A 56,185-nucleotide genomic window follows, 5' to 3' on the forward strand; every position below is an offset into this window, starting at 1 on the left:
GCGTACCTGGAGGTGCGCAAAAGGCGCACGACCGGGGTGGTGGACAGCAAACGACACCTCTAGGTTTGTACCCGTGATAACGATGACCGATCCGCAGTTGCGACCGTCTCCCCGAGCACGCCTGCTCTGGGCCCTCAGTGCCGGACTGATGTGGCTGCCGGTCTTCATCGCCCAGATCGTCTGGGCCCTGATCGACACGGATCGAACGTCGTGGCCCCATGTCACCGTCCTCGTCGTCTCGGCCGTACTGGCCGCGCTGCACATCGCCATCGTGCCGGCCTGGCGGTATCGCGTACATCGTTGGGAGATCAGCGACACCGCTGTCTACACCCGCACCGGCTGGCTCTCGCAGGAACGACGCATCGCTCCGATCTCGCGAGTGCAGACGGTCGACACCGAGCGTGGACCGCTCGATCGGCTGCTCGGGTTGGCAACCGTCACTGTCACCACGGCATCCTCCGCCGGAGCGGTGAAGATCACAGCGCTCGATCAGGGCGTCGCCGACGACACCGTCGCCCGGCTCACCGACATCGCAGGGCGCACGGTCGGTGACGCAACGTGACCGCGGACGGTTCCAACGAAGAGGCGCAACTGCTGGCCGTCGAGGAAGAGCAGCCGTGGTTGCGTCTGGACAAGCGCATGCTGTTGGTGCATCCGGTGAACGAGGGTGTCAAGATCCTGCCTGTTCTGCTGGTGTCTTTTTTCGTCGGCAGTCAGAGCGGTAATCACTTCTGGAGCCTCGGCATCCTCGCGGTGGTCGTGGTGTTCGCGATTCTGCGCTGGTTCACCACCAGCTACCGGATCGGTCCGGTGCATGTACAACTGCGCACCGGTGTGTTCCAGAAGAAGCTTCTCTCGATACCGCGCAACAGGATTCGCTCGGTCGATGTGGAAGCGAACGTACTACATCGGGTGCTCGGGCTGTCCATTCTGCGTATCGGTACCGGTCAGCAGGCAGGCAAGGGCGAGACCTTCGAGCTCAACGCACTCGACACCTCACTGGTTCCGGCACTGCGCGGCGATCTGCTACAGCGCGTGTCGGGCCAGATCCCGGCGACCGATGGCACGCCTGCGACGGCGGCGGATCCCGGTGTGGAGATCGCGCACTGGCAGTTCTCGTGGGTACGGTTCGCACCGTTCTCGATCACCGGCATCGTCACCATCGCCGCTGCTATCGGCGTGCTGTTCCAGTACGGGTTGGGGCAGACGCTCGCCGAGTCTTCGGTGGTCTCGAACAGTATCGACTCAGCCGAGCAATTCGGAATCACTGCGCTGGTCGTCGTCGCGCTGGTGGTGCTGCTCGTCGTGTCGAGCATCTTCGCCTGTGTCCGTTACCTGGTGGCCTATGCCAATTTGACGGTCACCGATCAGGGCCGAACCCTGCATGTCAGTCACGGATTGTTGCGCACCCGCCAGTCGACGCTCGACCGCAAACGGCTGCGCGGCACCTCGTTGTCCGAGCCACTACTGCTGCGGGCGGTGAGCGGGGCCAGGCTCGATGCGATCATGACCGGCGTCAGTGCAGAGAAGAAGGAATCCTCCCTGCTTCTCCCCCAGGCACCGCGCACCGAAGCTCTGCGCATGATGAACACCGTGCTCGGCGACGCCGGCCTGCACGGCGGCGCGGATCTGCCCCTGCTCCAACACGGGCCTGCAGCGCGGCGACGCCGGTACACCAGGGCGGCCCTACCGGTCCTGGTCGTGGCAGCCGGAATCGGAAGTGCGCAGTATCTCGGCGCGCCCATTCCGATCCTCGCCTGGATCGCCACCGGGGTGCTGTTCGTCGCGGCCGTCGGGCTGGCTCACGATCGCTACCGCGGACTGGGCCACGCGGTGCTCCCCGGTTGGCTCATCACCCAGCACGGCTCGCTGGACAGGAATCGGCACAGCCTGGAGGCAGCGGGCATCATCGGTTGGACGGTGCGGCAGACGTTCTTTCAGCGGCGGGCCGGGGTTGCCACCATCGTCGCCGCGACTCCGGCCGGGGTCGGACACTACGAGGTGGTGGACATCCCCATCGAGAACGCGTGGGCCATGATCGACGCCGTGACCCCGGGGGCCGGAGACATCTGGCTCAGTCGTTCGTGAGATGACGATATGGCCGGCATGAAGAAGACGCGCCCACGGACCATCGCCGAGCTCGACACAGCGGTGTCCGCTTGTCGGGCCTGCCCTCGCCTGGTCCGGTGGCGAGAGCAGGTGGCCGAGGACAAGCGTGCGGCATTTGCCGGCCAAAACTATTGGGGTAAAGCGGTTCCCGGATTCGGACCGTCCGATGCAGCGATGCTGATCGTCGGACTCGCGCCGGCCGCTCACGGCGCCAACCGCACCGGACGGATGTTCACCGGCGACCGCAGTGGGGACGTACTGTATCGCGCGATGCATGCGGTCGGGCTGGCGAATCAGCCCACTGCAACCCATCTCGGAGACGGGTTGACGCTCAACGGAGTTCGCATCACCGCCCCCGTCCATTGCGCGCCACCACAGAACAAGCCGACGCCCGCCGAGCGCGACCGATGCAAGCCGTGGCTGGACGACGAACTGCGATTGCTGCGTCCGACATTGCGGTCGATTCTCGTTCTCGGCGCCTTCGGCTGGCAGTCACTTCTGCCGATCCTCGCCGCCAACGGCTGGGACATACCGAGACCTGCGCCGAAGTTCGGTCACGGAGTTCGGCTCGAGTCGGGATCGATCACGGTATTCGCCAGCTATCACGTGAGCCAGCGAAACACCTTCACCGGACTGTTGACTCCGAGGATGATCGAGGATGTGCTGCGGGATGCGGGTCGGCATGCACGCTTGCTGTGATTGCCTTCATCCGATACATGAACAGCAGCACTCCGGCGGGGCCCGCTCCAGCGATGATCAGCAACATGGTGCGCCAATCGGCGAGTAACAGGACGTCGCCGCCCGGGCCGCCGAGCATGCACAGCACCACTGCGGCAAACCATCCGAGCAGGGGCGACGCCACCCAGATCGGACGTTCGGCAACTTTGCGTGCAGCAACGATCAAGGCCACGTTGGCGATCCCGCCGAGCAGGGCGCTGATGGGAAATTGCATCGACCCGAGATAGGTAGGAAGAAAGACGACAGACAGAATCCCGGACAGAAAGCCGTCGAACACCAGTACCGAGACGGTGGCCCAGGACACCAGGGCGACAGTATTGGATGCGGCCTTCGAGATCATGCGTCCAATACTGCCTTGACCCCGGCTAGGTCAGTGCACCGGCACTCAGGAAACCGGCGGATAGCCCAGCGACGTGAGCAGGTTGGACGCACCCATCGCGATCTGACCCAGAACGTACTGGTACAGATCTGCCTGCGCGCCGAACTGCGGCTTGAGAGAATCGACGAACGCGACGATCGCGTCCTGCACTACCCAGTTGTACATGTGTGTTCCGCCCCTGCTGTGGTGAGACCAGTTCTGTGGCCAATTCAGTGATGCGGAACACAGCCTAGTACGCCGGAGAACAGGTCGGTCTCCCTGCCCGTCTCATCGGCACCGAGTTCGCCGCGGACGAGCACGTACTGCTCGTCCAGCAGGATCGGTTGGGCGATGTCGTTGGACAGTGCGTACTCGCGGCCCGACGGTGCGACGGTGACCTGGGTGGCGTGGGCACGCAGGGCGTCGCGCTTGGCGTCGAGCACACCGCGAACGTCGATACTGGTGGTGATCATGGTCTCGGGCACACTCGGTAGCTCCCCCTCGACCGGCATCCGCCAGTGCGCCGGAATCTCGTCGATCGCGGCGAGGCCCGACTGCAGTTGCTCCTCGCCGGTGACGGTCCAGTAGAACTTCGACACCTCCCAGGGCAGTCCGGCATCGGGATGGGCATCGGTTCCGCAGACCTCGACCGCTTCGGTCACCAGCGAGTGCACTTGCTGATGGTCGGGGTGGCCGTAGCCGCCCTCGGGGTCGTATCCGACGACGACCTGAGGCCGAAGCTCACGAATGACCTTCACCAGCGCCCCGAGCGCCTCGCCGCGGTCGGCATTGACGAACGCGCGCGGATCGCGGGCGGCCGAGGTTCCGGCCATCTCCGAGTCGCGCCAACGACCGGCACTGCCGAGGAATCGGGGCGGGTTGCAGCCCAGGGCCGCGAGCGCGCGATGCAGTTCCAGGATGCGATAGCCGCCGAGTTGATCCGCACGGTCGACGACCAGATCGGCCCAGGCCTCGCCGATCACTTCCCCCTCCTCGCCGAGCGAGCAGGTCAGCACCGTCACGTCGGCCCCGGCGCGAACGTAATGCGCGATGGTCCCCCCGGTAGTGATGGTTTCGTCGTCCGGATGGGCGTGCACCAGCAGTAGTCGCTGCGGTTCCGTCAACGTCTGCTCTGTCATCGCCTGATCTGCCTTCGGTCGTTGCTCGAGTTGCTCGGTCACCTGGGCGTCCGAATCCACTGTGCGGCGTCGGCGAAAATGCCCACCTCGACCGGGCCCGTCAACGAGACGCCGGTGATCCCGGGAACTGCCGCCACCACCGACGAGTCCTGCATGATCGGCAGGGTCGACGCCAAAGACCACAGTTGGGGCTCGATGTCGTTGCGAATGACCGATGAATCGAGACCGCCCACCAGGGCCTTGTCGATCGTCGGCTGCAGGCCGGGAACGCACAGGCCAGACAGGCTCCGCGGGGCGGGCGCGGGGTCCTGACCGTCCTGAGCCGGATCTGCGACACAGCCGAATCGGGAGGCCAGCGCCGTTGCCGGGTCTGCGCCCGCGCTGGTCCAGCCGATCACCGCGTCGACGGTGCCGTCGGTCAAGGCCGTGGAATACAACTCCTCGGGGGGCAGCGCAGTCACCGTCGCATCGATGCCTGCCCCGACCAGTTCGTCCGCGGCGGTTCCCGCGACAGCGAGCGCGACGTCGTCGTTCTCGACGGCACCGATCACGAACCTCAACGCGGTTCCGGACGCGTCGGCGAGGCGATCGACTCCGGGCACCGGCGCACTCGTGGTCGCAGCGCTGCCCGTCGGCGTGGTACTCGTCGGGGACGGGGATGTGGTGGCCGGGGTGTCCACCTTCGGTGTCGATGTCACCAGCGCATCCGGCGTCGAGACGAAGCCGGCGCTACGCAGCAGGTCGAGGGCGGCTGCTGTGCCGATGGGAGCAGGTGATGTCGCGGTGTAGTCGGGATCGGAGGGCGAGAGCAGCTGCGCTGCGGCGCGGCGATCCGTTGCGCCGCCCGATCCGACCGTAGCCAGCAGATTCGGGTCGAGTAGACCGAAAATTCCTTGCCGCACAGTGGCATCGGCCATGTTCGGCGCTCTACCGTTCACCGTCATCGACAGCACCCGAGATTGCGGAATGGTGCCTGTCCGCACGCCCGGAATCGCCGAGAGCTGGGCCCGCAGAGCCGAGTCGCCCGTGACCTGCGCGATCTGAGCATCGCTCGACCGCAGGGAATCGGCGAGCTGGGCCGGGGTTCCGCCTCGCCGGATCAGAATCTGATCGGGGGATGCCGGCTCGCCCCAGAAGCGATCGTTGCGCTCGAGCAGAATCTCGTCCCTGCCCTGGTCGACGGTCTTGATGTTGAATCGCGCACCCGAGACCGGAACGTTGTCTGTCAGACCACCTTGGAACCCGCCGGGAGAATCCTTGAGCAGGTGTGAGGGCACGAGATCGGCGAACAGGCGGGGCCAGGCCGGATACGGCGATCGGAGTGTCACATCGACCGTCTTGCCGCCACCCGAGGCCGCGACGCCGGTGATCAGGCCGTACCCCGCGGAATCGACGACCCCGGGCTGGGTGATCATCTGCTGCCACAGGTAGCGGAAGTCCTCGGCCGAAATCGGCGCACTGTCGGACCACTGAGCTGCGTTCTGCAATTGATACCGAATGGTGAACGGCGACTGCGATACCACCTCGGCCGAGATCAGCAACGACATGTCCGGCTCCCAGGTGGTGATCCCGGTGGCGGGATTCCGAACGGGGCGAAAGGGACTGGGCAGCACCAGGGAACTCACTGCTGCCGTGGCGGGTGACTGGTCTGCCATCAGGTGCGGGTTGAACCCGATGCCCACGTCGTCGATGGCGACGACCACCGGATCACCGGTCTTGGCCGGCACCATCGTGGTACTGACCGGGGTCTCCACGCTCTCGATCGGCGGTGGCGGATCCGCGGTGCACGCTGCAAGTACCAGAGCCATGGCAGAAACCAGAACCACCGGCATCAGCACCTTGCGCAACGAGGATCTCCTTCGTGGTGTGGCTACCGAGACGGAAGAAGCGACGCCCCACGAAGGTGACACGCCGCTTCCGCCGCACAAACGATTCTTACAGAGCAGCCTTGTCGCGAGTCTTGCTACGTGAACGCTCACGGGCCCGCTCGTTGGAGTCGAGGTGCACCTTGCGCACGCGGACGACCTCCGGAGTCACCTCGACGCACTCGTCACCTGCACAGAACTCCATGGCCATTTCCAGGTCGAGCTTCTTCGGCTTGGCCAGGGTCTCCATGACGTCTGCCGAGGACTGACGCATATTGGTCAGCTTCTTCTCGCGGGTGACGTTGATATCGAGATCTTCCTGACGCGGATTGATGCCCACGACCATGCCCTCGTACGTATCGGCACCCGGCTCGACGAAGAACGTTCCGCGGTCGGCCAGCTGGATCATGGCGAAGGGGGTGACCGAGCCGTTGCGGTCCGATACGAGCGAGCCGGTGTGGCGGGCTCGGATCTCGCCTGCCCACGGGGCGTACCCGTGGAAGACCGCGTTGGCGATGCCGGTGCCGCGGGTGTCGGTGAGGAAATCGGTACGGAAGCCGATCAGACCGCGCGAGGGAACGATGAACTCCATCCGAACCCAGCCTGCGCCGTGGTTCGTCATCTGCACCATCTTGCCCTTGCGTGCGGCGAGCAGCTGGGTGACGCTGCCGAGGTATTCCTCCGGGGTATCGACGGTGAGCTCCTCGAAGGGCTCGTGCAGCTTGCCGTCGACCTGACGGGTGACCACCTGGGGCTTGCCGACGGTGAGCTCGAATCCTTCACGACGCATCTGCTCGACGAGGATGGCGAGAGCGAGCTCGCCGCGACCCTGCACCTCCCACGCATCGGGGCGACCGATGTCGAGGACCTTGAGCGAGACGTTACCGATGAGCTCCTGGTCCAGACGGCTCTTGACCATCCGCGCGGTGAGCTTGTGTCCGCTGACGCGTCCGACGAGCGGGCTCGTGTTGGTACCGATGGTGACCGAGATGGCCGGCTGGTCGACGGTGATGCGCGGCAGAGCGACCGGGTTTTCCAGGTCTGCGAGGGTATCGCCGATCATGATGTCGGCGAAGCCTGCGACGGCGACGATGTCTCCTGCGACACCCTTCTCGCCGGGGACGCGCTCGACGCCGATGGTGTTGAGCAGCTCGGTGATCTTGGCCTTCTGAACGACGGGCTCGCCGTCGACCTCACGCATCCAGCTCACGGTCTGGCCCTTGGAGAGCTGACCGTTGTGGATACGAACCAGAGCGAGGCGACCGAGGAAGGCCGACGCGTCGAGGTTGGTCACGTGGGCCTGCAGCGGTGCGTCCACATTGCCCTTGGGAGCCGGGACGTAGCTGAGGAGCACCTCGAACAGCTCGTCGAGGTTCTCGGCGTCGGGAGCTTGACCGTTCTCGGGCTGCACCTTCGACGCCTTGCCCTCACGGCCGGAGGCGTAGAGCACGGGGAGGTCGAGGGCCAGCTCGGCGGCCTCGGATGCCTCGTCGTCGAGATCCGACGCGAGATCGAGAAGCAGGTCGTGGCTCTCGGAGACGACCTCTTCGATACGTGCGTCGGGACGGTCGGTCTTGTTCACGACCAGGATCACCGGCAGGGATGCCGCGAGCGCCTTGCGCAGTACGAAACGAGTCTGCGGCAGCGGCCCCTCGGAGGCATCGACGAGCAGGACGACACCGTCGACCATGGACAGGCCGCGTTCGACCTCTCCGCCGAAGTCGGCGTGGCCGGGGGTGTCGATGACGTTGATGACGGTCATGGTGCCGTCGGAGTTGCGTCGGTGCACGGCCGTGTTCTTGGCCAGAATCGTGATGCCTTTTTCTTTTTCGAGGTCACCCGAGTCCATGACGCGGTCGATCGCTTCGGCACGTTCCTCGAACGCGCCTGACTGTCGAAGCATGGCGTCGACCAGGGTGGTCTTGCCATGGTCGACGTGTGCAACGATGGCTACGTTGCGAAAAGTTGTGGTGCTGTCGATGTTGTCTGCACTGCTTGGGGCGCTCACGCGAAAAATTCTCCTGGAGTCGAATGCGGGCTCTTGTTCGCTAGCGGGCTTATGTCGCTAGAGAAGCGCGCTGCACCGCGAGGTTCTCGCGACTGATCGAGTTTACCCGTAGTCCGACGGTGTCCCGCGCCACCCTCAGGTCTGTGACCTGCGCCACCCATTAGTCTTGGTGCTCATGGGCAAGGTAAAGGCCAAAGATGTCTCGGGAATGAAGCCCAAGAAAAAATGCTGTCGTAAAAAGGTTCGCTGCATCAAGTGTCCGGTGGTCATCATGCGAATGAAGAAGCTCGAATCGGCAGGTGCCACCAAGAAGGAACTCAAGAAAGGCCTGAAGGCCGCCCGGGCGAAGTGAGCAGAATTTCCCGCAGTTCAGGTATCCACAACCGGTCCGCGTCGACCAGATCCATTCTGGCCAACGCCTCCGCATCCACCCACCGAAGAGCCGAATGTTCCAGCGCTGCAGGAGTTCCCGAGATCAATTCAGCGCGGTAGGCGCGCAGCACCAGCCCGCCGGGTAGGTCGGCATCGCCGCGAAGTGCCGCTCCGATCGAACACTCGACGCCCAGCTCTTCACGCAGCTCACGTGCCAGCGCTGCCTGCTCGGACTCCCCCGGTTCCACTTTTCCCCCAGGTAGCTCCCAGCGTCCCGCCAGCTCCACAGGACGAGCTCGCTGCGCGAGCAGCACCATGCCGTCCTCGGTCAACGCGGCTGCGACAACCACCGCCGTGGGGGTACCGGACATGTCACCATCCTTCTATGACCGCATTGCTGACCGACCGCGACATTCAGGACGCCCAGCTCACCGACTGGACGGTAGCGCAGAAATCGTTGACACGAACCGTCGAACTCGCGTCGTTCCGAGCGGCGATCGAAACGGTGAATCAGGTGGCCGATGCCGCAGAGGAAGCGGACCACCACCCCGACATCGACATCAGATGGCGGTCGGTGACGTTCGTGCTCTCGACCCACTCTGCCGGTGGCCTCACTCGGAAGGACGTCGATATGGCACGTCGGATCGATGCTCTGATCGAGGAGCGCTGACGCGACCGGCATAGGCCACCCAGCCGAGGAACAGCGCCGATCCGATCACGTCGACGGCCCCTGCCCACGCCTCGAATGCGGGACGCGGGATGGTCCAGATCGATTCCTGGAAGAAGCTCAGCAGCCACGGCACGCCCACTGTGACGGTCACCAGCCAGTAGCCGGCGACGATTCTCGCCCCGGCGACCGCGCGGAGCGGCCCGTGCATCAGCCAGATCACCATCGGGATCACCCAGATCCAGTGGTGCGACCACGAGATCGGCGAAATCAGTAGGCCGAGGAGTTGGACGATGATCAGGGTGCCGAGGTAGTCGCTGCGATCGATGCCGCGCCAGGCCGCGATCGCGAGAACCGTCGCGATCAGGGCGGCGGCCATCCACAACGGCCCCTGGCCCACATCGGAGCCGACGATCCTGCTCAGCGCCCCGCGCAGTGACTGATTCCAGACCGAGCCGACGGGGCCGATGCGATCGGCATCTCCGAGCAACGTCGTGAAGTAGGTGGCTGCCTGTTGCCCCAGTGCCGCGTAGCTGACCGCGACCGTGACTGCGAAGGCCACGGCCGAGAACGCTGCGGCCTTCCATCGCCGAGTCGCCAGAAAGTACAGGCCGGTGATGGCCGGAGTCAGCTTGATTCCTGCAGCGAAGCCGACGAGTCCGCCTGCCACCCACCACCGGGAGCTGCGCACAGCAAGGATCGCCAGCAGTACCAGAAATACGTTGACCTGGCCGTAGTCGAGCGTCGTACGGACGGGTTCGGACCACAGCCCGAGCGCGGTCCAGGCCATCGCGATACGAACCCAACGAGGTTCGGCGCTGCGCTCGTCGCCCAGAACCATCGACAGCGCCAGCCGCACCACGGCGAACAGTGCGGCCATCGTCGCCGCCTGCCAGACGATGCCGACCACGGTGAACGGCAGATAGTGCAGCGGGAAGAACACCAGCGCCGCGAACGGGGGGTAGGTGAACGGAAGCGGGAAGTCCGGGGTCTGCACCGAGTAGGTGTAGTCGTACAAATTGTCGCCGAGCAGCGCGGCCGAACCCTCGACGTAGACGTGAAGATCGACGAGATTCATACCGTTGGGTGTCACGAACGCCCAGACGAATCGGCTGATCACCGAGATTGCCAGGAGAACGGGGGCCAGCCGAACAAGTCGGTTCACTGTGCGTGCGGTTCCGTTCGGTATCGATGCCGTATATCGATCGCTGAGCTTATAGGTCGCCTCTTTCCTTCCCTAACCGCATAGGCACCCGAGTAACATTTGCATCACCTTTAACACTGGCAACTCCAGTAACACGCTATCGTGTGGACTCTGCGGAGATTTCGTACCGGAGAACACATAGACTGCCCTGGCATAGATGCGACGGGGAGGGTTCGACGGCAACGGCTGTACATCGGGGATTGCGCTACATAGAGTGACCCCTCGAGCACCGGCTGTCGCCGGGGGCCCGCGTCATGATCAGAATGGGGATTATTACCGTGCTTCGTACTCGCGGAACGCGTCGCGTCGTGACGGCATTCGCCGTAGCTGCAGCCGCCGCACTCGTCGTACCGACCAGCGCATCCGCGCAGCCACTGGTGCCCATGGCACCCGCTGATCTTCCCGCACCGGCCGATCCCGGCGAACTGATCGCTCAGTTCTTTCCCGCACCCGGCGAGCCGTTGCCCGACCTTCGCGATGTAGAAGCACTGGCTTCGTTCGCCCCCGCGATCGTCGGAGCCGCAGCCGGTCCTGCCGACGTCGGAGCCGCTCCGGCCGCAGATCTGCTGGGCCAGGCCCGCGCCCTGCTCGCGGCCGCGCAGCTACCGGAGCAGGTCAAGTCGCTGCTCGAGTCGGTCATCACGTTCCTCGACGGATCCGGTGGTGGTGGACCCGATCTGCCCACCGACGGCCCGGTCATCGCTCAGTTCCTCTACCCCACGCTCGGCAAGGGATGCATCTCGGACACCGCCGATTCGGTCGGGACCGCTCTTGCAGTTCCGGGCCCGGCCACACTGCCTCCGCCCGGACCGGCCGCGGGTCAGGCGGGCTTCGTCTTCACTGCGCTGGGAACCGCTCCCATCGCCGCCGAGCAGCCCGCACCGCTTACCGTCACCTGGCTCAACATCGACAACCGCCGCTCGGGAACCCAGGACCTGACCGGCGCAGCGATGATCAACACCGATGGCCCGGCCACGCTGTCTGCCATCGCCGATACCGGCCCCGGACGTGTGCTGTCGGTCATTTCCGGTTCGCTCACCACACAGTCGAAAGAGGATCCGTCTGCGGCACCTCGCAGCTGCACCTTCCTCCCCACCATCGGCACCGTCTACGTTCCGTAGCTCCTGCTCGATCGTGCTTCGAATGCACGTCGCCCCCGCAGCTTCGATCGAAGCGGCGGGGGCGAACTGCATTCGAATGGGTTTCGAGACCGGAAATGCGGCACATCGACGGGCGATGAACGTCGCGCTGCCGCCTATCGAACCGCTGAATTACATCGATGCAATTCAGAGGACCTCGGCGGTGGATTTGGACCACTGCCCGTAATCTTCCTTCAGCACATTATTGATATCGACCGTGACTCCGCCGACGAAATCCTTGTCTATACGGATCTGGTGAATATGAGCGGCCGGGTGAACGAAGCCCTTCGGTGTCCCCCAATTGTGCTGCCAAAACCATTGGCCGAGACCTGCCACCGAGGCCAATTCGATAGTCGGTGAATTGGCATAGATTCCGGTGTTCTCGGCCCCGATCACCGACTGCCACCCCACCAGGTACGGCGCGATCGCAGTCGCGAACTCCACTGCCGTGGGATTGTCGTCGATCGAGACGTAGATCGGACGGTCCGTGGGACCACCGGCAGCCAGGTGCAGTTCGAGTCCGCGCTCGGCATGCTTGACGCCCGCCGCGTAGCCGCCGCGCCAATCAGAGGTCGCCCCCTTGCCGAACTGGTAGTTCGAGACCACCTCGAGCCCAGCGGAGGTCAGCGCATCGGCTTCGTTCTTGAGCATCGGCTTGCCGATCATCCACTTGGCATCGGGCCGACGATCGGAGACGTAGCGAACGGCCCCGAGATGGCCTGCCGCCTTGATCGCCGACGCCGACGGCACCCCGCCCGAGTAGTCGACGAGAGTCCCCAGCACCGCCTCGGCGTGTGCGGTGGTCGTTCCCAAGGCCACCAATCCCACAGCGGCGGCGGACCCTGCAGCGGCGTACTTGAACAGTTCACGTCGCGAAACCTGCACAGAAATCTCCATTGTTGCTCGATCGCCGCGGCGCGCCTACCCACAGAACTGCACCACCACTGCTAATTTGTGATCTTTTGTCGTATCCCACCACAATCCCATCGGCACCGCCAGCCCCACTGCTCACACCACACACAGTTCCCCCGTGGTCCACATCGGCAACTCGGGCACCGCGAAGGTGAGCATGAATAAGGTGGGGAACACTGATGCACGGAAGAACACGCAAAGGAGTGGATGGACATGGGCGTAACTCTCGCCAAGGGCGGCAATGTCTCACTGACGAAGGAAGCACCGAACCTGACCGCCGTCTCCGTCGGACTGGGCTGGGACGTCCGCGCCACCACCGGCGGCGACTTCGACCTCGACGCCAGCGCGATCGGCCTCGGCACCTCGCGAAAGGCGCTGAGCGACCTCTACTTCGTCTTCTACAACAACCTGCGCTCCCCCGACGGTGCCATCGAGCACACCGGCGACAACCGGACCGGCGAAGGCGAAGGCGACGACGAGAGCATCGACGTCGACCTGACTGCCCTCACTCCCGACGTCGACTCCATCGTCTTCCCGGTGTCGATTCACAATGCCGATGCCCTGGGCCAGAACTTCGGCCAGGTCGTCAATGCCTTCATCCGCGTGGTCGACAAGTCCGACGGCCGCGAGCTGGCGCGCTTCGACCTGAGCGAGGATGCCTCCACCGAGACGGCCATGGTGTTCGGCGAGCTGTACCGCCGCGGAGCCGAGTGGAAGTTCCGCGCAATCGGGCAGGGCTATGCATCGGGCCTGGAGGGGATCGTGCGCGATTTCGGAATCGACGTGGGGTGAACCGTCTCGATTGAACAACGGAATAGAACAGAACTTGTGAGGCCCAGATGATGTGTGGTGATATCAGCGCACACACACCATAGGCCACATCAGTCACAGGAGTCACACATGTCTCGACGCCTCAGCCGTTTGGCGGGCGCAGTCGCGCTCTCCTGCGCGGCATTGCTCGCAGTTCCCGCCACTGCGGCGGCAGATCCGGCACCGGCCGATCCGCTCGCTCAGGCGATCGCCGCACTGCAGGGCCAGGGCGGAGCGTCCCTTGCGGCCGCGACGGCAATCGCCGACTCGCGTACCCCGGTCGCAGAGGAGGCGAACGCCGATCCGTTCGCGGCGCTCGACGCTGCCAACAAGGCGCTGACCGACTTCGGTATCACTCCGTTCTTCTACCCGACGGCAGCCATCAACTGCGCCGCGACACCGGGATCACCCCTCGGCATCGTTCCGGGTGTCGCGGGCGGAGCAGCAGGCCCGTGGCCACAGCTGAGCGTGCCTGCGATCCCCACGCTTCCCGGCCTGCCGTCGATCACCATTCCCGAACTCAACGCTGTCGACAAGGGCGAGACGATGTTCGCCTTCGTCCCGGCTGGCATCGTCAACGACTCGGCCGACAAGACCGGCATGCAGGTTGCATGGTTCAACGTCAACACGCTGCAGGGCGGATTCGCCGACTTCGGCGGCCTGGCAACCACTCTCGCCGATTCGATCCTGACCAACTCGGGCGTCCCCGACGCTGCGAAAGAGATCGTCCGGCCGTTCGTCATCGGCGCGATCGATTCGCTGCCCGCCGCAGGGGCCCGCGCGGTGCCCGTCGAAACCGGATCGGGAACCGTCCTGGCCGCGGTGTTCGGCACCGTGAACCACACGGGACTCGACGGAACCGCCAAGAGTTGCTTCTTCTTCCCCACCGTCGGAATGATCAACGTCGCCTGACGCGACCGCACAGCACGCTCCGAAAGGCCCGGCAGCAGAGCGCTGCCGGGCCTTTCGGCTGTTCACGCGTCGACTGCCCGGCCCAGCCGCCCCAATACTGCCTGCCTCTCGGTGCGCCGCGAGCGCGGTGCCCAGGGGCGCTGCCGATTCCGCCCGCGCATCTGCATCGCCGCCCCGGTCAGAAGATCGCCGGTGGGGGCGAAGTGAACTCGAACGAGCTCGTTGAGCGAGCGACCCAGTAGAACGTCGCGGACGTCACTACAGAAGCCGTGAGGAAACAGCGGCGCATCGAGTTCGTTGTACCGACCGCCGACGAACACCGGCCCCTCGGTGCCGAAGTCGCGGCACTGGGCGATGAACCCGTGGAACGCACGCCCCTTCTCGCGTCCGTAATAGGCGATACCGATCCGCCCGGACCCCGTGGCGGTGATAGCCCCGAAGCGGGCGTCGCGAACTCCGGGGGCCGAGACCACCACCGGTCTCGACCAGCTCACCGCCCCGTCGCCGGACCATGCAGCGTGGAGCAATCCGTCGCGGTCCGGCCACACCACGTAGACGTTTCCGTCGTCGTCGACGGCCGTCGACTCGGGCAACAGATAGCGTGAACCGCTCAGCAGAAAATGCAGTGGATTGTGGTACTTCGCCAGCGCAGAACCCGGCACCATCCGTACATCCCAGTGCAGGCCCTCGTCGCGGCTGACCGCCACGGCGAATCGCCGACCGTAGCGGCCGCCGATGTACACCGTGCCGTCGGGACCGACGACGCCCTTGCCGAATGCGACGTACTCCCGACTCGGTAGCCCGGGAATGTTCTTCGGATCGATGTCGAACCCGCCGGCCATCTCCCACTTCACACCGCCGTCGAAGGAACGCCAGATCACCTGTCGGGTGACGTTGACGAAGGGCCGCACGCGTACAGCGAACGGGGTCGGAGCCGACAGGTAGGTGACCCGGCCCGGGCTCGACCGTCGCGGACCGGCGAATATCTTCGCGGCCATCCTGGCCTTCGATGCCACTGTTCTGGTACGCCAGGTTTCACCGCGGTCGTCGCTGACTCCGAGAGTGAAGCCTGTTCGCAGCGGATGTGGCGGTACCGCGTCGAATCTTCCTGCATTGACGAACAGCCGGTCGTCGACGTCGTCGAAATACAGGTACGACCGATGGCGACTGTTCTGCGCGCCCTGCGGAACCGATGCGCGCCAGGATTCACCGAAATCCGATGAGCGCAACACTGCGACGCCGTCGACGGTGAATGCAGGGGCGAGAAACACGGTGTTGTCCGTCGCCACCCCGAGGGTGCAGGCCGCGGAGCCGTACTCGGTATAGGAGATGTCGGTGACGTAGTCGGCCGATGCCGCCGCGGTGGTGGACGCACGGAGACCGGCCCGGTAGCCCGAGGCGACCCTGGGAGTCACGACACCCACCCGGTGCTGCCACCGCATCCTGAGCACGGGGGAGGACGATTCATCACCCCAGGTTAGTGCCGGGACTGCGGGAAGCCGGCGAGGCAGTCGAAGAAGTCCTCGACCATCGTTGGTGACAAGTCACAGAACATGACCGGTTCGTTTGCTACCGGTGGATTCGCGTCGCAGCGAATAGGCTCCTCGGGTGCCTCGTGTTCGACTGCCCCGTGTTCGACCCGACGACAAACGCCCCGAGCGCCATTGCGCCACGCCGTGTCTGCACCCGGTCGATGCGCGTGCGCACTGGATGGCGGCGAAGATTCCGAGCGACCAATTTCTGCTGTACTGCTTCGATCGCGGGCCCGGCGACCTCGACACCGAAGTGCGACGTCTGCTCGAACGCAGCGCTCGAATCGACGTGTTGCGCACGCACATCACCGATGGCCCACTGCGTCTGACCTACCCACGGTGGACCGCAGCCCAGCCAGGCGCAGGGGCGATCTCCGTCCACCGGTCGCCGCTCACCTGGAGCGAGTGCCTCGATGCGATCGCAGCATCGTTCGAGCATCAGGTCGACCCGAGGGTGTCGGTATGGCATCTGCACCTGTACCCGAACGTGACCGATGCACCCGGCGGTGACGGGGCGGCCGGCGTTGTCGTGCTGCAACTTTCGCACGCGGCCGCCGACGGGTCGCTGGCATCACAGACTGCTCGCGATCTCCTCGGTCTCCATCGACTCCCGCCCGCGCGCGGGTGCCACTCACGCTCGACCGCAGCCGAGCTGAAATCGGTCGCGCGGGCCGTGTCCACCCTTCCGTTTCAGGTGGCGATGCTCGTTCGCGGCGGACTTCGTGCGCGACGCGATGCCGAGATACTCGAACGCGCCACCGAATCCGGGTCGGTTCCCCGCCCCGCACAGTCTCGGGCCCTGACCACTGTCGACGTTGCGCCCGCCGGCCGGACGTCCATTCGGACGATCGTGCTACCCAAGGCCGAATTGCAGACCTCGGACACCACCGTCACCACCTTCGCGCTCACCGCGATATCGATTGCCCTGCAACGCTTCCTCGGCGATGCATCGGATCTGGCCGCGGAGGTGACACTCGCGCGAGCAGCGCGTCCGGACGCCCGAAACAACTTCGGCAACGTCGGCGTCGGGCTCTTTCCCACCGAACCCGATATCCGCACTCGCATGCTGCTCATCTCGCAGGATCTGACCGCGCGGAGAACCCGCGCGAACCATCCACTGTCGACGGCGGCCCGAGCATCACAGGACGCAGCAGAGACCCATGTGCCGGCGTTTCTGGCCGAATGGGGCGTCGCGCAGTTCGATCCGACGGCGATTCCGCCGACAGTCACCGGCAATACCGTCGTATCCAGTGTCTCGCGCGGCGCGGCAGACCTCACCTTCTGCGGCGGATCGGTCCGGTTCACCGCAGGCTTCCCCGCACTCTCCCCCGCCATGAGCCTGACCCATGGAATCCACGGAATCGGCAACACCGTCACCGTCGGGATCACCTCCAACAGCGCGGCCGTCCATGACCCCGACCGGTACGAGGCACTCCTGCGCGAAACCTTCCGTGAGGTACGAACCGCGCTGACGTGATCCGGGGGCGAATGCCAGGTATTTCTCAGTGTTTGCGGGGGATCGAGCTCAGGTTCGCAGGCCAGACTGGCAGTCATGAGCCAGCAACAGGTCACCGTACTCGCGGTCGGCGGTACCGGGGAATCGCGCCCTTCCGACCACCGGCCTCGGGTGACCGGGCTGCTCGCCTCCGTGACCAGCGCACTCGACGATCGTTTCGTCGGTCAGTGGGTGGGCTATCCGGCCTCGTACGGTCCCGTCGCGCTCGGTGGACTGTCGTATCGCCACAGCGCAGACATCGGCGTCCGGCGACTTTCTCGCGCGATCGATGCCACCACCGGTCCGATCGCCCTGATCGGCTACTCGCAGGGAGCAACCGTCGTACGCGAGGTGCTCGGCCTGATTCACGACGGAACGATCGACGGAACTCGCATCGTCGCTGCGGGCCTGGTGTCCGATCCCCAACAACCCGCGGGTGCGGTGAGCGACTGCTCGGGACGCGGCGTCGCCGGCGTGGGTCCGGCTCTGCCCGAGTCGATTCCGGTCAAGTGGATCGGGCTGAAGTCCGACATGATCTGCAATGCCAGCGACGACAGCCTGATTCGCGATATCGCAGACCTCACCCGATGGATGTCGTTTCGGACTCCGAGAATCTGGCTGCGCGAGCTATGGAAACTTTTACGCAGCAACAGTTTCCAAAACGCCACTCGGACCCGACTGCGGCCCTCGCAGTGGGTGCACGATGTCCGACGCCTCCGCACCGCAGCCACCGAGATCGCCGGCTACCTACCGAAGTCGATGCGGTGGCACAGATTCGAGTGGGCGAACCCCGGCGGCGGCCGACACATCGCGTACGCGCGTGAACCCTACGAGGGCGATCTGACGGGTTGCCAGGTTCTCGCTCGCTGGCTCACCGAGCAGGAAGATCTGCGCGAGCGGACGCTCAGCCCTGCTCTGCAACAGCGGCGAGTTGCCTGAGTCCCTTCTCGAAGTCCGAACCGACGAGCTTGTCCATTACCGGGTAGACCGACCCGATCAGGCGGAAGAGCAGGTTCTGTTTTCCGGACATCCGCCAGGTCACGTGGGTTCCGTCGGCAGCTGGTTCCAGTACGAACGCCGTGACGTTTCGATTCTTGAACGGCTTGGTGAATTCGAGATCCAGGACGACGAGCTCGCCTGGCACCGATTCGATGATGGTCATCGTCCCGGCCCCGGCCTTCCGGTTACCCGACCACGCATACGAGGCTCCGACTCCGGCGTCGGGACCGGCGTACGTACGCATCAGATCCGGATCGAGTCCCTCGTAGGGCGACCATTTCACCCACTCGTGAAAATCGTCGATCAGAGCGTGCACGGTTGCCGCGTCCGCCTGCACCACAGTCGAGCGTTCGACGAGCACCGGGGCGTTGTTGTCGGTCATAGTGAATTCGTCAGCCTCTCTTGCACAGGCAGAAGATGTGTCCCGCGGGATCGCGGAACACCCAGAACGAGGAGTGCTCGTGGTCGATCAATTCGGCACCGGCGGCGACGACGAAGTCCCGAGACTGCTCCATGTCGTCCACCACCAGATCGAGATGGATCTTGATGCCCTCGTTCGGCCAGTCGACCGGGGTGAAATCTGGTGCCTGCTGGAATGCCAAACGCAATTCGCCCGGTCCATGCACCACCACCCAGTCTCCGTCGTCACGCACCGATTCCCACCCGAGGATGGTGCTGTAGAACCGGGCGAGAGCAGCAGGGTCCGGGCAGTCGAGGACGGTGTAGTCGACGGTGATCCTCGGAGTCGTCATGGCGACAGCGTAACGATCAGCCACCGAGCGCGGGGGCAATAGTCTCGAACCATGCCTCGTGCAGGTGCTGCTCCCAGTGGTTCCACCAGTGCACACCGGTGCCGGTGATCTTGACGTTGGGCCGTCCGCCTGCCGCCTGAAGGAGAGGAACGAATGCGCGGCTGCTGATGCCCGCCGCAGTCTCCAGCGGCACCATCTGCGCGAACTTCACGGGGTCGAAACTGCTGCTGGCCGGGTTGAACACCGGATCCGTTGCCGGCGAGCCACTTCCCGAGGAGACGAAGACTGCCGTGTTGCGCAGCGCACCGACGTTCAGGGACGGGTCGTTGCGGATCCAGTCCGCGGACGGCCACGCGCCCCACATGTTGCGGGCGTTGCCGCCCATCTCGCCGACCGCCACCGAGATGCCCTGCGCGAATCCGGGGCTGCTGGCCGTCGGGTAGCCGCTGAACGACGCGACCGCCTTGTAGAAGTCGGGCCGGTGGGCGGCGAGATTCAACGCAGAGGTGCCGCTCATCGACAGACCTGCCACCGCGTTGTTGACGTTGTCACTGCCGAAACGATCGGCCATCACCGGTGGCAGCTCCTGGGTGAGGAAGGTTTCCCACTTCACCCGTCCGAGCTTGGGGTCGTCGCGCTGCCAGTCGGAGTAGAAGGTTCCGCCGCCGCCGAACGGGATGACCACGTTGACGTGCTTGTCTGCGAAGAACTGCTCCACGTCCGTCTCGATCAGCCAGCCGCTGTTGTTCTCGGGTGCGCGCAGGCCGTCGAGCAGATACAGCGTGGGTGCCGGTCCGCCGCCGGCCGCCTCGAGCACCTTGATCGGGATGTTCTTGTCCATCGACGGTGAGTAGACGTAGACGAGCTCGGAATCGGCCTTCGCCACACCGGTCCCCATCAGGACCGTTGCCATCGCGGCGACCAAGACCGCCACAACGGCGAGCACCAGACCTCGTATCCGAGCATGCAGCATGGAGATTGTCCCCTTGTTCGTATCGACCCGACCGTCCCGGGGAGGGTAACAGCCAGATCACGGACTCGCCTGTTCTAGCGAGCGGGGCTGTCGACCACCCACCAGGCCGCATACGGCGGCATCCACACCGACCCGGTCCCGTCGACCTGCAGATCGTGCTGCGAGAGCACCTCGGTCGGGGCCGGGATGCCGAGTTCGATCAGCTCGGCGTGCGGAAAGGGTCGATGCTGCGCAGTCACGTTGTAGAGGGCGACCAGGGTGCCGCTGGGGTGACGCCTGCGCACCACGAGGATTCCGTCGTCGGACTCGGACTGCACGTCCACCGGTGCCTCGGCGTGCAGCATCGGCAGTCCGGCGCGCACCTTCGCGATGCGAGCGATACCGTCGAACACCCGTTGCGCGTCGCTCCCCTGCTGGAATCGGCCCGCTCGATCGGCATCGGTCACGCGAGGCCGATGCACCCACCGATTGTCCTCCGAGTGCGCCGGTTCTTCGGCCCAGTCGAGATCACCCGGAGAGCCGATCTCGTCGCCGCTCCAGACGACGGGAATACCGCCCCACCCGGCAATGATGGCATGCGCCAAGAAGATTCGACCGAATGCGCCGTCGGGATCGAGACGTGATGGGCCGAGCCCGGTCAGTGCTGCGGCGGTTCCGCTGATCCGGCGGTCCCCGGTGTCCGGGTTGTACTGGAACACCAGACCTTCGGACCAGGAGCCGTCGAACTCGCCCGAATACCACTGCGCCAAGAACTGGCGATGCCCTGCGCCCGAGAGTCCGAGTGACGCCGCGTCACGGTCGTCGATGGCCCAGCCGATATCGTCGTGGCAGCGCACATAGGTCACCCAGGTGCCACTCGGCGGTGTCGGGGGCAACGACGCCAAGGCGTGCCGCGCCAACGACGTACTGCCCGTTGCCAACATCGACCACACCTGCACCATCAGAGAATTGTGATACGCGATGTCCGATACCCGGCCCGTGTGCCGCCCTTGCCCCAGGTACGGCAAGAGGTCGCGGGGTCCGACGATCGCCTCGGCCTTGAACAGGGTCGCCGGAGCCGCCAACCGAGCGGTGGCTCGCAGCGCCTGAGTGACCGCATGCACCTCGGGTTGGTTCTGACAGTTGGTGCCGAGCCGTTTCCAGAGAAACGCGATTGCGTCGAGCCGCAGCACTTCCACCCCGAGGTTGGCCAGGTGCAGCACGATGCCTGCGAACTCCTGCAGCACAGCAGGGTTGGCCCAGTTCAGATCCCACTGCCACTCGTTGAACGTCGTCCACACCCATTCTTCGAGATCTGGATCGAGTGTGAAACTGCCGGGTGCGAAATCTGGAAACACCTCGGGGAGGGTGCGCTCGTACGAGTCCGGAGTGGCGCGATCGGGGTAGATCAAGAAGTAGTCCCGGTACCTCGGATCGCCGGCGCGCGCCTTCTCGGCCCATTCATGCTCGCGGGCAACGTGATTGAGAACCAGGTCGACCACCAGGCTGATCCCACGTCCGCGCAGGGTCTTCGCGAGGGTGCGCAGATCCTCGTTGGTGCCCAGATCTTCTCGCACCGACCGGTAGTCCATCACCGCGTAGCCGCCGTCGTTGTCACCGGGCCTGGGTTGCAGCAGCGGCATCAGATGCAGGTAGGTGACACCGAGATCGGTCAGGTGGTCGAGCCGCTCCCCCAATCCGCGCAGCGTCTGCCCGTATCGGTCGACATAACAGGCGTAGCCGAACATGTCGGGCTGCTGGAACCAGTCGGGTTCGAGCAGACGGCGCTGATCGAGCCGGTGCAGCTCCTCGGATCGGTCCGCAAACGCGCGTGCGGCGATCTCGACCAGAGCGGTCGCCACCGCGTCCGGCTCGGGGTAGACGGCGGTGACCGCGTCGTGCAGATCGGGAAACCACTGCTCGAGACGCAACTCGAACGTCTCGCGTCGGTATGCGGGAAGTTCGGCGAGGATCTCGCGGGTGACGTTCGAGACGGCGGGGTGAACCATGCACTCATTCTGGCATCGACCCCGGCGTGCGGACGCGCATACATCCGGTTACCGCGGGGTATCAGAGCGCCATGTCATTGCTGACCCGCACGCTGGACACGATCCTCGACCGAGCAGTCGTTCCCGGATACTCCCGCATCGGTGCCACGGTGCGGCGGCGGTTCTGGGCTGCCGATCCGTCGCCGTTCCCCGCCCCCATCGATGTGGTGGTGACCGGCGCGTCCTCAGGCTTGGGCGCTGCGACGGCGAAGGAACTGGCCCGGCTCGGGGCGCGAGTGCACCTGGTCGGCAGGTCTACCGAGCGGCTCGAATCGGCCGCCGCGGCCATCCGAACCGAGGTGCCCGACGCCTCCCTGGTGGTGCGCGAGTGCGATATCAGCAATCTCGATTCGGTGGCGACCCTGATCGCGGCGTTGGCATCGGAGCTCACCGCGGTGCATGCTCTGGTGCACTGCGCGGGGGTGATGCCGGATGGACGGTACCTCTCGGCACAGGGACACGAGTCGGCATTCGCCACGCACGTCCTCGGGCCGGTCGCATTGACGGTGGGATTACGGGAGCTGTTCGACGCAGGGTCGAGGGTCGTGTTCGTCTCGAGCGGCGGTATGTATGCAGTGCCACTGCAGAACTCGGACTTCGAGTACGAGAACGGCAAGTATTCGGGCATGACGGCCTACGCTCGCACGAAGCGCATGCAGGTGGTGGTGGCCGAGCAACTGGCCGATCATTTTGCGCTCGAGGACGATCCGGTGGTGCACAGCATGCATCCGGGCTGGGCAGCTACGCCCGGGGTCGCCGGTTCGATGCCGATGTTCGGTTCGGTGATGAAGCCGATTCTGCGCACTGCCGAGGACGGTGCCGACACCATCGTCTGGCTCGTGGCGGCCGACCGTGCACTGACCAGCACCGGCACATTCTGGCACGACCGCGCTCCGCGCCCGACTCATTACCCGTCCTGGCGTGGAGATTCCCCTCGCGTGCGAGATGCCCTGTGGGCCAGCGTGGTCGAGGCAACGGGAATCGAGCTCTGACTCGATTCACCGCTCGGCTGTCGGTCGTTTCAGCCCACCGACTGCGTTCCGAACGCGCACCAGCAGGGTCAAGCCGATCCCCCAGCCGAGCATGCACAGGATGACACCCACACCCGACTGACCGGTCACGTCGGTGCTGGCTTCGACGCAGAACGCCGTCGAGAACCCAGCGGTCATGCCCAGCGCAGCGACGCGTCCGCCAGTCCTCTGCCATCGCGACAGATGCGCGGCAAGCAGGCAGAGCAACACCACCGTCGCCCCGCATGCGGCCACTTGCCAGGACGGGAACGCATTCGGGGCCGGGAGCCCCGGGCCACGAAACTCACCGCGTTGATCTGCAGACCAGCTCAACCAACCTGCACACGAGGCGAAACCCGATGCGAGCGCCAGCGATCCGGTGGCCCACAAGCCCAGCGGGCCGGCTCCCGCTCGCTCACCACTCTTCGTGAACTGGGCCCACAGCACGAGAGCCCAGGCTGTCGACGGCACGCCGACGAAAACGAAGACTATCCACAGAAACTGAGACCACGAAAAGTCGACTGCCATGGCCCGACGCTATCGGACATCGCCTGGCTACAGTCGAGACATGTCGCTCGTCGATCAGTTGTCGAATTCTCTCCCTGCGGATCGCGTCGTCGTCGATCCCGATGTCATCGCGTCGTACCAGCACGACGAGGCGGAATGGGCACCGTATGCGGTGCCTGTTGCCGTCGTGCGGCCCCGTAGTGCCGAGGAAGTACAGGCTGTCGTCAGGGCGTGCCTGGCTCATGGCGCGCCTGTCGTCACGCGCGGCGCTGGGACCGGACTGTCCGGCGGCGCGAATGCCACCGAGGGATGCGTCGTGCTTGCGATGGACGGCATGGATGCGATCAAGGAGGTCGACCGGCTCGAGCGGTACGCCGTCGTCGAGCCGGGGGTGGTCAACGACCACCTGCGGGCAGCGGTTGCCGAGCACGGTCTGTGGTATCCACCGGATCCGGCAAGCGCACCGTGGTCGACCATCGGCGGCAACGTTGCCACCAACGCGGGCGGGCTGTGCTGCGTGAAGTACGGCGTCACCCGCGATTACGTGATGGGGATGCAGGTGGTCACCGGAACCGGAGATCTGGTGCGGCTCGGGCGTAGAACAGCCAAAGGCGTTGCCGGATATGACCTTGCCGGGCTCATGGTCGGGTCTGAGGGCACGCTCGGCATCATCACCGAGGTGACTGTCGAGCTGCGTCCGCTTCAGGGGCCGCAACGGACCGTTGCCGGTTACTTCGATTCGATCGTCGACGCCGGGCGTGCCGTTGCCGCGGTTGCAGCCGCCGGATTGACACCCTCCGCGTTGGAACTCATCGACAAGCAGTGCCTCATGGCCGTCGACGCCTGGAAGAACATGGGACTGTCGGTGGAGGCGAATGTCGTGTTGCTCGGGCGTATTGACGATCCAGGGCTCATCGGAGACCAGGCAGCCGAGAAGATGCTCTCGTGCTTCGACGAGGCCGGGGCCACCTGGTCTGCGGTCTCGACCGATCAGGAGGAGGCCGACGCGCTGTTCGCGGCCCGACGGTTGGCGTATCCGGCGATGGAGCGCCTGGGGCCGGTGCTGACCGAGGACGTGTGCGTTCCGAAGAAGCATGTGCCCGAGATGCTGTCGCGCATCGAGCAGATCGGCCAGCGATACGAGACGACGATCGCCAACATCGCCCACGCCGGTGACGGAAACCTGCATCCATTGCTCATCACTCCGCTGGGCGACGTACCGGCCCGAGAGCGTGCCCAGGCTGCCTTCGCCGAGATCATCGAGGCTGCTTTGGAACTCGGCGGCACCGTGACCGGCGAGCACGGAGTGGGGCTACTGAAGATGGACGGCTTGGTGCAAGAACTCGATCCGATGGTGTTGGACATGCACCGAGCTGTGAAAAAGGCGCTGGATCCACACGGAATCCTCAACCCAGGCAAGGTGTTCGTGTCGTAACGGTTTCAGCCCTGTGGTTGTGATTTCAGCTTGCCGTTGTGCAGCACGGTCACCAGCAGACTCGGCAGGCCGTTGACCAGCACAAGAACCGCCACCACGACGCCCAGGGCCAGCCACGGCTCGGTCAACCAGAATTGATGGCCGAGCTGGAGCGCACCGACGATACTCAGCATCCATCCGGCGGCCTGAGCGCTGCGGGCACGTTGGACAGATTTGCCTGGATACGAGCCGTTCACTGTTGGCAACCTATTGCCGTAGTTCTCACGAACCGAGATCCGAGCGGCCACGACGTGAAGCAGAACGGCGATCGTGATGGCACACAACGCAAGCGACATGTGGTCGTCTCCCCTTCCGCTCGCCGTCTACACACAGTCTCCCGGGCCTGGAACGATAGACCGATGACAACCAAGCTGACCATGGACTTCGGATCTACGCTACCCATCGGGTGGACCGAACTCGACCGAACTGCGGAAACGGAGCACTGGTCGGTGTTCAACAGTAGGTTCGGGTTTGGACCCGGGACCGAACCCGAGTCGTGGCCGGCCATCACCGAGCCTGCACCCTCCATGACATTCGATCTGGCCGCCCATACTGTCGGCACGACGGCCTCATGGTCTGCCCGCACCGACGCGATCAACGCGGAAGCCTTGCGCTGCTTCGTCACCGAGTTTTCGGACAACCCGGTCTTCGTGGTCCTGGACTGGCAACACACCGGCTACAGCTTCGACGCGGAAGCGCACGCCGACGCGGCCGAGAACGGCGAGTGGCGTGTCCCCGTTTACCCGGACGGCGATTACTACATCTTCGCCCGCGACGGATTCACCGAAGGGACCTTCGGCCATCCATGGGAACGCACCTTGTGCGTCTTCGGACCACGCATGGTCGCCACACTCGGCCGAACCTTGGCGACATGGCTTCCCACGATCCGCGTCGACGGCCACCGAGTCGCGGATCGACGAATGTAGCCGAGCCCGACCCACCCATAGCCCACTTACCGCAGTGGCTACTCACCGCGGACCGCGATTGGTGGGACCTAGCTGTTCGCGGGTCACTCGGATACGAGGCGTGACCGGCGCGCGGCAACACAATCCGAGCCGCTCGACTACCCGAGGGAGGCTGTGAAGAATGCTCCACTGGGGCGAAGCGTCCAGAGCTCAAAGGAGACATCGCTTGTCCACATGCCATGGACATGCAGTCAGGGCTTCCCGCCGCCAACGCTCGCATCCTGGGCTGTGATCGATTGCGGCGTCAGCCGAATCTGATCGGTGCCGTCAACGTTCATCGAGGCCAGTTCGGACCGCTCATGATCGACGATGTCGGTAATCAGTTCGCCGGTACGCGTCGTCGCCCTGTCCTAGATAATTCGGGAACCGTCCGCGTTGAACTGAGGGTGCACCGCATATGTGTCGGTCAACGCCGTGATCGGTCCACCGGCCGCAGGCATCGAATACAGCTCAGACCCGTTGTTTCCGCCCCGATTGCTGGAAAAGGCCAATGTGGAACCATCCGGGGAAAATGTCGGATCGGCGTTCCAGAACTGGTCTCTCAGAACGACCGTCGTCTCACCGCCCGTGGCAGGTACAGCGACAATGTATCCGTCGATGTTGAAAACGACGCGGGTCGCATCGGGTGTGAATGTTGCGCCGAACGCACTCTCCTCGCGAGCCAACAGTCGTACATCGCTACCGTCCGCATTCATCGCGCTGATTCCGTCGACGCTCGTAAATGCGATGGTCGATCCATCCGGCGAGAAAGTTGGCTCATATCCGCCCTCGAACAGCGTCCGCGATTCTCCGGACTCCAAATCCACAGATTCGATGAACCGGCCGTCGCGGGTATAGGCGATCGACGATCCATCGGGCGACATCGCCGCGTCGTAGGCGTACCTCGTATCGGACATTTCACCGGTCACCGTTGGCGTGACCTGGCGTAAGCCGGTGCCGTCTTCGTTCATCACGAAAATTTGGCCATACCCGTCATCGAACGACACTCGCGCTGGAGGCCGCTCGGCCTCTGGAGTGGATGTGCTCGTACATCCGGTCAGGGACACGGCAGCAGCGAGAGAAAGACAAACCAGCCGAGAGCGTCGCATGCGTCCTCGTTCTAGGCGAGGTTTCCCAGCGGATTCTGGGTTGCACCCGGATGCCCACGCTGCAATCCTGTAGACGTGCGGGTAGCCCTCATAGCCGATATTCACGGCAACATCGCGGCACTCGACGCCGTCCTGGACGACATCGAACAGCAAGTCGTCGACTCGGTGGTGAACCTCGGCGATCTACTGTCCGGCGGACTGCATCCGCGCCGGACTGCGGACCGGCTGATGGCGCTGGATTTTCCCACCATCGCGGGAAATCACGATCGCTATCTGCTCGAGCAGGATCCCGAGTCGATGGGTAGTTGGGATCGGCACGCCCATGATCGACTCGCCGACGAGCATCGACAGTGGCTGGGCTCGCTGCCGTTCTCACTCGAGCTGGGCCACGGGATCCTTGCAGTGCACGGCACTCCCACCGATGATCAGCAGTATTTCCTGCACTCGGTGGACGCCAACGGCTCGCGCGAGGCAAACGAGGCCGAAATCCTCGAACGGGCAGCAGGTTTCATGGACCGATCTGTCATCGCCTGCGGACACACCCATCTGCAGCGACAGTGGACTCTTCCCAGCGGCACACTCGTGGTCAATCCGGGGAGCGTCGGCACCCCTGCGTATGACGACGATCAGCCCCATCCGCACGTCATGGAATCCGGCTCTCCGCATGCGCGTTACGCGATACTCGACAACCGCGATCAAGGCAGGTGGACAGTCTCGTTCGAGTTGGTCGAGTACGACCACGTCGGTGCTGCCGCCGATGCCCGCGCGCACGGCATGAGCGCCACCGCCGACGCACTTCTCACCGGATTTGTCGGCCCTGCGCCACAAATGCCGTCACACTGATCGCGTGAAGATCACCGATGCCCAGCGGCGACACCGGCTCGTCGCGCAGCACTTCGCCCGTGCCTCGACTGCCGACGAGGTTGTGTCCTCCCTACTCGCATTGCATGCCACCGACCCAGCGACGGTGTATCTCTCGGTGCTCGCCCGCGCTCGATCACTGGGACTGTCCGATGTGCGCGACGCGATGTACGAGCGCCGAAGTCTCATCCGGCTCATGGCGATGCGTCGGACGATGTTCGTCGTCGCGCACGAGGATGTCCCGATGATTCATGCCGCTGCGAGCCTCGGGGTTGCGCGCACCATGCGGGCGCGCTTGGTCAAACAAGTCTCGACGCTGCCCACCGAACCGGTGATCGACGACGTCGAATCCTGGCTTTCAGCAACAGAAGAAGAGACCGAGACGGTGCTTCGGGCGATGGGAACTGCGACTGGTGCCGAACTCTCGGCTGCAGTCCCCGGCCTCAAGACCGCGCTGCTGCCGACCACCGACAAGTCCTACGACGTCAAGCGATACGTCACCTCCGAGGTGTTGGTGATGCTGGCGGCCGAGGGAAAATTGGTGCGTGTCGAACCACGGGGAACGTGGACGTCACGGCGGCATGCGTGGGCACCGATCGATCACTGGTGGCCGGACGGAATTCCCGATCTCGACGAGAACGAGGCACGCGCCGACCTTGCTCGACGCTGGCTCGAGGTATTCGGACCGGCGACGCTCGACGACCTGCAATGGTGGACGGGCTGGAACAAGACGCAGACTCGTGCTGCGGTCTCGGGCCTCGACACCGTAGGAGTCGAACTGACCGAGGGCGACGGAATCATGTTGACCGGCACTACTTTCGACAAGCCCGCCGGAACGAGCGTCATGCTGCTGCCTGCGCTCGATCCCACACCGATGGGCTGGAAGCGCCGCGCCTGGTATCTCGGCGAGCACAAGGCACCACTGTTCGACGCCTTCGGCAACATCGGCCCGACCATCTGGTCCGGTGGACGCATCGTCGGAGGTTGGGCGGTGTCCGGCTCCGGCGAAGTGGCGACCACGTTGCTCGAAGACGTCGGATCGACGGTGGCGAAAGCCGTTGCGTCCGAGGCCGGAAGAATCACGACCCTGCTCGACGGCACCGCGGTGATTCCGTCCTTTCCGACGCCATTGGAAAAGATATTGCGGGGTAAGAAGTGAGTCAGAAGACGTAGTGTCCCTCGGCCCAGGCGCGAGCGGCAGGAGGAGTCACCTCGTCGACGCGTTCTCCGTCGCGGAAGTAGCCTGTGTGCCGGATCGAGCCCGTGGACACGGCTTCCTGCCAGGCCTGCGTGGGTCCTTGCCGAACCAGAGCCACGGGGTGATGTCGTCCATGATCACGACCGTATCCGGGGTAGCGAATCCACGTAGGTCGTCGAGGTCTGCGCGGGCACCTTCCACCGAATGGTCACCGTCGACGAAGATCACATCGTATCGCACGTCCGGGTGTTCCTTCGCGTACGCGGCGATAGTGATGTGCGAGTCGCCCTGAATCAGAGTGTGACGCTCCGGAAAGTGTTCGTCGATATGGGCTTTCGCGGTGGCACTGTAGGCATAGGCGGCCAAGTCGAAGGACACGACGGTCGTATCGGGCGATACTTCGAGGAACGCCCAACTCGAGAAGCCGGCATTGAACCCGACCTCGCAGATGAGTTTCGTACTCGGACGGGCCGCAAGAGAGGACAGATATTTCTGCTCCGCCTCATCGGCACCACGCTCGAAAGGTTCTCCAGCCGTGACTGTCTGGTGTACCAAGGCTTCGAGTTCCTGCAGGCCCATCTACGTTCTCCTGTCCTCTGATTCGGAGCGTAGCCAACATCGATGGTCCATGCAGACGACGGCTGGTTCGTACCCACAGCCAATACCTGTAGCGTTCGCACCGAATGACTTTCCGCACAGCTAACGGGGAACGAGTCGATGACCGTAGATCTCACCAAAGGCGACGACCGCGCCGCCGGACCAGTCAACCCGTACGCCGTGATCTCACTGGTCGCAGCTCTGTTGGGCCTGTTTCCCGTCGCGATAGTGTTCGGGATCCTGGCCTTCTGGCGACCTGCCGGTAGAGGAATTGCCATCGCTGGATTGGCAATCGGGGCGATCGAGCTGATCGTTGTCGCGACTTTCCTGTACGGGTTCGGATCTGTGACGCCGAGCAATTCGGCATCCAGCGAAACTTTGACGCCTTACTCATTACCGGCAACCGCGATGTTGACGGCTCCGTCCACCGCGACGCCTCTACCCCCGGCGGAGACCTCCGTCGACGCGACCGAGGTACCCGTCGCCTCGCTGCCCGAAGTGGACGGGCAATGCGACCCGAGCACCGACAATCACGACACCTCGGCCGATGGGACGTTCCTCAAGTGCACCTACGCTGGGTCGACCAGCGCGCGGTGGGTGCAGTCCGCACCGATCATCGACAGCAACGCGGAGGCAGGATCGGCATGCGACCCGACTGTCAGAGGCATCGCGGTGTCGACGGATGGATTCGACATGTTCTGCGTCTCCGACGGCGCAGAAGGCGGCGGCTACTGGTCGCCCGGCCCGTAGGCGAGCGATATCCCGAGGACTGATCTCACGGTGCGAGCAGCTTCGTCGGTCTCACGCATGCACGCCCGACGTTACCGATAGGCGTCCCGTCGACCAACCTGCAGTGGTACGTGATTAACCCATCCATGATTCGTCGAGGTCGTGGGAACAAGGATCGCGAATGTGTCGGCTTGCGCCAGGCAAAGGTCACTAGTCAGGACGAGTGCTGGGCGGCGGCGGGGTGATCACGCCTTGGAGCTGGATCGAGTTCGGACTTGACGACCATACCGCGTTTGAGATCATTGAACGTCCGCCCCAAGGTCGTATGCAGAATCCAACTCTCTGAACTCTTCCAGTAGCCCACATCCGCGCCGCGAAGTGCGTATTCGGAGGATTCTATCCGTGTGCGCCGTCCGTATCCGTCGAGCAAGACTTCGATGAGACCAGAGGCAGTAACTTCCCGCTCGTTCGCACGCCTGTTGATGCAATCCCGCAGCTCCTCGGACACCTTGATCGTCGCGGTGATTTCGACATTATGCCAATCGGTATTCCATTCGATCTACGACTCCTGTCTCCCGGGTACCGACGGGGCTGTCCATCTGCCCACCGGCGGCATCTGCACAATTCGCGAAAGCGCTCTCGTCTGCACGCTGAATCGGAATGCCAGGTTGCCAGACAACAAGCCTGCCAGCTGCATGAATGCCAGCTTCGGCCGATGATATAGCCCTGTATTGGTCCCCAGTTTTCAGCCCCTTTGATATGCCCCACTAAGCTCTTGGCATGACTGCTGAGAACATCCACACCGCGAGCGATGATCTTCTTTTCCACTACACCGATCCGGCGGGTTTCGTTGGCATCATTCAGAGCAGCAAGCTATGGGCGACTAACGCTGCCTTCTTGAATGACACACAAGAAATGACGTTCGGTGCGAACCTTATTGCCGCGGAGATCTCGTTGGCGGCCAGTAGGCTTCGTCACCCTTCTCGCTCGCTCGCGTCGACCGACGCCGAGCTTCAGAAGACACAGGCTTGGACTCAGGTCCTGAGCTACCTCCAGGCAAGCTACAGCCCAAGCAGGGTGTCGTACGGCCCCTACGTCGTCTGCTTCTCAAAAAACGGCAACGATCTCGGGCAGTGGCGCGGCTACGCCAACGCTGGATACGCGATCGGATTCGAAGCAAGCACTGTCGTTGATTCCAGCGGGCTTCCACCCACGATGCCTTCTGAGATCAAGCCTGTGCACTATGGTGCCGATGCGCGAGCGATCGCAGTAAATTGCGCCGACAGGATCTTCGAGTTTCTTGATAGACTTCCAGACGATCGAGAACTTGACGATGGTGAGCTCGCGCAGGCCCTAGAGGTGGCCGACAAGTGGATCCCTCAGCTCAAACACGAGGCCTTCACTGCCGAAGCGGAAAGGCGTCTGTGGGTGCCCGAAATTCGCGACGTAAAATTTCGCCCTTCGCCGCTAGGATTAATCCCGTATAAAGAAGTCCCGATCAATCTTGACGCCATACGAAAGGTTGTGGTCGGGCCCGGGCCGAATCAGAAACTCCGCACTAACGCCCTTCAAATATTGCTTGAGCAGAAGTTTCCATGTTCTGAAATCGAGGTCGAGACGTCTGAAATTCCGTTCAGGGGTTAGCCTGTACCGCCGTCGAATTCGTCGCCTCCGAGGCCCGCGGAGGCAAAGGCTGCATCCGGGTGAGCAAGTCCAAACTAGCTGCAGAGAACAAGCCGCGCACAAATACCGCCGTCAATAAGACCACCGACACACGCATCAGCACGCGTTGACACCGGCTTATACGGGAAGGCGCACAGTCGGAGGGAGTCGCCATCGGTGCCGAGTCTCAGGTGCCGGGAAACGGCCACCCAGCAATTAGTACGCCGAGCGGCAATCGCCACCCCTACTTCTTTTGTTTCGCAACAAGAGCCGTCAGAACCCGGGCCACGGCTAAATCTAACCGTGGCGGTGGCGCGGACAACCTCAGGATCGCTAGTGCGGCGCGCCTGAAGTAGTTGGGCGCACTTCTTTTGGTTGAGTTACTTATGCGCGCTGATCCGTACTTGTGACGTTGACGCCCCCACCGGCAAAGTACGTTGTCATGCATTGAAGTTTAAGATTGCTCGCCGATCACTTGAAGATCGGGAAACCGCCGTCGTGCGAGCATAGCGCGAACACGGCGTTCAGCCACAGCGCAGTCAGACACTTGCGTACTCGACCGACCCGAAGTTGCTCGCGAAGCTGATCGCCATCGTCGGCCTGGACCTTGAGCCGCCGAGAACGCGAGCGTATTGCGGATGGACGAAGAACCGCAGATACAGGCATTGACCGCACCACACTGAAGTTACCAATGCAGATCGGGATAACCGAGAAGCGGACCCACGATTACGTCCGCTACAGCACGACCAGGTTGTTCGCGGCACTCGAGGTGGCTACAGGCAAAATTACCGAAATTTGCAAACGACGTCACCGCTATCAAGAATTTCTGGTTTTATTCAAACTAGTTGCGCGGAGGCACCCCTGATGAGGAACTTCACCTGGTGATGGACAACTATGACACTCACAAGAAGTGGGAGGTACGGGGTCGGTTCGCCGATAATCCCTGTATCGCAACGAATTTCACACCCACCTCAGCGTAATTCATGAATCTCGCATAGGAGTGGTTCTGGATCATCGAACGCCAGGCGATCCACCGCGGAACCTTCCGCATTGTCCGTAACCTCACCGTCAAGATCCGTTCCAACATCAACGGCTGGAACTCAAGCGCTCAGCCGTTCGCCTGGAGCTAAACTGCGGAGCAGATCCTCAAGAGCCCACCGCCCAACAACTTCAGATGCGGACCACTAGAACCCTAGACACCTTGATCGCTTACAATATTCAACACTTGACCATACATCGTCGCTTGACAAGCGCTCCAGCATTTCGCTGAGATACCAAATTCTAGTAAATGAATTCAACCAAACGCATCGATTCCCGCCGCATAATCATCCAGTGCCGAGGAAAATTATCCAATGCATTCTGGATTTAAATATCCAACAGCACACGACCTACCTATCGTTTTTCGAATTTCGACTTTTACTGTCAAAAACAGACTGCCGAGACCCGTTATCGAAAGATTCTACCGCTGTCCAAGGTCACAACTAGTACAACCGGTAATTTTGGCGCACGTTGGCGGCCCAAAGCTTCACGACGATACCAATCTGGCGGGCAACCTCTGGGTCTGGAGCCCCCACAGGAAGGCGCTGGACGAAGACGTCAGCGACCCCTTCATCGAACACACCACCGCGGACACCGTCTTCGCGAAAGACCAACAGTGGTAGCCTCAGCCCGAACAGGATTCCGGCCTCCAAGTTGTTCCACGGAGTCGGGAACGACACATTTTTCACTGTCTCAGCGACCGAAGTACCCGGCTTAACCCGAACCGTCTCGGCAAGCATCTGCTCAAATCCAAGAATTACCCCACCCGAGCAATGCCGAGCTATCGAGTAAACCTCTTTAAGAGGTGAATCGATGCCATAATCAGTTCGTCCAAGTGCGCGATGCTCAAACTCTTCACCAGCCAGAAGGCCAATTAGAAAGTTGTAGGAGGCCTGTTGATCATCCGACAGTGCGGTCGGAGCAGAAACGAAGACCGGGATTCGCGCACTCATGACGTAGGCCTTCCATCGACTGGCGCTCTCAAGCTACACGTTGAAGCGGAACTCCACCACATCACCGTCGGCCATGACGTAGTCCTTGCCCTCCATACGCACCTTGCCTGCAGCTTTGGCCGAGGCCATCGACCCTGCGGCGATCAGGTCGTCGAAGGAGACGATTTCGGCCTTGATGAAGCCGCGCTCGAAGTCGGTGTGAATGACGCCTGCGGCCTGGGGCGCGGTATCTCCTTGGTGAATTGTCCACGCGCGAGCCTCTTTCGGGCCTGCGGTGAGGTAGGTCTGCAGCCCGAGGGTGTGGAAGCCGGCGCGCGCCAACGCGTCGAGTCCGGGCTCGGTCTGCCCTACGGATTCGAGCAGCTCGGCTGCCGATTCCTTGTCCAGCTCGAGCAGCTCCGACTCGATCTTCGCGTCGAGGAACACTGCGTCGGCGGGCGCAACCATCCGCGCGAGTTCGCCGATCTTCGCGTCGTCGGTGAGCACCGACTCGTCGGCATTGAAGACGTACAGGAAGGGCTTGGTGGTGAGCAGCTGGAATTCACCGAGCAACTCGAAGTCCAGCTTCGACTTCGCCGAGAACAGCGTTTTGCCGTCGTTCAGCACTGCCTGTGCTGCCAGCGCCGCGTCGAGAGCGGGCTTGCGGTCCTTCTTGATCCGCACCTCCTTCTCGAGCCGCGGGATGGCCTTCTCGAGAGTCTGCAGATCCGCGATGGCGAGTTCGGTTTCGATGACCTCGATGTCTGCGGTCGGGTCGACGCGGCCGTCGACGTGCACCACGTCGTCGTCGGCGAAGACACGAACGACCTGACAGATGGCGTCGGCTTCACGAATGTTGGCGAGGAACTTGTTGCCCAGGCCTGCGCCCTCGGACGCGCCCTTGACGATGCCGGCGATGTCGACGAACGACACCAGCGCAGGCACGAGCTTCTCCGAACCGAACACCTCGGCCAGCTTCTCGAGCCGGGGATCCGGCAGTGCAACCACTCCGACGTTGGGTTCGATGGTGGCGAACGGGTAGTTCGCGGCCAGCGCGTCGTTGTTGGTCAGTGCATTGAAGAGGGTGGACTTGCCGACGTTGGGCAGTCCGACGATTCCGAGGGTGAGGCTCACGGTCTATGGAGTCTACTTTGACGACACCACCAGCTCGGACAGTGCCCGGCCAGCAGCAATGCTCGACGCTCCGAGTGGAGCCAGAACCACGTGATCCGCCCCGGCCTCACGGTGGGCAGTCACCCGAGCGGCGATGTCGCGGACGCTCCCCCACACCACGAGCGCGTCCACCAATCGGTCGCTGAGCTGGTCGACGTCGGCGTCCGTGAATCCCATCCGCAGGAAGTTCTGCCGATAGCCAGGGACCGTCGCGAGAAAGCTCAGAGGCTGCCGTGCTGCGGCGCGGGCACGATCCGGATCGGACTCGACCACACAGAACTGGTCGACCACCAATTCGGCCGTCCCCAGGTAGTGCCGCGCCTGCGCCGTCCACTCGGGAGTCACGAGCAGCCCGATCGCGCCGGCAGCGCGGTCTCGAGCCATCTCCAGCTTCTTCGGCCCGAGCGCCGCGAGCAGAATCCGATCGGCGGGTACCTCGAGCCCGTCGAGATACTCCCTCAGCTGAGCCAAAGGACGAGCACTCTGCGGCCCGCCGAGGCCGAGTACGAATCGACCGGTACCCGAGAGCTCGTCGAACAGCTCGCCGGTCTGCCCAGGCGGGTACACATCGACCGGCACGATTGCCGGAACGATGGTGGCGGTCTCGGTCGCGCGAACCAGATCGGCCAGCCTGTCGAGCCGATCGATCTGCCCGCCCGGCAGCCAGACCGAGGTGTATCCGAGTAATTCCAACTCCCGTGCATCGTCGAGATACGACGGCGACACGTCGATGGCAATGCCGATTGCGCCGAGACCGAGTGTGTCCATGCCCGTGACGCTAGAACCTCGAGTTATGTCGAGGTCAAGTGTCGGGACTTAGAACGAGTTCGCAACGATCAGTGCAATGAAGGCGAAGTACAGAACTATGAGGACGAAGAATATCCCCAGCGACAGTTTCCCGAAGAACGCTGCGCGATTCGACGAATACTGTGCGCCCTGAACATCTCCCATCATCCACAGCGGATGAACCTTGAGTGCGTGATTGAACGCCGGGATGGCCACCGGCCAGAAGAAGATGATGGCGACGACGGCCCACCCCGCATTGGACGACGGCAGCGGCGGTGCCTGCGCATAGGGCTGAGCTGCCGGATAGGGCTGATGGGACTGCTGGAACTCTGACTGCTCGTACGGATTCGACATGACCATTTCCCCCGATTGTTCGATGACGGACAACCAGTAGGACGCCGCATCGTCACGTCTGGTTCCCTCTGCGGAGGGGGAATTTTCAGACCAGTTCGGCCGTGGCGACCGCGAGAGCGACGATTGCGTCCCAATCTTGCTCTGCGACAGCCGCGGCGGGAGTGAGCCACGACCCTCCCACGCATCCGACGTTCGGCAGCGCCAGGTACGCCGACGCGTTGGCGGTGGAGATGCCACCCGTCGGGCAGAATCTTGCGGCCGGAATCGGCGAGTGGATGGACTTCAGAAAATTCGCCCCACCCGACGCCTCGGCGGGGAAGAACTTGAGCTCGGTGTAGCCGGCTTCGAGCAGGGTGAGCACCTCGGACACCGTTGCGGCACCGGGTAAGTGGGGCAATCCGGTCTCTCGCATGGCTTTCGTCAGAGATGGTGTGCAGCCCGGCGAGACCAGGAACTGTGCGCCCGCGTCGGCGGCCTGCTTGGCCTGACCGGGAGTGATGATCGTGCCTGCGCCGACGAGGATCTCGGGGACCTCCGCCGCGATGCGCTCGATGGCGTCGAGTGCCACCGGAGTGCGCAGGGTCAGCTCGATGACGGGCACCCCGCCCTGCACCAGGGCGCGAGCGATCGGAACAGCATGCTCGAGGTTCTCGATGACGACGACGGGGATGACAGGTACGCGGTCGAGCAGGGATGCAGTCACGTTGTTGCTTTCTTGTCGAGTTACGGGGACTCAGCGCATGACGAACATTGCGCCCTCGTCGGCAGGGCCGACGAGCGCACGCATGCCAGAGAACAGGTCACGACCGGTGCTGGACCACTCGTCCTTGTCCAAGACGCGACCGGTGACCGGTCGGGCCTCGAATTCGTCGAGCGGAACCTCGATCGACAGTGTGCCGTCGAGTGAGTCGAGGGTGATGATGTCACCGTCGACAATTCTCGCGATCGGTCCCCCACTCGCGGCTTCGGGCGTGAGGTGAATTGCCGCAGCGACTTTTCCGGAGGCACCGGACATCCGGCCGTCCGTGATCAACGCGACGGACCGGCCCTTGTCCTGCAGGATTCCGAGCGCGGGGGTGAGCTTGTGCAACTCGGGCATACCGTTGGCCTGCGGCCCCTGGTAGCGAAGCACGGCAACAAAATCGCAATCGAGTTCCCCGGCCTCGAATGCTTCGAGGAAGTCGGATTGGTCGTCGAAGACTCGCGCCGGTCCGGTGACCACCCGATGTTCCGGTGCCAAGGCGGAGGTTTTGATGACGCATTTTCCGATCGGCCCCGTCAACATCTTGAGCCCGCCGTCGGCGCTGAACGGCTCGTTCGCACCTCGTAACACGGTGTCGTCGTGACTCATCCGAGTACCGTCCTGCCACATCACCCCGTCACCGTCGAGCTTCGGCTCCTGCGTGTAGCGTCGCAGACCCAGCCCGGCAACGGTTTTCACATCCTCGTGCATCAACCCGGCGTCGAGCAGTGACCCGATGACGAACCCGAGTCCGCCGGCCGCGTGGAAGTGGTTGACGTCGGCCTTGCCGTTGGGGTAGATCCGGGCCATCAACGGCACCACGGCCGACAGATCCGACAGGTCCTGCCATGTCAGCGTGATGCCAGCAGCTTTCGCGATGGCAACGAGGTGCATCGTGTGGTTGGTCGAGCCGCCGGTGGCGAGCAACGCGACACAGCCGTTGACGATCGACTTGACGTCGATGACCTCCCCCACCGGGGTGTAGTTGTCTCCGAGCGAGGTCAGACCGGTGACGACGTGCGCGGCCTCGCGGGTCAACGCATCGCGCATGGCAGTTCCGGGGTTGACGAACGACGACCCCGGTAGGTGCAGGCCCATGACCTCCATGAGCAGCTGATTGGAATTGGCCGTTCCGAAGAACGTGCAGGTGCCACTGCCGTGGTACGACGCGGCCTCGGCGTCGAGCAGAGCCTCTCGGCCCACCTTGCCCTCGGCGTAGAGCTGGCGAGCTTTTGCCTTCTCCCCGTTGGGAAGTCCGGAGGTCATCGGGCCGGCGGGTACGAACACCGCGGGTAGATGGCCGAAACTCAGTGCGCCGATGAGCATTCCGGGGACGATCTTGTCGCAGACGCCGAGCATCAGGGTGGCGTCGAACATGTCGTGGGACAACGCAATTGCCGTCGACATCGCGATGATGTCCCGGCTGAACAGGGACAGTTGCATGCCGTCGCGGCCCTGCGTGATGCCGTCGCACATCGCGGGGACGCCACCGGCGAACTGCGCGATGCCCCCGGCATCGATGACCGACTTCTTCAGGGCGGCCGGGTAGGTCTCGAACGGCTTGTGCGCCGAGAGCATGTCGTTGTAGGCGGAGACGATCGCGATGTTGGGCTTGACCATGCCGCGTAGCGCCTGTTTGTCGGCTTTACCGGAGGCCGCGAAGCCGTGCGCGATGTTGGCGCAGGCGAGGCGGCCGCGGGCGGGGCCCGAATCCCCGGCAGCGGCAATTCGAGCGAGATAGGCGGTGCGGTCGGACTGGCTGCGGTCTGCGATGCGGTCGGTGACCTGACGCAGAACCGGATGAAGAGTGTCCATGAGTGCCTCCGATGTTCGGTCTCTCACGACTCAGCGTAGAGCTACTTCGGCCTCTCGACAACCCAACTTAAGCTTTTCAAAGTTAAAAGTGTGCGTTCTTCGGGTGTTGCCGTAAAAGTTGCCAGTTGGTTGAATGACGTATATGTCGATGCCGCGCCTGAGCGCCCCACCTGCCACCGCGGGTGAGATATTTGCTCTGATTCGCGACGGAGAAGCAGACACCCGCGCGGAGTTGGGCCGGGTCACCGGACTGTCACGATCGGCGGTCGCCACCCGCGTCGCCGCACTCACCGGCCTCGGGCTGGTCATCGAAACCGAGGACACCCAGTCGACAGGCGGACGCCCTCCGGCGCGAGTGTCCTTCGATGTGGACGCAGGCGTCGTACTCGCCGCCGCGATCGGACGCAGTCGGTCACAACTGGGCGTGTTCGGTCTCGGCGGAGAATTTCTTGCCGGCGACACCGTCGACCAGGAGATCGGCGTGGGCCCGGACGAACTGATGCCGCAGATCACCAAGCGGCTGCAGGCCATGCTCGACGAGTCTCGCCGAACCGGACATCGCATCCTCGGGGTCGGTCTGTCCATCCCCGGCACCGCCGATACATCCCGCGGCTGCAGCCTGGACTCGCCGATCATGCACGGCTGGGACGGGGTGCCGCTGGCACCGTTCTTCGCGGACATCACGTCGGCACCGGCGTTTCTCGACAACGACGCCAATGCGATGGTGCTCGCCGAACGCCGAGACAATCGAGATCGCTTCCAGAATGCCCTACTGGTCAAGGCCTCGACGGGCCTCGGAGCCGGAATCGTGGCGGGCGGGGCATTGCAGCGCGGATCACTCGGAGCCGCAGGCGAATTCGGCCACACCAAGACGGCAGCGGCGGCCGGCGTCGCGTGCAGGTGCGGCGACAGCGGCTGCCTCGAGGCCATCGCCGGCGGCTGGGCGCTGGTCAAGGCGCTCGCCGAACAGGGACGCGAAGTCGGCCACATCCGCGGCGTGGTCGACCTCGCGGTGAGCGGCGACCCCGAAGCACGCAGACTCATCCGCGACAGCGGACGCCACATCGGCGAAACCCTGGCCGGAGCCGTGAACCTGCTCAACCCCGAGGTACTCATCGTCGGCGGTGACATGGCCAATGCCTACGACATCTTCGTCGCCGGCCTGCGCGAAACCGTCTACGGCAACGCCACCGCACTGGCCACCAAAGCCCTCACCATCCAGGCCACCACCCACGGCGACCTCTCCGGGGTCATCGGAAGCGCCGCACTGGTGTTGGACCAGGTGCTCAGCGCCCGGGCCGTCGACGACGCCCTCGGTAGCTGACACGGCCAGACCCCGCTCGTCGCAGTACAGCAACCGTCGGGCGCAGGACGCCGCGTCGATTCGAGGACGCGCACGATCTCCACGCATAGGGTGATCGCAGTCACACCTGCGACCATGGAGACCCACACATGTCACTGAAAGCGGCCGGCGATCCACACGTCGAATTGCTGAAGCCCGATCCCGATCTACCACCAGTCGGCGTCGTCGAGACGCATCCGATGTCGACGGCAAAACGTCTGATGCTCGTCGCGATCGGCCTGCTCGGCGGCGTCGCCTGGACGATCATCGCGATCGTCCGCGGGGAGAACCCCAATGCCGTCTGGTTCGTCATCGCCGCAGTCTGTACCTACATCTTCGCGTTTCGCTTCTATGCCAGGCTGATCGAACGCAAGATCGTCTTCCCGCGCGACGACAGGGCCACGCCCGCCGAGATTCTGGAAAACGGCAAGGACTACATGCCGACCGATCGTCGGGTGCTGTTCGGCCACCACTTCGCCGCCATCGCCGGTGCGGGCCCACTCGTCGGACCCGTGCTCGCCGCTCAAATGGGCTATCTACCCGGCACCATGTGGATCATCATCGGCGTCGTGTTCGCCGGTGCCGTCCAGGACTTCCTGGTGCTGTGGATCTCGACGCGTCGCAACGGCCGCAGCCTCGGCCAGATGGCCCGCGACGAACTCGGCGTAGTCGGTGGTACCGCGGCACTGATCGCGGTGTTCGTCATCATGATCATCCTGATCGCGGTGCTCGCCCTCGTCGTCGTGAACGCACTCGCGGAAAGCCCATGGGGTGTCTTCTCCATCGCGCTGACCATTCCGATCGCACTGTTCATGGGCGTCTACCTGCGTTACCTACGCCCGGGCAAGGTGTCCGAGGTGTCCCTGATCGGCGTCGTGCTGCTGCTCATGGCAATCGTCGTCGGCGGTTGGGTTGCCGAAACCGAGTGGGGCACCGACTGGTTCACCCTCTCCAAGGTCACCGTCGCGTGGCTGCTGATCGGCTACGGCCTGCTCGCCTGCATCCTGCCGGTCTGGCTGCTCTTGGCCCCTCGCGACTACCTGTCGACGTTCATGAAGGTCGGCACCATCGCGCTGCTCGCCGTAGGCATCCTGATTGCCCGGCCCGAGATCCAGATGCCTGCCATGACCACCTTCGCCACCGAAGGCAACGGACCGGCGTTCGCGGGATCACTGTTCCCGTTCCTGTTCATCACCATTGCCTGCGGTGCGCTGTCGGGCTTCCACGCTCTGATCTCCTCCGGCACCACGCCGAAGTTGCTCGAGAAGGAAAAGCAGATGCGCATGATCGGCTACGGCGGCATGCTCACCGAGTCGTTCGTGGCCATCATGGCTCTGATCACCGCATGCATCCTCGATCAGCACCTCTACTTCGCCCTCAACGCACCCACAGCGCTCACCGGCGGAACTCCAGACTCCGCAGCTGCGTACGTCAATGGATTGGGCCTGAGTGGCGGGGACGTGTCGGCTGCCGAATTGAGCCAGGCCGCAGCCGATGTCGGTGAGGAGACGATCGTCTCCCGCACCGGCGGCGCACCGACCCTCGCGTTCGGCATGTCCGAGGTGCTGCATCAGGTGTTCGGCGGACCAGGACTCAAGTCGTTCTGGTACCACTTCGCGATCATGTTCGAGGCCCTGTTCATCCTCACCACGGTCGACGCAGGTACCCGCGTCGCGCGCTTCATGCTCTCCGACAGCATCGGCAACCTGCCCGGAGCCTCGGCCAAGAAGTTCAAGGATCCGTCCTGGCGTCCCGGCGCGTGGATCTGCTCGCTGATCGTCGTCGCGGCCTGGGGCGCAATCCTTCTGATGGGCGTCACCGATCCGCTCGGCGGCATCAACACGCTGTTCCCGCTGTTCGGTATTGCCAACCAGTTGCTCGCCGCCATCGCGCTGACCGTCGTGCTGACGATCGTCGTCAAACGAGGTCTGTACAAGTGGGCCTGGATCCCGGGAGTCCCGCTGGCCTGGGACCTGATCGTCACGATGACCGCGTCGTATCAGAAGATCTTCTCCTCGGTTCCCGCGATCGGATACTGGACCCAGCATGCGCAGTTCCGCGATGCAAAGGCACAGGGACTGAGCGAATTCGGTAATGCCAAGACCCCCGAGGCCATCGACGCGGTCATCCGCAACACCTTCATCCAGGGCACACTGTCGATCGTCTTTGCAGTACTGGTCCTGGTCGTCGTGTTCGCCGGAGTGTGGGTGTGCATCAAGGCTGTTCGCGGAGACGACCTCCCCGACAACGAAGAACCTGAGGTGCCGTCGAAGATCTTCGGTCCCGCCGGATTCGTACCGACCAAGGCGGAGAAGGAAATCCAAGCCGAATGGGACGAGCTCATCACCGCCGGCACCGTCCGCCGACCCGGATCGGCGCACTAGATGCGCGGGCTGTGGTGGTGGATCACCTCGGTGATGGGCGATCACGATTACGACCGCTGTGTCGCCCACCTCGCTCGGCACCATCCCGAGCAAGAACCGCCGACGGTGCGTCAGTACTGGAAGGATCGGTACGCGGACGCCGACCGGAATCCAGGAGCCCGCTGCTGCTAGAGCTTCCCCGTCGTGCGCCTTTTGCGTACCTCTGTGTACGCAAAAGGCGCACGAGGGGCGCAGCCCCGTCCGATTTCCGCTAGCACTGGCGCGTTCGCGCTGACACAGTGGACCTATGAGCGGCGAACGGCAGGTGCAGGAACTGGACTTCGATCGGTGTTATCGCGCGGTCTCCTCGCGTGACGCACGGTTCGACGGCCAGTTCTTCACCGCCGTCCGCACCACCGGCATCTACTGCCGACCCTCCTGCCCGGCGCGCACACCCAAACCGAGCAACGTCTCGTTCCTGGCGACCGCGGCAGCGGCACAACAATCCGGCTACCGCGCCTGCCGCCGCTGCCAGCCCGATGCCACCCCGGGTTCCCCGCGCTGGAACATCCACTCGGACCTCAGCTCTCGCGCGATGCGTCTGATCTCCGATGGCGCGATCGAGCGCGGGGGCGTCGACGGGCTCGCCCGCACCCTCGGCTACTCGACCCGCCAACTGACCCGAGTGTTGACCACCGAGGTGGGTGCAGGCCCCTTGGCACTGGCTCGTGCACACCGGGCACACACGGCCCGCACGCTGATTCAAACCACGGATATGTCGATGTCCGACATCGCGTTCGCTGCCGGGTTCTCCAGCGTCCGACAGTTCAACGACACCGTCAAGGAAGTGTTCGCCGTCGACCCGACCACGCTGCGCCGGGAGGCACACCGCACCGCAACTCCCACCGCGGGCGGAACGGTGACCCTGCGGCTGCCCTACCGCCCGCCACTCGATCGCGGTTGGATCGAGTGGTTTCTACGCGGCCACGTGGTCGAGGGCATCGAATCGTTCTCCGATGGTGACTACATGCGATCGCTGCGCCTGCCACACGCCGCCGGCCTGGTGTCACTGCGGGTGATGGACGGATTCGTCAGTGCCGCAGTGACATTGCAGGACATGCGCGATCTCGCTCCCGCCGTTGCCAGAATCCGACATCTTCTCGACCTCGACGCCGATCCACTGGCCGTCGACGACGCCCTGCGCACCGATCCACAGTTGGCACCGAGCCTCGACGCCCACCCGGGTATCCGCGCACTCGGGGTGGTCGACGGCGCGGAGATGCTGCTGCGCACCGTGATCGGACAACAGATCTCGTTGAAGGCCGCAGCCACCCACACCGCCCGACTCGTCGAGGCACTCGGCACACCGCTGGACCTGGGCAATGCAGAGGTCACCACATTGTTCCCCGACGCTGCGGTGATCGCCGAACGCGGCCACGAGGTCCTCACCGGACCGGTCGCCCGCGTGCAGACCGTCATCCGCGTCGCCGACGCCATCGCGTCGGGAGACCTCGTGCTGCATCCGGCGCGAGAAGCCCCCGACCTGGAACGAGAACTGCTCGCGCTCAAAGGCATCGGACCGTGGACCGCCCGGTACGTGGTGATGCGACTGCTCGGTGATCCCGATGTGCTTCTCGACACCGATCTCGTCGTCCGCCAGGGCGCACAGGCACTGGATATCTCGTTGACGAACCCTGCCCGCTGGGCACCGTGGCGTTCGTACGTCTCGATGCACCTGTGGATCACCGCACTGGAAAGAAGACAACCATGACTGCAGCCGCCGCCACCCAAGACAGCCCGATCGGCCCGTTCACCACCATCGTCGACGACGATCAGCGCGTCCTTGCCTCCGGCTGGACCGCCGACGTCGACGAACTGAGAATGCTGATTCACCCGACCTTGCGACCCGACGCCGTGCGCAGCCGCGCCGATCTCGGCGGCGTCACCGCCGCCGTCGCGGCGTACCACCGAGGCGAGTTGCATCGCATCGACGAGGTCGCCGTCGCGCAACGCTCCGGTGAATTCTTGATGCACGCCTGGGATGTACTGCGCACCGTCGAGCCCGGAAAGCCGGTGACCTACTCCGAGTTCGCGGACCTCTCGGGCCGACCCGCTGCCATCCGCGGCGCGGCCTCTGCGTGCGCTCGCAATGCTGCCGCACTGTTCGTCCCGTGCCACCGGGTGGTGCGCATCGGCGGCGCACTCGGCGGCTTTCGGTGGGGATTGCCCGCGAAGAAGTGGCTGCTGACGCACGAGGCCGACTGACCGGGTATCGCGCCGAGAGGCGGTGGTCCGCGGCCGAAGGGCACCGGACGTTATGGTTCATCACGATCCGCCGTCCGCCGAGTGTGAGGAAACCCCCAGTGACCGAATCGGCTCCTCCGAGAAACTCCAGGGCCTCAGCCAAGCCCGAGAAGGATCGCGGCGACCTCATCGGGGTCGGCGGCCTGTGGCTCGCCAAATGGTCGCTCATCCTGATCTCGATTGCCGCCGGGGCATGGGTGTTGGGCTGGCTGATCGGGCACCTGTGGGTGATCTTGTTGCCGGTTCTGCTCGCGGTGATCGTTGCCACCGTCCTGTGGCCGCCGGCGAAATTGATGATGCGGCTCGGCTTTCCGGCAGCATTGGCGGCCACCGTCTCGCTGGTGGTGTTCTTCGTCGTCATCGGCGGCGTGATCACCCTGATCATTCCCTCCGTCGCCGAGCAGGCCCCGGAACTTGTGGACAAGGCCTCGGGCGGCATCACGCAGGTTCAGACCTGGGTCAAGGGGCCACCACTGAACCTCGGTGACGACCAGATCGACTCGGCCGTCTCCGCCATCGTCTCGCGGCTTCAGGACAGCGGAACGATGATCGCCTCGGGTGTGTTCACGGGAGTGTCGGCCGCCGGTTCGATCCTCATCACGCTGGCGCTGGTGTTGGTGCTGTCGTTCTTCTTCGTCAAGGACGGACCGAAGTTCCTGCCGTGGTTGCACGGGTTCTCGGGTGGCCGGGCCGGACGCCATCTGGCCGAGGTGCTCTCGCGGATGTGGTCGACGCTCGGCGGATTCATCCGGACTCAGGCCATCGTCAGCTTCATCGATGCCTTCTTCATCGGCCTCGGGCTTCTCATCCTCGGCGTGCCGCTGGCTCTCGTTCTCGCGACCCTCACCTTTCTCGGTGGCTTCATCCCGATCGTCGGTGCGTTCGTCGCAGGTGCGCTCGCTGTCCTGGTCGCTCTCGTGGCAAACGGGCTCACGACGGCGTTGATCGTGCTGGCCATCATCGTCGCCGTGCAGCAGCTGGAAGGCAATGTACTGCAGCCGATTCTGCAGAGTCGCAGCATGAATCTGCATCCGGCGATCGTGCTGCTCGCCGTCGCGGGCGGAAGCTCCTTGTTCGGCATCATCGGCGCGTTTCTCGCCGTCCCCGCGGCCGCGGTTGCGGCCGTGCTGATCCGGTACCTGTCGGAGCAGATCGACGCGCGCTCGAACGAGATGGACCAGGACGAACTCGAGGATCAGGCCCCGACGGCCGAGGACCTGGCCGAATCGAGGGACGCGGACGAGAAGGCCGAATCGGAGGACGAGTCCTCCGATCAGGACGCCACGACCTGAAGCGTCGATCCGGAGCGCTCGCGCTTGACGTAGAGCCGGCTGGGGATGCGTTGGCGCATCTCGTCGACGTGGCTGACGACCCCGACGACGCGGCCACCTGCGCGTAGTTCGTCGAGGACGGCCATGACGGATTCGAGTGTGTCGGCGTCGAGGGTGCCGAATCCTTCGTCGATGAACATGGTGTCGAGTACGACGCCCCCGGATTCGGCTGCCACGACGTCTGCGAGTCCCAACGCGAGCGCGAGCGAAGCGAGGAACGCCTCGCCGCCCGAGAGGGTCTTGGCCGATCGCACGACGCCGGTGTAGTCGTCTCGGATATCCAATCCGAGGCCACCGCGCTTTCCCCGCGCACCGGCCTCGTCGGAATGGACGAATTCGTATCGGCCCGCGGACATGCGGCCCAACCGTGCGGACGCCGACTCGGCGACGTCCTCGAGTCGGGACGCGAGAACATACGATCGCAGCGACATCTTCCGGGCATTCTGACCTCGCCCGGCCACCACGTCCGCCAGGTTCGCGAGTTCGTCGAACTCGGCCTGCTTGGGCGCAATCGCCTCCGCGGCGGTCGACAGCTCCGCGATCAGTCGTTCCAGATCGTCTGCGCGCCGACGGCATTCGGCCACGGTCGCTGCGGCAGATCTCGCCTGCCCGTCGAGCTCGGCACAGGCACGACGCAGCGGATCGAGGTCCACCGGTGGGTGCCCCGCGACAGCGACGATGGCGGGCTCACGCAGTACGTGTTCGGCATGCGCCCGACGCTCCTCGGCGGCACGGAGCTCGGCCTCGATCTGCTCGACGCGGTCGGCAGTGAGAACGGCCCCGGCCGCGGCGGCGGCAGAGTCGAAATTCGACGCTGACACCCTTCGGTCGAGTTCGGCGCGCAGTGCGTCGTGCTTCTCGGTGGCGTCGAGCCAGGCGATCCGCGAGTCCTGGATTCTCTGGGAACCGTCGATCAAGGCTTCCCGCTCGGCAATTCGCTCCACCAGCGACTCGGCCTGATCTACCGCCCCGGCCCCAACTACTGCCTCGGCCCCAACTACTGTCTCGGCCACATCTACTGCCTCGGCCACAGACGCGCGCATCTGCGCCAGCGTTTCCTCCGTGGCCGACAGTCGCGCATCCACCGACCCACGTGTGGCGACGAGGTTGTTGAGCGTGACCGCCAACGCGTCCGAATCACGCCGCAGTCGGGCAGCCTCCGCCGATGCCACGTCGATATCCGCGGCGATCGTGCGTGCATCCTGCACGGCCTTCGTGGCGGTATCGAGATTCTCGGTCAGCTCCGCGAGGGACACTCCCCCGGTGCGATCGTGCAGGAGGTCGACCGCGAGCTTGGCCTCCGCCACGGCCTCGACTGCCTGATCGAGGGCGGCAGCCGCCTTCCGCTCGGCCGCGGCGGCTTTGTCTTCCTGCGCCTTGGTCACCGTCGAGGTGGATGCCGCAGCGGGATGTGGGTGCACGTCCGATCCGCACACCGCACAGGGCTCACCTGCCTCCAGACGGTCCGCCAGCTCTGCGGCCATCCCGTCGATGCGGCGCTCCCGAAGATCGAGCAGGTGTGCCCAGGCCTTGTTGTGTGCCGCAGCAGCGGCGTCGCGGGTGCGCTCGGTCTGGACGAGAGCGTCACGCTTGCGCACCAGTTCGATTGCGGATTCGGCTGCGACACGGGCCCGTTCGCAGCGCTCGTCGAGACCCGGCAGCTCGGCAGTGGCTGCCTCCGCTCGTGCCACGCGCGCTTCCGCGGCAGTGATCTCTCGAGGCATCTCGGCCTGCAGTTGCTCGGTCCGCTCGATCTGCGCCGCGATGTCGCGTTGCTGCGCTCGGTATCGGACGAGTGTGTCCTCCATGCGATCGGCATCGCGCGAAACCTGAAGCAACGAGTTCATCCGTGCGACGTCGGTGGTCCAGTCGCGTACGAACTGCGCGAGGACGGCGCGCTCGTGCGACCTGTCGCCGGGCTCGGGTGGCCACTGCAGCGCGTCGCGAAAACGCCGTCCCTCCGGCGATCTCGGCAGCGCACGCTCCGCCGCTGCGAGCGCGGTGCCGGCCGCCTCGGTCGCCTCGCGAGCCACAGACAGATCCGCGGCAGCCTCGGCGATCGGGCCCGCGGCCACCGAGTCGGCGATCGCGGTTCTACGCGCCGATCGTATCGACTCGCCCTCCCGGTACTGCGCGAGTTGTTCCTCGGCGAGTCCTCGTCGACGCTGCAGATCCAGAACGGTGGTGGCATCGGCCAACGCGTCGGAGGCGCGGCGCGCTGCGGCATCGACCAGCACCGCCGTCCCTTGCGCCAGCATCCGATCCTGTCGGGCGCCGGTGAGGACATCGGCCGCCCACCCGAGCGGGTCCGGTTGCGCACCGTCCTCATTCACCGGCTCCGATACGCCCGATGCCTGCGATACCTTGCCGAGCATGATGTCGATGTCATGGTGGGCGTCGGCGAGCTCGGCGGCCGAATCCCGACGACGTTGCGCGAACCACTCCTCGACATCTCCGAATCGGCCTGTGTCGAAGAGCCTTTCGAGCAGGTTTCCACGCTCGTCACTGTCTGCTCGCAGGAATCGCGCGAACTCCCCCTGCGGCAGCAGTACCACCTGGAAGAACTGGTCTGCACTCATTCCGAGCAGGGCATTGACGACATCGCCGATCTCGCTCAGCCGGGTGAGGTTCTGCCCGCGACCGTCCAACCAGGTGAGGCTGGCTTTGGCATGTTGCTTGGTGGTGCCGCTGCTCCTGAGCTTTGGTCGTAGGAACTCCGGACTGCGCACGATGCGGATACGCCGACCACCGAGAGTCGCCTCCAGGGTCACCTGCGGCACCACGCCTGCGGCTGCGTGATCGGACAGTAGTCGCTTGCCTTCGCGACGTGCCCCGGGCACGGTCCCGTACAGCGCGAACGCCACGGCGTCGAGCACAGTCGTCTTGCCCGCCCCGGTGTGGCCGTGCAGCAGAAAAAGCCCGTCTGCGCCGAGCGCATCGAAATCGACCGTCTCGGTGCCCGCGAAGGGACCGAAGGCGGTGATCTCGAGAGAGTGCAGCCTCATGCAGCACCGCGGTCGACGGTCGATGCCCGGTCGGTGGCGTCGTTCTCGCGCTGCACAGCTGCCAGCGCGCGAGCCAGCAGATCGGACTCCACCGCGGTCGGCGCGCTACGCATGTCCGTCAGAAACGAGGTTGCGATGTCGAGATCACTGCGACCGCGTACGCGGTCGCGGTAACGAAGCTCGCTGCTACCTTCGGGACGACGCCACTCGAGATGCACTGCGTTGCGAAAACGCTTCTGCAGCAGCCGCATTGCGTCGAGAGGGCGGACCTCGTCGGTGAGCACGGCAGAGACGTAACAGTCCTCGAACTCGCAATAGCTTGCGTCCGAGAGCAAGTGATCGACCGTGCCTTCGATGCGGGCAAGCCCGCGGACCTGCGGCAGTTCCACTCGCTCGACGCTACCGAGGCCGTCGGCATCGAGTTCGAGAATCCACACGGCCTTACGATGCGATCGCTCTCCGAAGGAGTACGGCAACGGAGACCCCGAGTACCGCACTCGATCGGTGAGAACCTGAGGCGAATGCAGGTGGCCGAGCGCCACGTAGTCGACTCCGTCGAACGCCGACGCCGGTGCGGTTTCGATACCGCCGGAGGAGATGGACCGCTCCGAACCGGTCGCCTCACCGCCGACGATGAACGCATGCGCCAGCACGACCGAGCGCACATGTTGTCCCGCTTGGTCTCTCATCGCGAGATCGCCGCGAACGCGATCCATTGCGGCGTCGAGCACCTCGGCGTGGGTGCGCGCGGTGGGAACCTCGAGCTCGAGGCGCGTGGTCTCGGGCTCGAGATACGGAATGCCGTAGAACGCAACGCTGCCGTGCTCGTCCTCGATGACGACAGGGGTCGCCACATCGCCCACTCGGGTCATCAGGTGCAGACCGCCTGCCGAGGCGAATGCAGCACCGGCACCGAGGCGCGCCGGTGAATCGTGGTTGCCCGAAGTCGCGACGATGACGGCACCGGCCGCTCGGATCGCCTCGAGCCCGCGATTGCAGACCAGCACCGCGTCGGCACTGGGCACCGCACGATCGTAGATATCACCGGGCACCACCACCACATCGATCGATTGCGCCGCAACCAGTTCCGCGATGGATCTCAGCACCGCGCCCTGATCGGCCAACAGGTCGACACCGTGAAAGGTGCGACCTATGTGCCAGTCCGAGGTGTGCAGAATTCTCATACGAACGACGCTATCGGGAAGCACCGACAAACTCCTCGAGGCGCGACGGCCAGTCGGAAAGTGAGAAGGATCGACCGGCTGCGCGAACCGAACCTGTCGGCGCCGTCCTGCATCATCTGCTCCCATGAACATTCTCACCGCATTCGGCCTTCTCGTTGCCCTCGGCATCGGAGTGGTCGTGGGCTGGCTGCTGCATGCCTCGCGTATGGGTGATCGAGCCGTACGAGCCGAGGCCCAACTGGCCGCTGTGCGCGAGCACGAGAGCCTGCTTCGGCAGTCGCTGAGTGCGGTCAACGAGGATTCCGCGCGTCGGCATTCGACCGTCATCGGCCAACAGGTCTCACATCTGGTCGAGCCGTTGCACGACGCCGTCGACGCGCTGTCCGAGCACGTGCGGCAGGTCGAGCACAATCGGATCAGGGCCTACGCGGGGCTCTCGGAGCAGGTCACCGGGATGCACCGGGCCTCGATGCATCTGTCCACCCAGACCGGCCAGCTGGTGACGGCACTGCGCGCACCGCAGATCCGGGGACGGTGGGGCGAGATCCAGCTCGAGCGGGTCGTCGAGCTCGCAGGCATGCTCAAGCACTGCGATTTCGACACTCAGGTCAGCAAGGACGGCATCAGACCGGACATGATCGTCCGACTCGCCGGAGGTCGACAGATCGTGGTCGACGCCAAGGTCCCGTTCGCGGCCTACCTCGATGCCGCTCAGGACGAGGACGCCGGTGCGCGCGAGAAGCATCTGCGCCGCCATGCGAAACAACTGCGCACCCACATCGATCAGCTGGCCGACAAGGCGTACTGGCAGGCGTTCGAGCCGACCCCGGAATTCGTGGTGCTGTTCGTTCCCGGCGACCCGTTCCTCGATGCGGCGCTGACCTCGGACACCGGCCTGCTCGAATACGCCTTCGGCCGGAACGTGATCCTGGCCACCCCCACCACACTGGTGGCACTGTTGCGCACCGTCGCCTACACCTGGAAACAGGAGTCCCTGGCCGAGGACGCGGCGCGCATCCAACAGTTGGGACGAGAGCTGTATACGCGCATCGGCGTCGTCGGGGCGCACCTGGACAAGCTCGGAGCCCATCTCGGCAAGGCAGTGGAGTCTTTCAATTCCACCGTCGGGTCGGTCGACACCAGAGTGAGTGTGACGGCGAGAAAACTTCACGAACTCGAACTGTTCGACGCCGAGCCGGTGCAGATCAATCGGGTCGATGTGCGGCCCACCCTGTCCGATTCGTCGCGCTACCGGCACGACTTCGGTCATGTCGACGATGCAGTCGGCTGAACTACGGCTAACCTCGAGGGGTGTCTACCTCCCAACGTGCCCGCTCCGGGGTACCGCTGGATCACCGATCCATCCTCGCGAATGTGCCCGGCGTGCCTGCGTGGGGCGCTGTCGCTATCGCCGCCGGTCTGACTTTTCTCGGATTTCTCGTCGATGCTGCTCGTGGAACTGAGCTGACCGGCGCGTTCGCGTTTCTCTACGTTCTCGGCTGCATCGCTGCCGTCGTGTTGGTTCGCTACCGCGGACTGTTCACCGCGATGGTCCAAGCTCCGCTGATCCTGTTCGTGGCCGTCCCGCTGGCGTACCAGTACTTCACGGAAGACGCCGGAACCGGCCTCAAGGACATCATCCTCAACGTCGCCATTCCGCTGGTCAACCGCTTTCCGCTGATGTTGCTCGGCACCGCGGTTGCAGTCGGTCTCGGTGTGCTGCGCATCGTGCTCAAGCGGCAGAACACGCACGCACCCGCAGTGCGGCGCAACAAGAAACCCAGCGAAGACAAGCCCGGGAGGGCGCAGCGACGAGCGCAGGCCGAGCGACCCGAACGCCCCCGCAGGCGAACAGACCCCGCCGACCGCAGCCCCGTATCGGCTACCGAGGCCACCGACATCGTGAGCGAGCCGTACGTCGGGCGTTCGAGCGCCGCGTCTCGTCCGCGCACCGGAACCGATCGCCGCTCGACAACGCCGACGCCCTCGCCGCAGCCTCGATTTTCCCCCACCGACTCCCCCCGGCCGGACTACGCCAGGCCCGAGCGTCAGAAGCCCGACTACCAGCGGCCGCAGTATCCGCAGTCGCGGCAGCCTCAGCGGGCACAGCCTGCCGAACCCCGGTATTCATCGGAACCGCGCCGCGAGCGCTCGGCCCGCGTGCAACCTCCTCGCGAGGTGGCCGACCCGTACAGCACCGGAGCCCGGCCGGTCGTGGCTCCCGGCACCAGCAGTTCCGCCGCCGACAACCCGCGTGGCACTCACTCGCTCCCCACGCCCCATCGGGACGACATTCCCCCGCATCCGGTACCGAAGGTGCGCTACCGCGACCGCCGGACGGACTGAATTGTCCGCAGCCGTATCGGGCGGACCGGCTGCTGGTAGACCCTAACGAGCCGGGCGTAGCTCACGAGGCAGCGAGAACACCAGGGTCTCGTTCGCGGTGGTGACCGGCTGCACGTCCGCGTACCCGTGCTCGGCGAACAGATCGATGACGCCCTGCACCAGAATCTCCGGCACCGACGCACCGGATGTGATGCCGATGGTCTCGACACCGTCGAGCCAGGCCAGGTCGATTTCCTTGGCGTAGTCGACCAGATAGCTCGCGCGCGCACCGGCGTTGAGGGCGACCTCGACCAGACGGACCGAGTTGGAGGAGTTCTTCGATCCGACGACGATCACCAGGTCACATTCCGGTGCCATCACCTTCACCGCCACCTGACGGTTCTGCGTGGCGTAGCAGATGTCGTCGCTGGGCGGGTCCTGCAGCGTCGGAAATCGCTCGCGCAGCTTGGCGACGGTCGCCATCGTCTCGTCGACGCTGAGTGTGGTCTGCGACAGCCAGATCACCTTGTTCTCGTCCCGAACGGTGACGTTGTCCACCGATTCGGGGCCGTCGACCAGCTGAATGTGCTCAGGTGCTTCTCCTGCTGTGCCCTCGACCTCCTCGTGGCCGTCGTGACCGATCAGCAGAATGTCGTAGTCGTCCCGAGCGAACCGCTTCGCTTCCTGATGCACTTTGGTCACCAACGGACAGGTCGCATCGATGGTGCGCAGGTTCCGCTCGGCCGCGGACGTGTGCACGGCCGGTGAGACCCCGTGGGCCGAGAACACCAGTAGTGCACCCTCGGGCACCTCGTCGGTTTCCTCGACGAACACCGCGCCGCGATCGGACAATGTCTCGACGACATGTCGGTTGTGCACGATCTCCTTGCGCACGTACACCGGCGCACCGTGCTGTTCCAGCGCCTTCTCGACGGTCTCGACTGCACGATCGACTCCCGCGCAGTAGCCCCGCGGCTCGGCGAGCAGCACTCGCTTACCCCCGGAGTACGCGGGCTTACCACCACCGGCGGAATGTGCAATACCTAGATTCAAGGGAACGGCCGAAGACATGACTCCCAGGGTACGTGCAAGTAGCACAGTGCAGCTTCTCCAGCCTGTCGGCTACCCAAAGTCGACGAATTCGGGCAGTCTGGTGGGCATGACTCGAGTCCCCTTTGCAGCACGCGTGGCCGCAGGCGTCGCGGTGACCGTCGTGGAAGAGGCTCGCAAGCTTCCCGGTTCCGCCCTGATGCTGCCGATGACGGTCGTCAGCGAAGCGCTCGCCCGGGGGATGCGATTGCAGCAACAGGTCACGGCGCTGGCCATCAAGGGCGATGTGATCATCGCGACACTTCCGGTCGTCGGAACTCCGCGTGAAGAGCAGCCGGCCTGGGCGCAATTCGACGAGGACGGAGACGAGAACGATGTCTTCGGCGCGCCCGTCGTCACCGATGACGTCGATGTACCCGACGCATCCGAGCCGATCGCCGCGAACGGCCGGTTCGCGCTGTATTCGACGCCTCCGGTGGACGAGCCGGTGCAGGACACCTCGGCCAAGCGTTCCCCCGGCGTCGACAAGCCCGAGATCGTCGAGATGATCGACTTCGACACCCTGGCGCTGGCGCAATTGCGCGCGCGGCTGCGCTCGCTCTCGGTCGAGGACCTCGAGACTCTGCTCGACTACGAGAACGCCACCCTTGCCCGTGCGCCGTTCCAGACGATGTTGGCCAATCGCATCACCACCGCCAAGGCCAAGTGAGCACTCCTTCAACCCAGTCCGGCCCCACCCAGCCCGGTTCTACGAACTCTGCCGCGAGTTCCGCCGAACAACCGTGGCCGGTGCGCACGGTGGCGATGAAGGTCGCCGGTTGGATCGATCGCCTCGGCAGCATCTGGGTCGAGGGGCAGCTGACACAGATCAACGCTCGCCCCGGCACCCGCACCGCATTTCTGACGTTGCGTGATCCCTCGGCCGACATGTCGTTGTCGGTGACGTGTTCGCCTCAGTTGCTCGAGCGTTCACCCGTTCCGCTGACCGAGGGCGCGCGCGTCATCCTGTACGGCAAGCTGTCGTTCTTCACCGGCCGCGGGACCATTTCGCTGCGCGCTACGGATATTCGAGCGGTGGGCGTCGGCGAGCTGCTCGCCCGCATCGAACGACTCCGAGCCCTGCTCGCCGCAGAAGGATTGTTCGATGCCCGCCTCAAGCGCCCGTTGCCGTTCTTACCCGGCACCGTCGGGCTCGTCACCGCTCGCGCCAGTGCAGCCGAAAAAGACGTACTCACCGTCGCACAGAGGCGTTGGCCCGCAGTGCGATTCGAGGTCCGCAATACTCCCGTTCAGGGCCCGCAGGCAGTGCCGGCCATTCTCGAGGCGTTGAAGGATCTCGACGACGACCCCGGAGTCGACGTCATCATCCTGGCCCGCGGCGGCGGTAGCGTCGAAGACCTGCTGCCGTTCTCGGACGAGGCCCTGTGCCGTGCCATCTCGCGGGCAACCACGCCGATCGTCAGCGCGATCGGTCACGAACCCGACAGTCCCCTGAGCGATCACGTCGCGGACCTGCGCGCCGCAACGCCCACCGACGCCGCCAAACTCGTGGTGCCCGACGCCGTCGCAGAACAAGCCCTGGTCTCGGAATTGAAATCCAGAAGCGCCGCCGCACTCCGCAATTGGGTCGAGCGTGAGGCGCGTGGCCTGGACATGCTCCGGCACCGGCCGGTGCTGGCGGACCCACTGGCGTCGATCGAACTCCGCCGCGAGGAGATCCGACGGCTGGCCGACGCCGCGCGACGCGATGTCCAGCGCGAGATCACCACCCAGGACACCCTCGTCGAACATCTGCGGGCGAGGCTGTCGACGCTGGGACCGGCTGCCACACTTGCGCGGGGCTATGCCGTCGTGCAGCGGGTGGTCGCGGGTTCGGATCCCGAGGTCCTTCGTTCGGTGGACGACGCTCCGCCGGGTACACAGATCCGAGTGCGGGTGGCCGACGGTGCTGTCACCGCCGCCGTCATGGGGAGAGTCAAATGACAGAAGGAGCACAGATGAGCGAGAACGAAGACACCAAACCGGTGTCCGAACTGGGCTACGAGGAAGCACGCGACGAGTTGGTCGGTGTGGTGAAGATTCTCGAGCAAGGTGGGCTCGACCTCGACGCCTCCCTCGCCCTGTGGGAGCGCGGCGAGCAACTGGCAACCCGCTGCGAGGAACAACTCGCCGGCGCGCGCAAGAGAATCGAGACCGCGCTGGCGAGTACCGAGACGGACAGCTAGGGGGCGAGCGGTGGTGTTTCGTCGAGGGTCGCCGCAAGCGTGGTGAAGTCATCCTTGGTTGCGGTGCCGCCCAGAAGTATTCGGACGTCACCGAAATCCGAGACCCAGTACGTT

General features: G+C 64.4%; 55 protein-coding genes (1 of these 55 cut by a window edge). 28 read left to right on the forward strand and 27 right to left on the reverse strand.

The window, feature by feature from the left end; genetic code table 11:
• Positions 1 to 82 precede the first annotated feature (82 nt).
• The 3 genes from ACOQFP_RS14100 (at position 83) to ACOQFP_RS14110 (ending at position 2,808) form a co-directional block, all read left to right on the forward strand.
• Entirely contained in the window at positions 83 to 562 is a 480-nt protein-coding gene (locus ACOQFP_RS14100; RefSeq protein ID WP_341244453.1) for a PH domain-containing protein, read from the forward strand.
• 77 nt (positions 563 to 639) lie between these two features.
• Entirely contained in the window at positions 640 to 2,088 is a 1,449-nt protein-coding gene (locus ACOQFP_RS14105; RefSeq protein ID WP_421584704.1) for a PH domain-containing protein, read from the forward strand.
• An 18-nt stretch (positions 2,089 to 2,106) separates the two neighbouring features.
• Positions 2,107 to 2,808 carry a uracil-DNA glycosylase gene (locus ACOQFP_RS14110; RefSeq protein ID WP_421584673.1) on the forward strand — a complete coding sequence of 234 codons (702 nt, stop codon included), beginning with the start codon at positions 2,107 to 2,109 and terminating at the stop codon, positions 2,806 to 2,808.
• On the opposite strand, the gene ACOQFP_RS14115 is transcribed toward ACOQFP_RS14110, so the two are convergent.
• The 5 genes from ACOQFP_RS14115 to typA form a co-directional block, all read right to left on the reverse strand.
• Positions 2,735 to 3,187 carry a hypothetical protein gene (locus tag ACOQFP_RS14115; protein WP_206486792.1) on the reverse strand — a complete coding sequence of 151 codons (453 nt, stop codon included), beginning with the start codon at positions 3,185 to 3,187 and terminating at the stop codon, positions 2,735 to 2,737. The two genes, ACOQFP_RS14110 and ACOQFP_RS14115, sit on opposite strands and share 74 nt — an antisense overlap.
• 45 nt (positions 3,188 to 3,232) lie before the next feature.
• Positions 3,233 to 3,391: a hypothetical protein gene (locus ACOQFP_RS14120; protein ID WP_008714214.1), complete on the reverse strand. Its 159-nt coding sequence runs from the start codon at positions 3,389 to 3,391 to the stop codon at positions 3,233 to 3,235.
• A gap of 44 nt (positions 3,392 to 3,435) precedes the next feature.
• Positions 3,436 to 4,344, reverse strand: coding sequence for an N-acetyl-1-D-myo-inositol-2-amino-2-deoxy-alpha-D-glucopyranoside deacetylase (gene mshB, locus ACOQFP_RS14125; RefSeq protein ID WP_421584705.1), 909 nt, complete (start codon positions 4,342 to 4,344; stop codon positions 3,436 to 3,438).
• A gap of 38 nt (positions 4,345 to 4,382) precedes the next feature.
• Positions 4,383 to 6,176 carry an ABC transporter family substrate-binding protein gene (locus tag ACOQFP_RS14130; RefSeq protein ID WP_206486820.1) on the reverse strand — a complete coding sequence of 598 codons (1,794 nt, stop codon included), beginning with the start codon at positions 6,174 to 6,176 and terminating at the stop codon, positions 4,383 to 4,385.
• A gap of 103 nt (positions 6,177 to 6,279) precedes the next feature.
• Positions 6,280 to 8,217, reverse strand: a complete 1,938-nt coding sequence (gene typA, locus ACOQFP_RS14135) for a translational GTPase TypA (protein WP_206486791.1) — start codon at positions 8,215 to 8,217, stop codon at positions 6,280 to 6,282.
• 175 nt (positions 8,218 to 8,392) lie between these two features.
• Here typA and ACOQFP_RS14140 point away from each other — a divergent pair, with 175 nt between their 5' ends.
• A complete protein-coding gene (locus tag ACOQFP_RS14140) occupies positions 8,393 to 8,569 on the forward strand; it encodes a hypothetical protein (RefSeq protein WP_206486790.1) in 177 nt (58 codons plus the stop codon).
• On the opposite strand, the gene ACOQFP_RS14145 is transcribed toward ACOQFP_RS14140, so the two are convergent.
• Positions 8,535 to 8,960, reverse strand: a complete 426-nt coding sequence (locus ACOQFP_RS14145) for a (deoxy)nucleoside triphosphate pyrophosphohydrolase (protein ID WP_206486789.1) — start codon at positions 8,958 to 8,960, stop codon at positions 8,535 to 8,537. The two genes, ACOQFP_RS14140 and ACOQFP_RS14145, sit on opposite strands and share 35 nt — an antisense overlap.
• A gap of 14 nt (positions 8,961 to 8,974) precedes the next feature.
• Between ACOQFP_RS14145 and ACOQFP_RS14150 the strand changes: the two genes are divergently transcribed.
• The gene (locus tag ACOQFP_RS14150) at positions 8,975 to 9,259 is read left to right on the forward strand and encodes a 4a-hydroxytetrahydrobiopterin dehydratase (RefSeq protein WP_421584674.1); all 285 of its coding nucleotides are present in this window, start codon (positions 8,975 to 8,977) and stop codon (positions 9,257 to 9,259) included.
• Here ACOQFP_RS14150 and ACOQFP_RS14155 read toward each other — a convergent pair.
• Positions 9,201 to 10,421, reverse strand: a complete 1,221-nt coding sequence (locus tag ACOQFP_RS14155) for a mannosyltransferase (protein WP_421584675.1) — start codon at positions 10,419 to 10,421, stop codon at positions 9,201 to 9,203. The two genes, ACOQFP_RS14150 and ACOQFP_RS14155, sit on opposite strands and share 59 nt — an antisense overlap.
• A gap of 302 nt (positions 10,422 to 10,723) precedes the next feature.
• Between ACOQFP_RS14155 and ACOQFP_RS14160 the strand changes: the two genes are divergently transcribed.
• Entirely contained in the window at positions 10,724 to 11,581 is an 858-nt protein-coding gene (locus tag ACOQFP_RS14160; protein ID WP_206486787.1) for a hypothetical protein, read from the forward strand.
• Positions 11,582 to 11,746: 165 nt separating this feature from the next.
• On the opposite strand, the gene ACOQFP_RS14165 is transcribed toward ACOQFP_RS14160, so the two are convergent.
• A complete protein-coding gene (locus ACOQFP_RS14165; protein WP_421584676.1) occupies positions 11,747 to 12,496 on the reverse strand; it encodes a DUF1906 domain-containing protein in 750 nt (249 codons plus the stop codon).
• Between the two features lie 228 nt (positions 12,497 to 12,724).
• Here ACOQFP_RS14165 and ACOQFP_RS14170 point away from each other — a divergent pair, with 228 nt between their 5' ends.
• Together ACOQFP_RS14170 and ACOQFP_RS14175 are read left to right on the forward strand one after the other, a co-directional pair.
• Positions 12,725 to 13,303 (forward strand): TerD family protein, encoded by a 579-nt coding sequence (locus ACOQFP_RS14170; RefSeq protein ID WP_206486785.1) that lies wholly within the window; start codon positions 12,725 to 12,727, stop codon positions 13,301 to 13,303.
• Between the two features lie 108 nt (positions 13,304 to 13,411).
• Complete coding sequence (locus ACOQFP_RS14175; RefSeq protein ID WP_421584677.1) at positions 13,412 to 14,233, forward strand: hypothetical protein; 822 nt, start codon at positions 13,412 to 13,414, stop codon at positions 14,231 to 14,233.
• A gap of 62 nt (positions 14,234 to 14,295) precedes the next feature.
• Here the strand turns inward: ACOQFP_RS14175 and ACOQFP_RS14180 are convergent, their stop codons facing one another.
• A complete protein-coding gene (locus ACOQFP_RS14180; protein ID WP_206486783.1) occupies positions 14,296 to 15,648 on the reverse strand; it encodes a sialidase family protein in 1,353 nt (450 codons plus the stop codon).
• 193 nt (positions 15,649 to 15,841) lie between these two features.
• Here ACOQFP_RS14180 and ACOQFP_RS14185 point away from each other — a divergent pair, with 193 nt between their 5' ends.
• Positions 15,842 to 17,242, forward strand: coding sequence for a WS/DGAT domain-containing protein (locus ACOQFP_RS14185; protein WP_421584678.1), 1,401 nt, complete (start codon positions 15,842 to 15,844; stop codon positions 17,240 to 17,242).
• Between the two features lie 75 nt (positions 17,243 to 17,317).
• On the forward strand, positions 17,318 to 18,199 hold the full coding sequence (locus ACOQFP_RS14190) for a PE-PPE domain-containing protein (protein WP_206486781.1): 882 nt from the start codon (positions 17,318 to 17,320) through the stop codon (positions 18,197 to 18,199).
• Here ACOQFP_RS14190 and ACOQFP_RS14195 read toward each other — a convergent pair.
• The 4 genes from ACOQFP_RS14195 to ACOQFP_RS14210 all read right to left on the reverse strand — a co-directional run bounded on the left by ACOQFP_RS14195 (position 18,165) and on the right by ACOQFP_RS14210 (position 21,972).
• Positions 18,165 to 18,641 carry an SRPBCC family protein gene (locus ACOQFP_RS14195; protein WP_206486780.1) on the reverse strand — a complete coding sequence of 159 codons (477 nt, stop codon included), beginning with the start codon at positions 18,639 to 18,641 and terminating at the stop codon, positions 18,165 to 18,167. The genes ACOQFP_RS14190 and ACOQFP_RS14195 overlap by 35 nt on opposite strands.
• 10 nt (positions 18,642 to 18,651) lie before the next feature.
• Positions 18,652 to 19,011 (reverse strand): VOC family protein, encoded by a 360-nt coding sequence (locus tag ACOQFP_RS14200; RefSeq protein WP_206486779.1) that lies wholly within the window; start codon positions 19,009 to 19,011, stop codon positions 18,652 to 18,654.
• Positions 19,012 to 19,027: 16 nt separating this feature from the next.
• A complete protein-coding gene (locus ACOQFP_RS14205; RefSeq protein WP_206486778.1) occupies positions 19,028 to 19,984 on the reverse strand; it encodes an alpha/beta hydrolase in 957 nt (318 codons plus the stop codon).
• Between the two features lie 74 nt (positions 19,985 to 20,058).
• On the reverse strand, positions 20,059 to 21,972 hold the full coding sequence (locus ACOQFP_RS14210) for an alpha-amylase family protein (RefSeq protein WP_421584679.1): 1,914 nt from the start codon (positions 21,970 to 21,972) through the stop codon (positions 20,059 to 20,061).
• A 71-nt stretch (positions 21,973 to 22,043) separates the two neighbouring features.
• Here ACOQFP_RS14210 and ACOQFP_RS14215 point away from each other — a divergent pair, with 71 nt between their 5' ends.
• On the forward strand, positions 22,044 to 23,003 hold the full coding sequence (locus tag ACOQFP_RS14215) for an SDR family NAD(P)-dependent oxidoreductase (protein WP_421584680.1): 960 nt from the start codon (positions 22,044 to 22,046) through the stop codon (positions 23,001 to 23,003).
• A 6-nt stretch (positions 23,004 to 23,009) separates the two neighbouring features.
• On the opposite strand, the gene ACOQFP_RS14220 is transcribed toward ACOQFP_RS14215, so the two are convergent.
• Positions 23,010 to 23,549 (reverse strand): hypothetical protein, encoded by a 540-nt coding sequence (locus ACOQFP_RS14220; protein ID WP_421584681.1) that lies wholly within the window; start codon positions 23,547 to 23,549, stop codon positions 23,010 to 23,012.
• A 40-nt stretch (positions 23,550 to 23,589) separates the two neighbouring features.
• On the opposite strand from ACOQFP_RS14220, the gene ACOQFP_RS14225 reads away from it, so the two are divergent.
• Positions 23,590 to 24,963: an FAD-binding oxidoreductase gene (locus ACOQFP_RS14225; protein WP_421584682.1), complete on the forward strand. Its 1,374-nt coding sequence runs from the start codon at positions 23,590 to 23,592 to the stop codon at positions 24,961 to 24,963.
• Positions 24,964 to 24,968: 5 nt separating this feature from the next.
• Here the strand turns inward: ACOQFP_RS14225 and ACOQFP_RS14230 are convergent, their stop codons facing one another.
• Positions 24,969 to 25,298 (reverse strand): hypothetical protein, encoded by a 330-nt coding sequence (locus tag ACOQFP_RS14230; protein ID WP_421584683.1) that lies wholly within the window; start codon positions 25,296 to 25,298, stop codon positions 24,969 to 24,971.
• Positions 25,299 to 25,361: 63 nt separating this feature from the next.
• Here ACOQFP_RS14230 and ACOQFP_RS14235 point away from each other — a divergent pair, with 63 nt between their 5' ends.
• Positions 25,362 to 25,928, forward strand: coding sequence for a DUF2716 domain-containing protein (locus ACOQFP_RS14235; protein WP_421584684.1), 567 nt, complete (start codon positions 25,362 to 25,364; stop codon positions 25,926 to 25,928).
• 389 nt (positions 25,929 to 26,317) lie between these two features.
• Here the strand turns inward: ACOQFP_RS14235 and ACOQFP_RS14240 are convergent, their stop codons facing one another.
• The gene (locus tag ACOQFP_RS14240; protein ID WP_421584685.1) at positions 26,318 to 26,917 is read right to left on the reverse strand and encodes a TolB family protein; all 600 of its coding nucleotides are present in this window, start codon (positions 26,915 to 26,917) and stop codon (positions 26,318 to 26,320) included.
• A 213-nt stretch (positions 26,918 to 27,130) separates the two neighbouring features.
• On the opposite strand from ACOQFP_RS14240, the gene ACOQFP_RS14245 reads away from it, so the two are divergent.
• A complete protein-coding gene (locus ACOQFP_RS14245; RefSeq protein ID WP_421584686.1) occupies positions 27,131 to 27,898 on the forward strand; it encodes a metallophosphoesterase family protein in 768 nt (255 codons plus the stop codon).
• Between the two features lie 4 nt (positions 27,899 to 27,902).
• Positions 27,903 to 29,075 (forward strand): winged helix DNA-binding domain-containing protein, encoded by a 1,173-nt coding sequence (locus ACOQFP_RS14250; RefSeq protein ID WP_421584687.1) that lies wholly within the window; start codon positions 27,903 to 27,905, stop codon positions 29,073 to 29,075.
• A 48-nt stretch (positions 29,076 to 29,123) separates the two neighbouring features.
• Here ACOQFP_RS14250 and ACOQFP_RS14255 read toward each other — a convergent pair whose 3' ends face one another.
• Positions 29,124 to 29,693: a class I SAM-dependent methyltransferase gene (locus ACOQFP_RS14255; protein WP_421584688.1), complete on the reverse strand. Its 570-nt coding sequence runs from the start codon at positions 29,691 to 29,693 to the stop codon at positions 29,124 to 29,126.
• Between the two features lie 138 nt (positions 29,694 to 29,831).
• Between ACOQFP_RS14255 and ACOQFP_RS14260 the strand changes: the two genes are divergently transcribed.
• The gene (locus ACOQFP_RS14260) at positions 29,832 to 30,461 is read left to right on the forward strand and encodes a hypothetical protein (RefSeq protein WP_421584689.1); all 630 of its coding nucleotides are present in this window, start codon (positions 29,832 to 29,834) and stop codon (positions 30,459 to 30,461) included.
• Positions 30,462 to 31,220: 759 nt separating this feature from the next.
• Positions 31,221 to 32,084, forward strand: a complete 864-nt coding sequence (locus ACOQFP_RS14265) for a DUF2971 domain-containing protein (RefSeq protein WP_421584690.1) — start codon at positions 31,221 to 31,223, stop codon at positions 32,082 to 32,084.
• Between the two features lie 1,499 nt (positions 32,085 to 33,583).
• On the opposite strand, the gene ACOQFP_RS14270 is transcribed toward ACOQFP_RS14265, so the two are convergent.
• From ACOQFP_RS14270 to edd, 6 genes are all read right to left on the reverse strand, one after another.
• Positions 33,584 to 34,093, reverse strand: coding sequence for a hypothetical protein (locus ACOQFP_RS14270; RefSeq protein WP_421584691.1), 510 nt, complete (start codon positions 34,091 to 34,093; stop codon positions 33,584 to 33,586).
• Positions 34,094 to 34,126: 33 nt separating this feature from the next.
• Positions 34,127 to 35,206, reverse strand: coding sequence for a redox-regulated ATPase YchF (ychF, locus tag ACOQFP_RS14275; RefSeq protein WP_206486769.1), 1,080 nt, complete (start codon positions 35,204 to 35,206; stop codon positions 34,127 to 34,129).
• Between the two features lie 12 nt (positions 35,207 to 35,218).
• Entirely contained in the window at positions 35,219 to 36,013 is a 795-nt protein-coding gene (locus ACOQFP_RS14280) for a TIGR03620 family F420-dependent LLM class oxidoreductase (protein ID WP_421584692.1), read from the reverse strand.
• 48 nt (positions 36,014 to 36,061) lie between these two features.
• A complete protein-coding gene (locus ACOQFP_RS14285; RefSeq protein WP_421584693.1) occupies positions 36,062 to 36,385 on the reverse strand; it encodes a CD225/dispanin family protein in 324 nt (107 codons plus the stop codon).
• 85 nt (positions 36,386 to 36,470) lie between these two features.
• Positions 36,471 to 37,088, reverse strand: coding sequence for a bifunctional 4-hydroxy-2-oxoglutarate aldolase/2-dehydro-3-deoxy-phosphogluconate aldolase (gene eda, locus ACOQFP_RS14290; protein WP_421584694.1), 618 nt, complete (start codon positions 37,086 to 37,088; stop codon positions 36,471 to 36,473).
• 30 nt (positions 37,089 to 37,118) lie between these two features.
• On the reverse strand, positions 37,119 to 38,942 hold the full coding sequence (edd, locus tag ACOQFP_RS14295) for a phosphogluconate dehydratase (RefSeq protein WP_421584695.1): 1,824 nt from the start codon (positions 38,940 to 38,942) through the stop codon (positions 37,119 to 37,121).
• A 133-nt stretch (positions 38,943 to 39,075) separates the two neighbouring features.
• On the opposite strand from edd, the gene ACOQFP_RS14300 reads away from it, so the two are divergent.
• The 6 genes from ACOQFP_RS14300 (at position 39,076) to ACOQFP_RS14325 (ending at position 46,243) form a co-directional block, all read left to right on the forward strand.
• Entirely contained in the window at positions 39,076 to 40,266 is a 1,191-nt protein-coding gene (locus ACOQFP_RS14300) for an ROK family protein (RefSeq protein WP_421584696.1), read from the forward strand.
• Positions 40,267 to 40,394: 128 nt separating this feature from the next.
• Positions 40,395 to 42,668, forward strand: coding sequence for a carbon starvation CstA family protein (locus ACOQFP_RS14305; RefSeq protein WP_341243598.1), 2,274 nt, complete (start codon positions 40,395 to 40,397; stop codon positions 42,666 to 42,668).
• Positions 42,669 to 42,839 carry a YbdD/YjiX family protein gene (locus ACOQFP_RS14310; protein ID WP_421584697.1) on the forward strand — a complete coding sequence of 57 codons (171 nt, stop codon included), beginning with the start codon at positions 42,669 to 42,671 and terminating at the stop codon, positions 42,837 to 42,839.
• 115 nt (positions 42,840 to 42,954) lie between these two features.
• Entirely contained in the window at positions 42,955 to 44,418 is a 1,464-nt protein-coding gene (locus ACOQFP_RS14315; protein ID WP_421584698.1) for a DNA-3-methyladenine glycosylase 2 family protein, read from the forward strand.
• A complete protein-coding gene (locus ACOQFP_RS14320; protein WP_341243600.1) occupies positions 44,415 to 44,912 on the forward strand; it encodes a methylated-DNA--[protein]-cysteine S-methyltransferase in 498 nt (165 codons plus the stop codon). Before ACOQFP_RS14315 ends, ACOQFP_RS14320 begins: the two co-directional genes overlap by 4 nt.
• 98 nt (positions 44,913 to 45,010) lie before the next feature.
• Entirely contained in the window at positions 45,011 to 46,243 is a 1,233-nt protein-coding gene (locus tag ACOQFP_RS14325; RefSeq protein ID WP_341243601.1) for an AI-2E family transporter, read from the forward strand.
• Here ACOQFP_RS14325 and ACOQFP_RS14330 read toward each other — a convergent pair.
• Together ACOQFP_RS14330 and ACOQFP_RS14335 are read right to left on the reverse strand one after the other, a co-directional pair.
• Positions 46,225 to 49,287, reverse strand: coding sequence for an AAA family ATPase (locus tag ACOQFP_RS14330; protein ID WP_421584699.1), 3,063 nt, complete (start codon positions 49,285 to 49,287; stop codon positions 46,225 to 46,227). The genes ACOQFP_RS14325 and ACOQFP_RS14330 overlap by 19 nt on opposite strands.
• Positions 49,284 to 50,471 carry an exonuclease SbcCD subunit D gene (locus ACOQFP_RS14335; RefSeq protein ID WP_341243603.1) on the reverse strand — a complete coding sequence of 396 codons (1,188 nt, stop codon included), beginning with the start codon at positions 50,469 to 50,471 and terminating at the stop codon, positions 49,284 to 49,286. The genes ACOQFP_RS14330 and ACOQFP_RS14335 overlap by 4 nt, the downstream gene beginning before the upstream one ends.
• 124 nt (positions 50,472 to 50,595) lie before the next feature.
• On the opposite strand from ACOQFP_RS14335, the gene ACOQFP_RS14340 reads away from it, so the two are divergent.
• Together ACOQFP_RS14340 and ACOQFP_RS14345 are read left to right on the forward strand one after the other, a co-directional pair.
• Entirely contained in the window at positions 50,596 to 51,762 is a 1,167-nt protein-coding gene (locus ACOQFP_RS14340) for a DNA recombination protein RmuC (protein WP_206486756.1), read from the forward strand.
• A 20-nt stretch (positions 51,763 to 51,782) separates the two neighbouring features.
• Entirely contained in the window at positions 51,783 to 52,817 is a 1,035-nt protein-coding gene (locus ACOQFP_RS14345) for a DUF6542 domain-containing protein (RefSeq protein WP_341243605.1), read from the forward strand.
• A 42-nt stretch (positions 52,818 to 52,859) separates the two neighbouring features.
• Here ACOQFP_RS14345 and ACOQFP_RS14350 read toward each other — a convergent pair whose 3' ends face one another.
• Entirely contained in the window at positions 52,860 to 53,867 is a 1,008-nt protein-coding gene (locus ACOQFP_RS14350; RefSeq protein ID WP_341243606.1) for a 4-hydroxy-3-methylbut-2-enyl diphosphate reductase, read from the reverse strand.
• Between the two features lie 88 nt (positions 53,868 to 53,955).
• Here ACOQFP_RS14350 and ACOQFP_RS14355 point away from each other — a divergent pair, with 88 nt between their 5' ends.
• Genes ACOQFP_RS14355 through ACOQFP_RS14365 form a run of 3 tightly spaced genes read left to right on the forward strand, consistent with a single transcriptional unit; the run spans position 53,956 to position 56,071 of the window.
• A complete protein-coding gene (locus ACOQFP_RS14355; RefSeq protein ID WP_421584700.1) occupies positions 53,956 to 54,555 on the forward strand; it encodes a lipid droplet-associated protein in 600 nt (199 codons plus the stop codon).
• The gene (xseA, locus tag ACOQFP_RS14360) at positions 54,552 to 55,829 is read left to right on the forward strand and encodes an exodeoxyribonuclease VII large subunit (RefSeq protein WP_421584701.1); all 1,278 of its coding nucleotides are present in this window, start codon (positions 54,552 to 54,554) and stop codon (positions 55,827 to 55,829) included. The genes ACOQFP_RS14355 and xseA overlap by 4 nt, the downstream gene beginning before the upstream one ends.
• Positions 55,830 to 55,843: 14 nt before the next feature.
• Positions 55,844 to 56,071: an exodeoxyribonuclease VII small subunit gene (locus tag ACOQFP_RS14365; RefSeq protein ID WP_206486751.1), complete on the forward strand. Its 228-nt coding sequence runs from the start codon at positions 55,844 to 55,846 to the stop codon at positions 56,069 to 56,071.
• Here the strand turns inward: ACOQFP_RS14365 and ACOQFP_RS14370 are convergent.
• A protein-coding gene (locus ACOQFP_RS14370; RefSeq protein ID WP_206486750.1) for a DUF4245 domain-containing protein crosses the window boundary here: on the reverse strand, positions 56,068 to 56,185 show its 3' end. 452 nt of this gene lie beyond the right edge of the window; 118 of the gene's 570 nt are visible here — the last part of the coding sequence; its start codon lies beyond the right edge, outside the window; its stop codon occupies positions 56,068 to 56,070. The genes ACOQFP_RS14365 and ACOQFP_RS14370 overlap by 4 nt on opposite strands.

The organism is Rhodococcus sp. MALMAid1271, from assembly GCF_049195265.1.
Classification (GTDB): Bacteria; Actinomycetota; Actinomycetes; order Mycobacteriales; family Mycobacteriaceae; genus Rhodococcoides.

Excerpts from the sequence above, each read along its gene's own strand:
- ACOQFP_RS14315 (WP_421584698.1), top strand. The coding sequence starts at position 42,955 with ATGAGCGGCGAACGGCAGGTGCAGGAACTGGACTTCGATCGGTGTTAT.
- ACOQFP_RS14265 (WP_421584690.1), top strand. The coding sequence starts at position 31,221 with ATGACTGCTGAGAACATCCACACCGCGAGCGATGATCTTCTTTTCCAC.
- ACOQFP_RS14230 (WP_421584683.1), bottom strand. The coding sequence starts at position 25,298 with ATGTCGCTTGCGTTGTGTGCCATCACGATCGCCGTTCTGCTTCACGTC.
- ACOQFP_RS14105 (WP_421584704.1), top strand. The coding sequence starts at position 640 with ATGCTGTTGGTGCATCCGGTGAACGAGGGTGTCAAGATCCTGCCTGTT.
- ACOQFP_RS14160 (WP_206486787.1), top strand. The coding sequence starts at position 10,724 with ATGGGGATTATTACCGTGCTTCGTACTCGCGGAACGCGTCGCGTCGTG.
- ACOQFP_RS14335 (WP_341243603.1), bottom strand. The coding sequence starts at position 50,471 with ATGAGAATTCTGCACACCTCGGACTGGCACATAGGTCGCACCTTTCAC.
- ACOQFP_RS14225 (WP_421584682.1), top strand. The coding sequence starts at position 23,590 with ATGTCGCTCGTCGATCAGTTGTCGAATTCTCTCCCTGCGGATCGCGTC.
- ACOQFP_RS14255 (WP_421584688.1), bottom strand. The coding sequence starts at position 29,693 with ATGGGCCTGCAGGAACTCGAAGCCTTGGTACACCAGACAGTCACGGCT.
- ACOQFP_RS14320 (WP_341243600.1), top strand. The coding sequence starts at position 44,415 with ATGACTGCAGCCGCCGCCACCCAAGACAGCCCGATCGGCCCGTTCACC.
- edd (WP_421584695.1), bottom strand. The coding sequence starts at position 38,942 with ATGGACACTCTTCATCCGGTTCTGCGTCAGGTCACCGACCGCATCGCA.
- ACOQFP_RS14190 (WP_206486781.1), top strand. The coding sequence starts at position 17,318 with ATGAGCCAGCAACAGGTCACCGTACTCGCGGTCGGCGGTACCGGGGAA.
- ACOQFP_RS14350 (WP_341243606.1), bottom strand. The coding sequence starts at position 53,867 with ATGTCTTCGGCCGTTCCCTTGAATCTAGGTATTGCACATTCCGCCGGT.
- ACOQFP_RS14165 (WP_421584676.1), bottom strand. The coding sequence starts at position 12,496 with ATGGAGATTTCTGTGCAGGTTTCGCGACGTGAACTGTTCAAGTACGCC.
- ACOQFP_RS14205 (WP_206486778.1), bottom strand. The coding sequence starts at position 19,984 with ATGCTGCATGCTCGGATACGAGGTCTGGTGCTCGCCGTTGTGGCGGTC.
- ACOQFP_RS14170 (WP_206486785.1), top strand. The coding sequence starts at position 12,725 with ATGGGCGTAACTCTCGCCAAGGGCGGCAATGTCTCACTGACGAAGGAA.
- ACOQFP_RS14200 (WP_206486779.1), bottom strand. The coding sequence starts at position 19,011 with ATGACGACTCCGAGGATCACCGTCGACTACACCGTCCTCGACTGCCCG.
- ACOQFP_RS14365 (WP_206486751.1), top strand. The coding sequence starts at position 55,844 with ATGAGCGAGAACGAAGACACCAAACCGGTGTCCGAACTGGGCTACGAG.
- ACOQFP_RS14110 (WP_421584673.1), top strand. The coding sequence starts at position 2,107 with ATGAAGAAGACGCGCCCACGGACCATCGCCGAGCTCGACACAGCGGTG.
- ACOQFP_RS14280 (WP_421584692.1), bottom strand. The coding sequence starts at position 36,013 with ATGGACACACTCGGTCTCGGCGCAATCGGCATTGCCATCGACGTGTCG.
- ACOQFP_RS14195 (WP_206486780.1), bottom strand. The coding sequence starts at position 18,641 with ATGACCGACAACAACGCCCCGGTGCTCGTCGAACGCTCGACTGTGGTG.
- ACOQFP_RS14330 (WP_421584699.1), bottom strand. The coding sequence starts at position 49,287 with ATGAGGCTGCACTCTCTCGAGATCACCGCCTTCGGTCCCTTCGCGGGC.
- ACOQFP_RS14120 (WP_008714214.1), bottom strand. The coding sequence starts at position 3,391 with ATGTACAACTGGGTAGTGCAGGACGCGATCGTCGCGTTCGTCGATTCT.
- ACOQFP_RS14340 (WP_206486756.1), top strand. The coding sequence starts at position 50,596 with ATGAACATTCTCACCGCATTCGGCCTTCTCGTTGCCCTCGGCATCGGA.
- mshB (WP_421584705.1), bottom strand. The coding sequence starts at position 4,344 with ATGACAGAGCAGACGTTGACGGAACCGCAGCGACTACTGCTGGTGCAC.
- ACOQFP_RS14240 (WP_421584685.1), bottom strand. The coding sequence starts at position 26,917 with ATGAACGAAGACGGCACCGGCTTACGCCAGGTCACGCCAACGGTGACC.
- ACOQFP_RS14260 (WP_421584689.1), top strand. The coding sequence starts at position 29,832 with ATGACCGTAGATCTCACCAAAGGCGACGACCGCGCCGCCGGACCAGTC.
- ACOQFP_RS14145 (WP_206486789.1), bottom strand. The coding sequence starts at position 8,960 with ATGTCCGGTACCCCCACGGCGGTGGTTGTCGCAGCCGCGTTGACCGAG.
- ACOQFP_RS14355 (WP_421584700.1), top strand. The coding sequence starts at position 53,956 with ATGACTCGAGTCCCCTTTGCAGCACGCGTGGCCGCAGGCGTCGCGGTG.
- ACOQFP_RS14130 (WP_206486820.1), bottom strand. The coding sequence starts at position 6,176 with ATGCCGGTGGTTCTGGTTTCTGCCATGGCTCTGGTACTTGCAGCGTGC.
- ACOQFP_RS14270 (WP_421584691.1), bottom strand. The coding sequence starts at position 34,093 with ATGAGTGCGCGAATCCCGGTCTTCGTTTCTGCTCCGACCGCACTGTCG.
- ACOQFP_RS14150 (WP_421584674.1), top strand. The coding sequence starts at position 8,975 with ATGACCGCATTGCTGACCGACCGCGACATTCAGGACGCCCAGCTCACC.
- ACOQFP_RS14285 (WP_421584693.1), bottom strand. The coding sequence starts at position 36,385 with ATGTCGAATCCGTACGAGCAGTCAGAGTTCCAGCAGTCCCATCAGCCC.
- ACOQFP_RS14140 (WP_206486790.1), top strand. The coding sequence starts at position 8,393 with ATGGGCAAGGTAAAGGCCAAAGATGTCTCGGGAATGAAGCCCAAGAAA.
- ACOQFP_RS14300 (WP_421584696.1), top strand. The coding sequence starts at position 39,076 with ATGACGTATATGTCGATGCCGCGCCTGAGCGCCCCACCTGCCACCGCG.
- ACOQFP_RS14235 (WP_421584684.1), top strand. The coding sequence starts at position 25,362 with ATGACAACCAAGCTGACCATGGACTTCGGATCTACGCTACCCATCGGG.
- ACOQFP_RS14220 (WP_421584681.1), bottom strand. The coding sequence starts at position 23,549 with ATGGCAGTCGACTTTTCGTGGTCTCAGTTTCTGTGGATAGTCTTCGTT.
- ACOQFP_RS14305 (WP_341243598.1), top strand. The coding sequence starts at position 40,395 with ATGTCACTGAAAGCGGCCGGCGATCCACACGTCGAATTGCTGAAGCCC.
- ACOQFP_RS14175 (WP_421584677.1), top strand. The coding sequence starts at position 13,412 with ATGTCTCGACGCCTCAGCCGTTTGGCGGGCGCAGTCGCGCTCTCCTGC.
- ACOQFP_RS14215 (WP_421584680.1), top strand. The coding sequence starts at position 22,044 with ATGTCATTGCTGACCCGCACGCTGGACACGATCCTCGACCGAGCAGTC.
- ACOQFP_RS14310 (WP_421584697.1), top strand. The coding sequence starts at position 42,669 with ATGCGCGGGCTGTGGTGGTGGATCACCTCGGTGATGGGCGATCACGAT.
- ACOQFP_RS14210 (WP_421584679.1), bottom strand. The coding sequence starts at position 21,972 with ATGGTTCACCCCGCCGTCTCGAACGTCACCCGCGAGATCCTCGCCGAA.
- ACOQFP_RS14100 (WP_341244453.1), top strand. The coding sequence starts at position 83 with ATGACCGATCCGCAGTTGCGACCGTCTCCCCGAGCACGCCTGCTCTGG.
- ACOQFP_RS14115 (WP_206486792.1), bottom strand. The coding sequence starts at position 3,187 with ATGATCTCGAAGGCCGCATCCAATACTGTCGCCCTGGTGTCCTGGGCC.